The sequence below is a fragment of the Chengkuizengella sediminis genome (assembly GCF_010078385.1).
Taxonomy (GTDB): domain Bacteria; phylum Bacillota; class Bacilli; order Paenibacillales; family KCTC-33759; genus Chengkuizengella; species Chengkuizengella sediminis.
The window spans coordinates 173,014-230,684 of sequence record NZ_SIJC01000006.1 but is presented as its reverse complement, the minus strand read 5'-3'; the positions used below and the strand labels follow the sequence as shown (position 1 = coordinate 230,684).

Below are 57,671 nucleotides of genomic sequence, written 5' to 3'. Positions count from 1 at the left end.
TAAGTCTTTAAATGCCTCCTCAATATCTACATAAACCATAAATGTCCACTCCGCATATTCAGATTGGGCATGAGAAATGTACGTTACGTCCCCATCAATTTCCCAGTCAATCATATCATTAGGGTGATTAAACATCTCATTCAATAAACCCGCTTCTACTTGTGTCCCTATTTGGCTTTTATCTTCAGAATAGATGACGTATCCATCACTATCTACAATTTGCACTTTTCCACTTGTACCAAAGTTAACTTCTCCTACAAGTCTTTCTAAAGTCTCAATAGGAAACACTGTAAATAAGTACCCGATTGGCTCTAAATGATTTAAATCATTAATTTGCCTAGCACCAATTACACCTGGTAATACTTCCTCATCTCTCCAAGCATCTCCAGCGATCCATACCATTCTCCCGCTGTACTCATTCACTTTTTGAAACCATCTATTTTCCATTAATTCATGCAGATCTTGATTTAAATATAACGTGTTATTTTCAAAGTAATCATCTCCAACGCTATCTATAACATGGATAATATAATCTTCTTTTATAAACCGACTCTGTTCTCCAATAATATTATTAATTTCAAATCTATTATGTTCAGGAATATCTCCTTTATGTATATCCAAGAGATAATCCTGTACATCTGGATGAAACGCAACCGTTTGTGATACCTTATCAAACTCTAATAGATTGACATCAATTTTCCCTTTTAGTTGGATAACAGATTCCTGTAAGTACTGAGAAGTTTTAATTAAAACAACTTCGGAAGAATTTCGAATTGAAAAGTAACTAATTAAACTAACTGTGATGAGCAATATCGTCGAAAAAACTAACATCAATTGGACTAAAATCGGTATTTTTTTATTCAACTTACCTGCTCACCCCCAAGTATTTACGAAATCGAATTCAATTTATAAAAAAATTGTACTTTTTACAATATTGATGGATACTACAACTTTAGCTTAGTCCTTGTATATCCTTCTGTCAAATTAGAACTGGCAACAGCTATGAGCTAGGGTTATATATAAATCAGATGTACTTAAAAAGGTCAGAATTACCAATTATCTGGAACCAAATCAGATAACCTCAGTCTGTTTAGTTATTCAAATTACATGAGTTTTGTATTTTTAATTCTTAAATGAATTCTCCGTAGAGATCACTTTATAAAGATTGGATAGTAGCGTTGCACGCAATTCAACTAGCTCAGGAAACTCATAAAAAAAAGAGATTTTTTCATCAGCCATCGTTTCAACTTCAGGTTGATAGGATAGAATGAAGTAGGTCCAAGTTTCGGCTATATCTTCTGATGGATCCGTTGCGGCATAGTCTGTTAGAAATTCATTTTCATGATTTGTAAAAAAATGATCAAGGTCTTCTTCGTTGGTTTGCACATCAAGTGATTCCCACTCTTCAATGATCCCTAACCAATATCGTTGGTAAAATTGATTAATGTAAGATTTAGGTGCACTACAGCCATAGGAGGTAAAATAATGGACACAATTTGTTTTCAAGGTTTCTAACTCTTGCTCATCTTCTAAATCCTCGCTATATGGAACTTGTGCTTGATTCAAAAATAATAGATGGCCGAACTCATGAATAATTGTACCAATTAATTCTTTCGTATTATCCATTTCTGCTATGTCCAAACTGAGAAGCCATTCTTCTGGATTTTCATAACGTGGTTCTACAGCACCTAAGGTATTGCCAGCACCATCGGTAAATACATAAAATCCCGTAACCATATTACGTTCTTTAGAAGGAACGATATTCGCAAATAACTGCCATAACTGGGTATGTTTTTCAATATCCTGTTGATCTTGTTCCCATTTCTTATCTTCTACTTCTAGGATAGGATTAGAAAGTTCATCATCAATCACATCATAGGATATAAGAGGCGTTTCTTCCTCTTGATTATCGCTAACGCTTTCTATCCCTACTTCTTCAATTAACTCTCCCATTATTTTAGTTAACTTATCAATATATTCATCTCCGAGTTCTGCGTTCGGAAGTTGTTTCATTTCCACGTTCGTTTCAACACTGCTGCAACCTGTCATTATGAGTAGAATTGCAGAAAATAAAATAGTTCCGATGGTACTTTTCATAAATGTTTCTCCTCGTGTTTTTTGTCATAAACCCATCCTTTTTAGGTACAGAATGAGTAGTTTCCAGAAAATAAGAAGTCCCCCACTTAACCTAATACAAAATGAGGTAAGTGGAGGACTTCACAAAAACATCTTTGTTTTTAATGTATCAGAATTACCAACCTACATTAATAATTAACGCAGTAGGATCAGTATGGTGTAATAAAGTGCTATAATTTCTAACATCATCATAAGGGAAACCATATGCTAAGCCATCTATACTGTATTCATGCCAGAATCCTGCATAAAAGTTAGCTGTATCATTCAGATAGAAAAATTCAGAGTTACTCCAATTTCCAGGGTCATACATGATACCTCTGTTTAATGCTGCACAAAGTTGAGCTTCTACAACTTTTTCATCTGAAGTTCCAGTTGCCATAGGTCCAGAACATTCAAATACTTGAATGTTTGTTGGTTTCCCTATTATCAAGTTGTAAGGACCTCCATTTTTGGAAAAAACAAAATGATCTCCTTCTACTCTACCACTAAATGTACCAGCTTGTGCTGTAAACGTTAGTTCGTTTGTCCTATAATAATCCCATACTTCATTCACATAATCATCAAAATAGTGACCGTAAATCCCTCCATCTTTAAATTCCCCTTTTCCAGGTGCAACAATTCTGTAAGGTTCTTGAACTAACGTTTGATATTCTGCTGGTACTTGGTTTTTATATGCTGTGAATATCTCATCACGAGTGTAAGTTTCACCTACGGTTTTGTCATATCCACCAGAAGCAATCAATCTATTCGTTATCGGGAAACTAAATTGGTCAACTCGGGTTGAATTTCCATGATATCCGTATTGGTTAAGTGTAAATTCAATGTACTCAAAGTAAATATCATGATGTGGATCTGTTGGGTTATTTAAATCTGGTCCAGCAAATCCAACTCTACCATCTGCAGCACCATTAAATTTAATGTACATTGGACTGCCTAGACTAATAAACATTCTTCCAGAAATGATTTCAGGCATGGAAACCCAATCTATATCACTCATTTTATAAAAAATGTTAGGATAATTTTCTCCATTTTTCTCTAAATGACCTGGAGCATCATTATCACTTACTGAACTTTCTACTAAATTTCCACTTGCATCTACATGAACAAGCTGATTTGTTTCTGGATCATAACCAAGTATAGCCCAGTAGATTTCACTATCTGAATACTGTCCACCTGTCCCATTTTGAAGTTGAAATGTCATGACTTCATCTCCTATTGGAAATGATGGAGTTTCGCCAGGATCTGTAGGTTCCGGTGTCGGCTCAGGAGTCGGTTCTGGTTCTGGTGTTGGTTCCGGTTCTGGCTCAGGAATTGGTCCAGGCTCTGGTGTTGTGCCATGTGTACTTGTAAACGTAGGTGTACCATAAGCTGGGATACCATTATTATAAGTAAACCAATAACTTACAACATCTCCTGCTTGTAAATTATTCACGTTTTGTGTAAAAACATTCCCATTTTGATTCATTCTAACATTTAGTTGTCCACCTGAATTTACAGTGTAATGCACATCCACCCAGCTTGTATCTACATTTGAAGTAAATGTGATTTGTGATGAAGTTGTACTTAAGGTGTTTAATTCAGCTGTATAATCTGCATCAACTTCAGGAGCCGGTTCTGGTGTTGGTTCTGGTGTTGGTTCTGGTGTCGGTTCTGGTGTCGGTTCTGGTGTCGGTTCTGGTTCTGGCTCAGGAACAGGTTCAGGTGTTGTGCCATGTGTACTTGTAAACGTAGGTGTATCATAAGCTGGGGTACCATTATTATAAGTAAACCAATAACTTACAACATCTCCTGCTTGTAAATTGTTCACGTTTTGTGTAAAAACATTCCCATTTTGATTCATTCTAACATTTAGTTGTCCACCTGAATTTACAGTGTAATGCACATCCACCCAGCTTGTATCTACATTTGAAGTAAATGTGATTTGTGATGAAGTTGCACTTAAGGTGTTTAATTCAGCTGTATAATCTGCTGCCGAGACGCCATTAACGGGAACTAATGAAAATACTAAGGCTAACATTATGGCTATTGTTATCATTTTCTTAAACATATTCTTGCCTCCAAGTTATTTTATAATGTTAAATATGTGAATCAACCCATGAAGGTAGGGTCGGGATCTATAAAGTCGATTTTGTCTTGTATTTTGTTACTGCACTGAAGTTATAATCTAGTATTTATTTTGATGTGAATCCAGATTTTTGAGCATACTAAACCAGAGATAAGGGTATGTAGATTTGGTCACAAACTTCTACTAGATTCACCCAGATTTGTTGATAGAAGCTATTTCCCTTTAATCGAAATTGATAGATATTACTTACTCTTTTTGGGGTTAATCAAATATATTAAATTTTAATAACACATATTACTTCTTTTAAAAAAAGGATTTCTTATGTTTTTGTCGAATAACTAATACTTAAGGTAATATACAGAACTCAGAACTATTCTGATGTTAATTTAGTTTGATAGTTAATCATTTACCTGTTGTGAGGTAAAGTTTACTAGGTACCATATTGCGGTCATACATATTTTTAAAAAACAAATACTACAAAACCTTTTTAAATAAGTTTCTAATAATTAATGGAGTTATTGATATATTTACTTCTTTTTTCATATTCTATTAAAGCAAACATTTTGAAGTGAAATAGCAATACTTTCAACAGAAAATTCAATTTAAAAACCTAGTTATACTTTTAACAGTCTAATATTATAAATCACCTCCTATTTTTGTAAGCGTTGCCTTAAAGAAATAAAAAATTAAACTTTTGTTTTCAGTTTTGGAATTTCACCCCCCATTTCATCCTCAAAGACTGCATACACTCCATCTCATATAAGTGTATTGTTATACAACAATAACATATTTAGAATATAAAATTATATAGTAAATATGGACTAAATAAAAGACATCAATAGTCTATTAAATAGGTAAAATCAGCATATTTTCATTCTGTAAAATACGTTTCAAAAGAAAAATGATTCAAATTTCAAATGAATCTGTATTTGGATTATTTACTTCTTTTATATTTTCAAACTAATATGTATCCATAAATTTTATATAGTGGTCTACCCTTTTATCGTATAAACTTCACATATAACTATAGTTAGTTCATACTAACTATATGATGGTTTTTCTTTCTCTTTTTTTAAGAGTCGTCGAGGTCTTTCCATTCTTCAGTAATAAAAAAACTGCCCTTATTAATCAACCATAAGGACAGCCTCTATCTCGAATTTACTTTCCTGTTCAAGTCTAACTTCGTACCAAGTTTCTCCTAAACAAGGAAATACAATTCACTTTCGTGGGTAACTTTGTTTATCTGTTCAATAAACTTCCAACATATCTTAACATCTCGTTTGCACATATTGAACAATATCCATGCTCTTCAATTAACCTTTTTGATACTTCATTAATTTTTTTCAGCTGTTTTTCATCTGGTGTTTTCGTTGAAGTTGTAATTTTAACAATATCCTTTAAATCAGCAAACAACTTCTTCTCAATCGCTTCTTTTAAACGTTCATGACTACTATAATCAAACTTTTTATTTTTTCTAGAGTACGAAGACATTCTGATCAATATTTCCTCACGAAACGCTTTTTTGGCGTTTTCTGAAATGCCTATCTGCTCTTCAATGGATCGCATTAAACGTTCATCTGGCTCTAACTCTTCATCTGTAATAGGATCTTTTATTTTATTATGATTGCAAAATGCTTCTATGTTGTCTAAATAATTCTCAAATAATGTTTTTGCTGATTCCTCAAATGAATAAACAAATGCTTTTTGTAATTCTTTTTTAGCAAGTTCATCATACTCTTTTCTAGCTAATGAAATGAAATTCAGATAACGCTCTTTTTCTTCTTTATTGATGGAGGAATGTTGGTCCAATCCATCCTTCATAGATCTAAGCACATCCAGTGCATTTATACAGTTTATATCCTGCCGTATGAGCGCACTTGAAATACGATTCACTACATATCTTGGATCAATACCTGTCATTCCTTCTTCATCATATTCATTTTGCATTTCTTTTAAGTCTGCATCTTTAAACCCTTCAACAGATTCACCGTCATACATTCTCATTTTTTTAATGAAATCCATGCCTTGTTTTTTCGTTTCTTTTAATCTGGTTAGAATGGAAAATATACTGGCTGTTTTTAAAGTATGGGGTGCAATATGAATGTGACCTACATCACCCTGATTAATTAATTTATGATATATTTTTTCTTCTTGAGTAACTTGTAAGTTATAAGGAACTGGCATAATAATCATTCTGGATTGAAGTGCTTCATTTTTTTTATTAGATATAAAAGATTTATATTCTGTTTCATTTGTATGAGCAACAATCAATTCATCTGCTGAAATTAATGCAAATCTACCTGCTTTAAAATTCCCTTCTTGTGTGAGTGAAAGTAAATTCCACAAAAATTTCTCATCACACTTCAACATTTCTTGAAACTCCATCATTCCTCGATTTGCTTTGTTCAGTTCCCCGTCAAAACGATATGCTCTTGGGTCAGATTCAGATCCAAATTCAGTAATTGTAGAAAAGTCAATGCTACCTGTTAAGTCTGCTATATCTTGAGATTTTGGATCAGATGGACTAAAAGTACCGATCCCTATACGCTTATCCTCAGACAATGTGATTCTTTCAACTTCTACATCCTCAATAACTCCATTGTATTCCGTTCTTAAACGCATCTGACATGATGGGCATAAATTCCCTTCAATTCTTACATCCAATACTTTTTCAATGTCTGGTCTAAGCTCATGGGGGATTAGATGTAAAGGTTCCTCGTACATAGGGCACCCTTTAATTCCATATAACGCCCCATCATCCGTGCGTGAGTATTGCTCTAATCCACGTTTTAACATCATCACTAGTGTAGATTTCCCACCACTCACAGGACCCATGAGCAACAATATTCTTTTACGTACATCTAATCTGCGTGCAGCTGAATGAAAATACTCTTCTGTTAATTTTTCTAAAGTTTTATTTAATCCATAAATTTCTTTTTCAAAAAATGTATATATTCTTTTTCCATTCTTTTCTGTCACGCCATGTGAGGCAATCATGTCATATACTCTTGCATGAGCAGTTCTAGATACTTTAGGGTTTTTACGTACAATGTCGATATAATCCTTAAAGGTGCCAGACCAATTCAACTTCTCCTCATCTGCCCGATGGCTAGTGATCTTCTTAAATATATCCATGTTTCACTCCTCCCAACTCATCATGGGCATTGCAATAAATAGTTAACAATTATACGAAAGGAAAAAAATGATTCGTAATAATATTTATGCAATAAGTGAGAGGATGTTGACGAGAAATTTATGTTTCTTTTAAATGTTTGAATTTCGGAAGAGCCCTAACAGTCTCTAGGATTTTCGTCATTTTCTTCAATTTCTGATTTCAGAGCTTGAATTGCTTCATCATCCTTTGGTTTTTGAGATTTTTCATTTTTATTCATTTGTACATTTTCTTCTTCTTGATTTTCATTATGCATTCTTATTACCTCCTTAAATTTTTGACTACCCGATGAAGGATAGGTATTATTAGTGAGTGTTCAAAACTACATCTATTAGAGTGTCAATTGTCAAAAGGAATTATTCACCATTGATTTATGTATCCAAATCGCTGCTTGTGAGCCTTCTCCCATAGCTATCGATACCTGCTCTGAGTGCACATTCACATCTCCTGCAGACCATACATGTTTTACATTTGTCATTTTTGTTCGTGGATCGGTAATAATATGTTTATTTTCCAGCCTTTCTACACCCAATTGAGATGCAAGGAAAGATTTTACATCATTTCCACCAAAAGCAATAAAACCTCTTTCACAATGGATCACTTCTCCACACATTAAAACAACGCCATAAATCATCCCTTTGGCTTCCAACACTTTTTCAAAAGGCTCTTCTTTATATTGAATCTGAAACTCATCCAATTTTTTCCTAATCTGTGGATTAACCTGTTTTTGTTCATGGTTTATATAAACTAAGTCATCTGTCCATTGTTTTAAAGTCAATGCCATGTTAGCACCAACCTCACCAGCCCCTAATATAATGGTTTTTTTATTCCTCACTTCATAACCATCACAATCTGGACATACGTAAACAGATAAACCTAAACAAGAAATCAACTCTGGAAAATCAGGCATACGATCTATAATTCCAGTTGCAAGCAATATAGTCTTCCCTTTATACGCTTGTTCATGATCCTTTACATAAATGTGAAACTGCTCAAATTTTTTTTCTGCTTGAATCACCTCACCTTGTAAAAATTCAACATCTAAACTTTCCGCATGGTTTTTACCAAGCTCCCTTAATTTTGCACCCGAAATACCATTAGGCCATCCTAATAAATTATGATAAGCTCTACATAAAGTTGATCTTCCATCACCTTTATCAATAACAAGAACTTCGTGTTCGTATCTTCCAAGTTGAATGGCAGCTTGTAATCCAGCAATCCCGCCACCAATGATAATACAATCGTATAACATATCCAGATTCTTTCCTTTCTTGAGGTTGTTCAAAAAGTACCCTTTTGATCACGAAGTGGTCGTGAAGTTTATTTCGACATCGAATCTTGCACTCACATTTGAATTCCGGTGCTCATGTAACCAATCACTACACTCCGCTCCGGCTTCTACATGTTCATACAATCTTCTCGGTGCTGAAAACTGAACTTTTTGAACATGTACTTACGTGTATTTATCCACAAAAAAAACACTGAGAAGTAAGGTTTACTTTATATCAGTGTTTTTAATTTATATCATTTTTATTCCACTAAACAATATAATGGTTGCTAAAATGGTCCTTAGTGGTTTAGTAGGTACCTTTGCTGATAACGTGCTGCCAATTAATACACCAGGAATTGATCCTAATAATAACTTTAAGGTTAGAAGATAATCTACATTCCCTAAACCAGCATGTAAAAATCCAGCAACTGTGACTAGTAATAAAGCATGAGCAATATCTGTACCTACAATCTCTGAACCTTTTAATCTGTATAGATAAAGAAGTGCTAAAGCAAAAAGAGAACCTGAGCCTATTGAAGTTAATCCAACCAAAAACCCCAAAATATAACCAATTGTTATTGTGAGTATCTTTTTCTCTTCTATTGGTTTCTTCTGCCAACAATTTTCTCTCCATCTTTTATCAAAGATTTGTCTGAAAATGGTTGCCAAAGCGATGATAATTAACATCACTCCTAAAGACGTTCTCATGATTGATTCTTGATTTTGGAAAAAGTTCTCAAACAATTGGAGCACTCCAATCGCTGTTATAGCACCTGGAATACTACCTATAGCAAAAAATTTAACTAACTTCAAATTAATTGTTTTTTGTCTAAAATGCTGGATAGCTCCAAACATTTTTGTAATTGAATTATAAAACAAATCGGTTCCCACTGCGATCGTTGCAGGAACTCCGAGCATAATCATAATTGGAGTTAATAATGCCGCTCCCCCAACCCCCGTTAATCCTACTAAAAATCCAACAACGAGTCCAAGTATAGTCATCTCTATTCCAAATCCCATAAGCTACACCCCATGAAGTAATTCCGAGTATTTACATAGGATTATAAGGTAATAAATTGGATAAGTAAAGTATTTTTTCAAATAAACCGCATATGCACTAGTAATATATTCTTTTTGTACCTTCCAAATTTTAACCAACCCCTATTAAACTAGCAATAACGTGCATTTTGTGATTTCGGGATCCTCTAAAAGGTTATGATTCTACAGCTCTGATTATTCTTCACTTTTTGGGGTGACAAAAATCTAGTATACTAGTAAATAGACTGACTTAAAATCATAGACATCGAGGTGGAGATACTGGTGAATGAGAAAAAAAAGAAAAGAAATAAATGGATTAGTTTCATCGCATTTATAATGTTTTGGTCACTCTTAATCAGCGGTGGAGTATTTGGTAGTAAAATGTATATCGAGCATTTGAAACAACAAATAGTAACAGATTTATCAAATCAAATGAAAGATCAACTTTCAAATGTACAAACAGATGTTGAAGGACAAATTAATGATATGGAAAGCAACATTCTGATAGATATTGAATCACTTCAGGAGCAAATTAATTCCTTTAATGAATTATTAAATTTCACTAAGGATAGTACTAACGATCAAACTGACAACAGTAATCAGCTTTATTCTCAACTACTCCAATTAGGAGACCGGTTAAACGAATTGCAACAAGAATTGGATCTTATTAAATGAGGTATTCCTATTTAAATAAAACATTAATGTTAGCTATTGCTCCTTTTGTAGGTGTTTTTATTTGGTTATATGTTTCAACTATTCAAATTGAACTATCTCAACCACAATTAGCACCTGTTTCAGTTGTTTCTATTACAGAACAATCAGTAGAAATGCTATTAGATTTAGATGAAGCCAAAATCCAAGTAAATGGAATTCATTCTTCCTTATCTAAATTGTTTGAGATTTATAATAAAAGTGCGGATACGGCAAATCAACTTGTTAGTGTAGCTTCTGCACAGGTGAATAAACCTGGAACCATTTATGACAATAGAATTCTAAGCAAATTAGGATCCCCTATTAAACATATTGAATCAGATATAGTTGATTTGAAGCTTTTTAATATCGTTGATGAGTTCTATAGAGGATATGCACTCAAAGTAGAGTTAAAATCAAATGAAGCTATGGACATGGTATTAGCAAAAGATGAACTTGGTAAAAGTGAAACCACTTTGCAAGCCGTCCAAAGAACTGGAGCCATAGCAGGTATTAATGCTGGAGGATTTGCGGATGATTTTCGCACTGGAAAACGTTATCCTTTAAGCACCACGATTGTGGATGGGAATTATGTCACAGGTTTTGAACCAAGTTTTAAAGACTTATTTTTTGTTGGGTTGGATGATAATGGTAAGTTGATTGGAGGTAAGTTCTACCAAAAATCTGATTTAGACCAGCTTAAACCGAAGTTTGGGGCTACTTTTGTCCCTATTTTAATTCAAAATCAAACTAAACAAACCATTCCAGATAAATGGTTAACATCTCCTAAGAGAGCAGCTCGTACCGTAATCGCTAACTATAAAAATAACCACTTATTATTTTTAGTAACTGAAGGTCAAGATACACAAGGCAATTATGGTGCTTCATTATTAGAACTACAAGATAAATTAATGGAATTAGGTGTAATTGATGCATACAACCTAGATGGTGGTGGTTCTACTTCCTTAGTATTTAATGGCATCATCATAAACCAACCTAGTGATAGGAAATTAAGGCCATTATCCACCCATTTTTTATTTTTTAAATAGTGAATCTTTTTAGATGACCTTTAGAAGAGGTTACGTGAACATTCATTAAAAATTCGAAATTTCACATTGGTTTTTTATATTTACTTGGGTATAATAGATTTAACTGTTTATGTTACCGCTTAGGAGGTTAAGTTCATGTATTTGCTTTCTTCAACATTTTGGATTGTTATGATTGTGTTTGTAATGTTTATAACGGCTATTTTAACTGCAGCGTTTAGCGACGATAAAACAAAAGGACTATAAAAGCTCGTACATAAAGTCAACTAAGTTATTAAAAAAACAAACTCTAATGATTATTCCTAATCAATGGAGCTTGTTTTTTTATGTTTTTGCTTATTAAACAAATTGTTGCATTTCACCTAGACAAGATGAGCAGATGTATTTTTCCTTGTATTCAACCACATTATCAGAAGATGTGCAGAATACACATCTAGGTTTATATTTTTCCAAAATGATATGATCACCTTGAACTAATATCTCTACTGGGTCCCCTTCATTCATCATATACCTTTTACGCAATGATTTTGGTAATACGATACGCCCAAGCTGATCTACTTTGCGAACAACACCCATTGGTTTCATTTATATATTCACCTCATTTTAAATTTATCTAGAATAATATTCGACATAAATCGATAATTTCCTTCTATTTTCGCTAATTTTTATCTAATTTTATAACTTAATAACTAATTTCTACTAATCCATGTTTGAAAAGCCAATTTGCCTTAACGCATCATAAACAATAACAGCTGCTACATTGGATAAATTTAGTGACCTTACAATTCCTGTCATTGGTAGTCTTATACAAGTTTCTTCATTAGTTTCTAACATTTCCTTAGGCAAACCGGAAGATTCTTTTCCTAAAACAAAAAAATCTCCATCTTGATATTTAAAGTCTGTATATAAATGATCCGTTCTCGTTTCTACAAAGAAAAACCGATGATCTGAATATTTAGCTTGAAGTGCTTCAAAAGATTCATGGTGTTCAACATCTACTTCATGCCAATAATCTAATCCAGCTCTTTTTAGTGCTTTATCATCTGTTTCAAAACCTAGGGGATGAACTAAATGCAGTCTAGCTCCTGTGGCAGCACAAGTTCTCCCTATATTCCCTGTATTTGATGGAATCTCTGGTTCTACTAGTACAATGTGTATCATATAACCTCACCTTTATTATGAAATAAGCTAATGAGTATTGTAACACAAATTTTAAGGAATTACTGCTGGGATTTCATTCAGGCACTATAAACCTCTATGAAAATATTTCCGCTTTTAAGCAGGGACAAGAGAACAAACCATCTTCTTAATCCTACATACATTATTATTAGAAAGGAGAGAAAATAAAATGTCAAAGAAGAAAAAGAAAATAAATACAGTCTGTAGCTGTTGTGTAAGACCTATGAAAAAAATATTAGAACAACTCATTGGCAAAACTACCATATTAACTACAGAAAATGAATTTTTTAATGTAAATGATCAAGGGGAGATAGAGCCGATTGAAATTATTGATGTTAAAGATTTTGTTGTCGAAACGTCAGCCGGATCTTTTCCAATATCTCAGGTAAAAGGTGTTTCTGTTGATGAAATTATAGAAGATATAAAGTTGCTTCCTATAAAGAGAAGTAATTGCGCATGTAAGTGTATCGAAGATCCAGCCACAAAACTGTTGAAAAATAGTATTGGGGATACTGTCAGTCTAAGTGCACTCATTCCTTTATTTGCACTTGAAGGAGCTGGTGTTGAAATCATTGATGTTGGAGAAGGTATTGTACTATTTAACATTATATTTCAAGGTGTGCCCGTGAATGCAGTATTATCAACTTGTATTATAACACGTGTAGGTCCCTTTGAGCCTTAATAAACAAATAACGAAAAAAATGACATCAAACAAAAAAACGATTAAAAATAAGAGTTAATAGAGAAGTATTCTTTGTAAATGTTATGTTAAAAAGGAAGATGCGTCTAATTAATCAAGACGTTCTTCCTATTTAACTCCTTTTTACTTTTAGCAAATTAACCGTTATTTTTTTGAAATTCAATCATAAAGTCACTTAAAGCCTTACAACTCTCATAAGGAACTGCGTTATAAGTTGAAGCTCTCACTCCTCCAACACTTCGATGACCCTTTAGACCAACAAAACCATTCTCCTGAGACTGTTTCAAAAATTGCTTTTCTAATTGTTCATTTTTTAATCTAAAAGGAATGTTCATGATAGAACGATCCTTTTTATCCACTGTACCCATATAAAATCCTTGACTCTCATCAATCACATCATATATCAACTTTGTTTTTTCACGATTAAATTTCTCTATTTGATCTAGTCCGCCTTTTTCTTTTATCCACTTTAGAACTAAATTCACCATATAAACAGAATATACAGGCGGTGTATTATATAAGGAGTTTGCATTAATATGCGTATCATATCGTAACATCGTTGGAATGTGATCAGGGGCATTTTCCAATAAATCTTCCCTCACAACAACCAAAGTTACTCCAGAAGGACCTAGATTTTTTTGTGCTCCTGCATAAATCATTCCAAATTGGGATACATCGATAGGTCTGCATAATATATCACTAGACATATCCGCTATCAGTGGTATTTTTCCTGTATCTGGGAATTTTTGATATTGAATTCCCTCAATGGTTTCATTTGAAGTAATGTGTAAATATGCACTATGATTCTGAAGCTGAAGTTGAGATATATCAGGGATATATGAGAATTTATCTGGTTGAGCTGATACAATCGTCTCACCAACTAACTTGGATTCTTTTAAGGCTTTTTTACCCCAACTTCCTGTGATAATATAATTTGATACTTTACCAGCATTTAATAAATTTAATGGTATCATTGCAAATTGTGTACTAGCCCCACCCTGTAAAAATAAAGTTTTGTATCCAGATGGGATGTTCAAAAGTTCTGATAATAACTCTTGTGTCTCTTCGTTTAATCGTTCATATTCTGCGCTACGATGGGATATTTCCATTACAGACATCCCTATTCCTTGATAATCAACCAACTCTTCTTGTGCTTTTTGCAATACCTCTAGAGGTAAAGCTGCTGGACCTGCATTAAAATTGTATGCTCTGTTACTCAATAGGAACCCACTCCTTTTTCCGAATATTAAACTAGTAAACGGAATTAATTATTAGTTTTTTCTATTATTTATGCATATGATAGCAGTATTCTACTTTAGGTTCAAGATAAAAATAGCCAACTAGAGATGGAAAGTGATACTTTCCTATACTTAAAAAAAGTAAACTATTACGCTCTCCTACTTGTTACTCTAATTAAATTCTCCATATTTTCTGAATAAGGCGTAATTGCCAAATGAAAGCCAAAGAATATCTCCCAACATACCAGCTAAAAATGGAAGATAACGCTTTTTTCTTGGGAGTCAATATAACCAACAATATCGCATCCAAAAAAGACCACCTAAATTGGTGGCCTTATTGAAATAATGTATTAATTAACAATCATAGTATAATGAAAATTCATGTGGATGAGTGCGAATTGCTATTTCTTTAGCTTCATCACGTTTGAAACTAATATAGTGTTTAACAAACTCCTCAGTAAATACTCCACCTTCAGTTAAAAAGTCATAGTCTGCTTCAAGAGCATCCATTGCTTCTTCTATGTTTGCAGGTACGCTGCGGATTTCATTTTTCTCAACATCAGATAATTCATAAATATTTTTATCCAAAGGACCATATCCTTCTTGACGAGGATCAATTTTGTTTTTAATTCCGTCTAAACCAGCCATTAACATTGCTGAAAATGCAAGGTAAGGGTTCGCTGTTGAATCCGGTGTACGGAACTCAATACGAGCACCTTTAGGCGTTACTGCAGCTACTGGAATACGAACAGCTGCTGATCGGTTACCTTTAGAGAATACAAGGTTTACAGGAGCTTCATATCCAGGAACTAAACGTTTGTATGAATTAGTACTAGGATTTGTTAGAGCAATTAGAGCAGGGGCATGTTTTAAAATTCCTCCAATATAATACATACCAAGCTCACTAATGTTTGCATAAGCACCTTTTTCATAAAATAATGGAGTATCTCCATTAAAAATACTTTGATGTACATGCATTCCACTACCGTTATCTCCAAACAATGGTTTGGGCATAAATGTAGCCGTTTTTCCAAACTTAATTGCTGTATTATGAACAATATATTTATACTTCATTAAATTATCTGCTGTATCAACCAATGTGCTGAAACGGAAGTTAATTTCCTGTTGTCCAGCAGTAGCAACTTCATGGTGATGACGTTCAATAACTAATCCAGCTTCTTCTAATACTCGGCAAATTTCACTGCGCAGGTCTTGAGTTGAGTCTGCTGGAGATACAGGTACATATCCGCCCTTATTGCGAATTTTAAATCCTAAATTTCCACCTTCTTCTTCACGACCTGTATTCCAAATTCCTTCATCGGAATCAACAGAATAAGAAGAAACATTTTGACCACTTTCAAATCTTACATCATCAAAGATGAAAAATTCAGATTCTGGTGCAAAAAATGCTGAAGTACCAATACCCGTTGATTGCAGGTATTGTTCTGCTTTTTGGGCAATATTCCTTGGATCACGATCATAACGATCTCCATCAGGTGAAAAAATGTTACACATAATGTTCAATGTATGATGTGCAGTAAATTCATCTACAAAAATAGATTCAGGATCTGGCATCATAACCATATCTGATTCCTCTATCCCTTTAAAACCAGGGATGGAAGAACCGTCAAAAGCTACTCCGTTTGTAAAAGTATCTTCCTCAACAGCTGATGCAGGTACTGTAATATGATGTGCTTTACCTGATAAATCCACAAATCTAAAATCCACAAACTCTATGTTTTTTTCCTTAATTATATCTAAAACGTTTTGAACTGACATCCTAATTCCTCCCATTTCCGTTTTTTCCGAACGTTAACCGATAGTTTGTCCGGTAATGTTCAAGTTTTTATGCTAACGTAATTATAAAACTTGATATAATGATAGTCAATAGTCATGTAAGGTATTTTTAAGTTTAATGTTAGATATTCTCACACTTACTCTATAGGTTTGGTTTTTATTTCTATTTAGACATAAAAAAGGTTGGAAATTGTAAGATTAAACAAAAAAGAAACCGACATGTAAGGACGGTTTTCTTTTGTTTAAAACAATCTATACAGATACGTGAAATCTAGTCTAGTTATTTTAAAACAGGTTCTTTTATTGTTTCAAACTTTTTGCCCATTAACGGAGCTAATTTTTCTATATCTTGTAATAGAGAAGTAAATTGATCTGGGAACAATGATTGCACCCCATCACCTGTCATTGAATTATCAGGATCTGTATGCATTTCTACAATCAAACCATTAGCACCAGCAGCAACAGAAGCTTTTGACATAGTTTCAACTAGCTCTCTACGTCCTGTACCATGACTTGGATCAGAGATCACTGGTAAATGACTTAATTGTTGTAATACTGGAATCGCAGTTAGATCTAACGTGTTTCTTGTATAAGTTTCAAACGTACGAATTCCCCTTTCACATAACATAACGTTCGGATTTCCACCTGCTAATATATATTCCGCCGCATTTAATAGCTCATCATATGTCGCAGAAAATCCTCTTTTTAATAATACAGGAGTATCAATTTCCCCTAATTTACGTAACAAGTCAAAGTTTTGCATGTTACGAGTACCGATCTGTAAAATATCAGCATGTTCTGCAATCACGTCTACATATTCAGGAGTCATAACTTCTGTAATCGTTAGAAGATCGTGTTTTTTACCTGCTTCTGCCATCATTTCAAGTCCCTCTACTCCAACACCTTGGAAACTATATGGACCGGTTCTTGGTTTGAAAGCACCTCCGCGTAATACTTGACCACCAGCCGCTTTAACGATAGCAGCAATTTCATCCATTTGCTCAGCAGATTCAACTGCACAAGGACCACCCATGATCACTAAGTTTTCTCCACCAATTTTAACACCTTTTATATCAATGATTGTATCATTTGGTTGAAAATCACGACTAGCAAGTTTATATGATTTTGTAATTTTAATCACATCTTCGACATCTTTCATTTGGCGAATCTGCTCTGCTAAAGTAGGATCTGCTTTTCCCACAATTCCAATGACCGTGCGATCCGTTCCTTTTGATATATGTGTTTTTACTCCTTGTGTTTCAATATGTCCTACGATTTCTGTCAATCGATCTTCACTAATTGTATTTGATGTAATAACGATCATGTTTCCCACACTCCCCATTTTTTTATATATAAAATTTGTCATACCTTTATAAAAGATATGACTACCTCTTCAAACGGCACCAATAAGAGCTTTTGTTATATTTACTCTAGCGCGCCTATTTACTTCAACGCTTATACGCTTTTAAGTGTTAAAGTAAATATATATTATTTTCCCTCTATAGTCAAGTAGTTTGTAAAAAATGGTTGATTTATGTGGATGATTTTATTTTTGCTCGTGGCAATAGTTTATCTTTATTAATCGTGCGATGGATACCTTTTGTATTCTCATCATTTGGATCATATTGGTCCAAGTATTCAATCACTTCTTTTGTAATCAAAGTTGGAGTTGAAGCACCTGATGTAACTGCTACATTTCTAACGTGTTTCAACCACTCTTGTTTTAATTCGGATACATCTGCTATTCTGTATGCTTTTACCCCTGATATTTCTTCAGAGACTTGAGCTAAACGATTTGAATTATTACTTCGCGGGTCCCCCACAACGATTAATAAATCAGCATCTCTTGCCTGATTGGCTACCGCTTCTTGTCTTACCTGAGTAGCCAAACAAATTTCATTATGAATTTCTGCTGTTGGATACTTTTCAATTAAACGATTAATAATATGTCGAATATCCCATTGACTCATTGTAGTTTGGTTAGTGATAATAATGCGCTCCGTATTTATATTTAACTTATTAATTTCTACTTCTTTTTCAATTAAAGTCACATGATCAGGTGCAATACCCATTGCTCCTTCAGGTTCAGGATGTCCTTTTTTTCCAATGTATATGACTTGATAACCTTCTGCCGCTTTCTCTCGAATCAAATCATGTGTTCTTGTTACATCTGGACAAGTAGCATCTACAACCGTTAATCCTCTTTCCCTTGTTTTTTTACGCACTTCTGGTGAAACACCATGAGCGGTAAAAATTACTGTTCCTTTATCAACTTGATCTAATATTTCTAGGCGATTTTCCCCATCTAGGGTAATCACACCTTCTTCTTGAAAAGCATCTGTAACATGTTTATTATGAACAATCATACCCAATATATATATAGGTCTTGGTAAATCTAAGTTTTTAGCGGTTTGCATAGCAAGCACCATAGCATCTACTACACCATAACAATAACCTCTTGGGGAAATTTTGATAACTTCCATTCATATCACCTCAAATAAAAATAAACACATAAGTTCTTACGCTCATTATAGCATTAATCATCTAAGTATGATGAACCAAAGGAATCCAGATAATAAATTTTGTACCTGACTCTAAACTCGTATATACCTCCACTGATCCGTGATGTTCATCAATTATCCACTTAGCAATCGACAATCCTAAACCTGTTCCTGGTTTTGCCCCTCTAGATACATCAGCACGATAAAATCTTTGAAAAATATGAGGAATATCTTCTTTGTTCATTCCAATCCCAGTATCTGAAATATGGATGCCAACTTGGTTATCTAGAATTTTCACTTCTAACTCTACATAACCTTCTTCAGTATATTTAAAAGCATTCTCAATAAAAATAAATAACATCTCTTGTAAATACTCATTATTTCCATATACTAGAATATCATTTAAATATTCTAAGTCTCCAACTATAAAATCAACTTTCTTAGGTAAGTATTGTGCTTTTCTGATCACTTGCTCTAATATAGGTTGAATGGCAATGTTCTCTTTTTCCATTTCATAACCAGCATCAGCTCTAGCTAGAGATAATAAATCATTAACAAGATTACTCATTCTTTCTGCTTCAGAAGAGATGTCTACAACAGACTCCATAGTCAGCTTCATCTTTTCCTGATCTGATATATGAGTATCTTTATTGGGCTTCCACATTTTTTCTAAAAATTCTATATTCCCACGAATGGTAGTTAATGGGGTCCTCAATTCATGCGAAGCATCCGAAACGAACCTTCTTTGCAAACGATACGCTTCCTCCAATTCTGCATAAATAACCTGAATACGTGATAACATTCCGTTAATTGTATGAATTAATCGCCCAATCTCATCATTGGGTCCTTCATATAATATTCGGTTGTCTAAATCTGTACTTTTTTCAATTTGATTAGCTGCTAATATGACATTTTCAATTGGTTTTAATGTTTTCCGAGCCATAAATAACCCTATGGTAGCGGCAATTCCAATTAAAACTATACCTGATATCGTATATATCCACTGAAACATATTTAAATAAGAATAAATATCATCAATAACGGTAGCTACCAACAAAATACCGATTACTTCATTCTGCTGCACGATTGGTTTGTATAATGTTAATAAAGAGACATTATTAATCTTCGTCGTTTTAATAATTTCGGCTCCGTCTTTAACAGCCTCAAATGTTTCCTCATCTAATGGAATTTCATTATCAAATAGAGCAAAGGTTTTAACTTCCACTTCTCCTTTACTGTTCATAACCTGTAATAAATATGAGGAAGATGTCAAAAAATTGAGATTAGGAAGTTCATATTGAATGACTGGTGTTCCATCAGGAGCTAAATAAAAAGTTCTTTCTAAATTTATTAACATTTCTTTATATACTTCGTCACTTTGATTTTTTAAATTATCTTCTTCTGAATTGAATAAATTGGTTACTAAAACTAAATATAACACGATGCCAAGCACGATGATCATCACGGCTAGAATTCCTGTATACCACATCGTTAAACGTAAACGGATTGACATTAAGTTTCACCTCAACTAAGTACTCACTAAACTGATGTACATCTCTGTATGATTCTATCTCAGGACATAACCCGCCCCTCTTTTTGTATGAATGATTCTTTTCTCCCCATTTTCTTCTGTTTTCTGCCTCAGTAATGCGATGTATACCTCAATTACATTCGATTCGCCACTGTAATCATAACCCCATATTTTATCCATGATGACATCACGAGAGAGAACTTTATTGGGGTTGCTTAAAAATAAATGCAACAACTCAAATTCTTTAGTTGTTAATTCTATAGATATTCCATTTCGAAATACTTCCCTAGTATCTAAATCAAGAACGATATCTTCGTATTGAAGTTGTTGTTTATCTTCTTCTACAGCACCTTGGTTTCTACGAAGTAAAGCTCTGACTCTTGCTAAAAGTTCTTCTAAAGCAAAAGGTTTTACTAAATAGTCATCCGCTCCTGTATCTAAACCTTTCACTCGATCACTGACATCATCCTTAGCAGTTAACATAAGGATAGGCATTTGGCTTCCGCCCTCCCGAATTCTTCTGCATACCTCCCAACCATCCATCACAGGCATCATAATATCTAATATTAGAAGATCCGGCTCCTCATCCCTTAAAATCATTAGGCCATCATTTACGTGATTAGCCGTTTGAATCATATAACCTTCAAATGCAAGGTTTCTTTTTAACATAGATGTGATTTTTTCATCATCATCAATAATTAAAATTTTTTTCCTCATCGATACTCTCCTTTTTTAACTAGAATGAACTTTGTAAATTTCCCTTTAAAAAAGAAAGTAGAGTTAGCCTTAGACTACTATCACTCTACTTTCTTACAAGTTTAACATTCATTATTAAATTTTTATATGATTACTAGACACATTCATTACTTTGCATTTCGATCTCCGATGGTTACTGCTGTCTCGTAAGTTTTACCATCTCTTATAACTGTTAAAGTGACAGACTCATCAATATTCATTTCCTTTACTTTAGTAATGAGATCATTCGCATTATTAATTGGCTCACCATTTAATTCAATAATAACATCATTTGGCTTAAGACCTGCACGAGAAGCTGGACTCGGTCTTTCAACTTGAGTGATCAATACACCATCTTTGTCATTTAAATTTAATGTTTGCTGTACTTCATCATCTATATCGTATAACCCAACTCCGATATACGGTTTAGGAATTGTTATGTTATTTTTCAAATCATCTAATACTTCATCAATCGTACTTGTAGGTATAGCAAAGCCAATTCCTTGCGCATCTGTGCTTACTGCAGTATTAATTCCAATGACCTCTCCATTAAGATTAATTAAAGGTCCTCCAGAGTTTCCTGGATTAATAGATGCATCTGTTTGAAGTAAATGCTCATAGGTTCTCGTTCCTTGAGAATCAGGAATGGAGATCTCTCTCTCATTTGCACTAAGAACCCCTACACTCACAGAATGATCAAATCCAACTGGATTCCCAATGGCAGTTACCCAATCCCCTACTCTTAGTTGATCAGAATCACCTATATTTAAAGTTGGAAATGATTCACTTCCTTCAATTTTTAATACTGCAAGATCCAAATCATATGAGGAACCTAATAGTTCAGCTTGAAATTTATTATCATAACCTTCAAGCTCCACATAGATCTCATCTGCTCCTGATACTACATGTTCATTTGTTAAAATGTATCCCTCTTGGTCAAAAATGAAACCCGACCCTAAACCTGAAGCCTGAGGTCCATTTGGTGTTGAATTATAATCATCTCCAAAAAAGTATCTGAAAATATCATCATTTCGATTCATGCTGTTGTCGCTTTGTGCATTATTATATGTTTCTATTTTCACAACTGCAGGACTAGCTTGTTCTACGATATCTGCTATATTATCTGGTCTATTTTCAAATGTAATAGAGGCTTGACTCTCACTGCCGTTTGCTGGAATTACATTTTGTGTTACAGGAGATTGAGTTGAAAGAGATGTCTCAGATGAAAATAAATTCGCTTTATCTGATGCAAACATAAGTACACCTACAACTACAACTCCTGCCATAAATGCAGAGAACATACTTTTAAAAGAAGATCGCTTTTTCCTAGTAGAATAAGTCCATTCTGTCCCATTATATCCATTATTTTGTGCATTTTGTTCAGAATCACTATAAATAGAAACTTCATTTGGTTTATTGATTTCTACCTCTGATGATTGTCCTTTGCTAGATGAGTATGATGTATATTCTGTCTCCTTCAGAGGTTCAGTAGGTTTAAATGAGCCGTATGAATAATATTCACTTTTATTATGTTCTTGTTTATCATCTTTAACTTTTTTTTCTTTCGATTTATCTTCGTTGAAAAAATCACTATAATCATTTTTGCCTCTATTATTATCATCCATAAGAAAACCTCCTTAAATTGGTTTAAGATTTATTTATGAATAATGACGTTAAATCATTATATCATTTATTGTTGTCTATATCATGAACCATAAACATTAAATAAACCTTAAAAATAGATAAAATAGAAGTAAAAAGTCGGTATAGTTAGATTTGAAGCTCTACTTTTTTTACAAGATCTTCTGCTTTTAATATCCACATTTCTTCAATTTCTGCATCTTTGTCTAATGGCTTTTGAAATTGATTAATTAAGGATCCATATATCATCATATGCGCATTTGGATCACTTCCTTCATTGTAAATATGTTTTAGCACAAATGGAGTGCCTAATTGAATCATCGTTGATTGATTTTCAATTTCTCCATCTAATTGTCCACTAGTCACTTGAAATGGGATACGTAGCCATACCTGTGATTTATCGTCCAACTTATGATCAAAATAGCCATGATCATACTCCCAATTACTACCAAGGGAAAATTGTAAAGGTTTTAATCCTTTAAATATATTTGAGAATAAATCCTCTTTATTTTCGATTTCAGATTGAATAGGCTTCAACGTTTCTTACCTCCAAATCACGCATTGTGAAAAAGAAAGTGATTTGCATATTTGCAAATCACTTCTTTTAATCATTAATGAACTTTTACTCATTTGCTTCTTGATTTCTTGCATTTTGACCTGTTTTTTTAGTATTCTTAGCAGTTACTTCTTCTGCAAATTCTTCATTAAACTGCTCATTGTTTTGGTTATTCTGATTGTTTTGGTTGTTCTGATTGTTTTGGTTGTTCTGATTTCTTTGATTATTTCTATTTTTAGCCACTATGAATTCACCTCCCACCACAATACTTTCATTTGTATTCGATAGTATTATTTCACATAAAAAACATTTTATGCATTCATATGAATTTTGTGGGTTGTGAACATTAGTTAGCTTCGAAAGGTATCCATTTTCTGTTGGAGTATAGCCTCCGTGATTCGACCATTCCCTTCCTCAATAATAAAAACATCTAATTTCTTTTTACCCCATAACTTATATACGTCTTCCTTTGAGTTAAAATATAAATCAATGACATTGCCTTTGATTGCAGAACCTATATCTGCTACAATCCCATAACCATAACCTGGAATATAGAGAACCGTACCCAATGGAAATAAATTCAAATCTGCTGCAATCGTTGATACAGATTCAGGCATTCTTCTAACCTTTACACCTGAATATGTAATCCCATATTCAGGATGATCAGGAGTTTTACCTGTTGAATCTACACCCGCGTAGTATCCAGTTGCCACAACCTCTACAGCTCGATATTGCTTGCGTATTTTGTTTTCACTTAAAATTTCTACCGAATGACTTAATTTATCACTTTTTATATTCGCGTTTTGAATTTCTTTTTCACTTTTTCTTTTTAAGATCTCTTGTTTCATCCTGTGTATTTCTTCCAAAATAAAATCCTTTTGATGAGTAGATGATGTTGGTTCTAGTTGGTTATCTATCACGGATACGCTATTGTAGGATTCTTTATATTCTAATACTTCATCACTTTCAACCTCTTGTAAATGTGGTGTAATACTCGTTGTGGTTAATAATGCAATCATAGGCAAAAATAAGATCAAAATCATTTTTACTCGAAACTTTTTAAAAAACATTTTAACAAACCTCCCCTAGTAAAGGAGGTTTTCCAAAAATACTCTTATTTATACCCTTACGCTAATTAGCAGAACGAACTTAACCGTCTATAAAAAGTAAAAAAGGAAACAGCAGTGTTATGATTTTAACAACTACGGTTTCCATATATTAATATGTTCTACCATTAATTAATAACTTTATTGTCAACCTCTACTGTGATCTGATCTATGACCTCAACAATGGATTTTGTACCCACATCACCTTTACCTCGAATACGTACTGACACGCTCTCAGAGCTTTTCTCATTCTCACCTACGACTAACATATATTTTACTTTTTCAAGCTGTGCTTCACGAATTTTATATCCTAATTTCTCATTCCTCAAATCTGACTCCACTCGGATTCCACTAAGCTGCATTTTTTCAGCTACATGTTTTGCATATTCGTCATAGGAATTTGAAACAGGGATTATTTTTGCTTGAACTGGGGCTAACCAAGTTGGTAAATCACCAGCGAAATTCTCTAATAAAAAGGCCGTCATTCTTTCCATTGTACTGATAATTCCTCTGTGTATTACAACTGGACGATGTTTATTTCCATCCTCAGCAATATACTCTAACTCAAACCTTTCTGGCAATAAGAAATCAATTTGAGCTGTAGACAAAGTTTCTTCTTTACCAAGTGCAGTTTTAATTTGCACATCTAATTTGGGTCCATAAAATGCCGCTTCACCTTCAGCTTCATAGAACTCAAGTTCTAGCTCTTCAGCTACTTCACGCAACATTTTTTGAGACAATTCCCACATGTTGTCATCTGGGAAATATTTCTCTTTATCTTCTGGATCACGATAGGAAAGTCTAAAACGATAATCTTTAATTCCAAAATCTTTATATACTTGTTTTATTAAATGAATCACTCTTGCAAATTCTTCTTTGATTTGATCTGGTCTACAGAAAATATGAGCATCATTTAATGTCATTGCTCTCACACGATGTAGACCTGTTAAGGCACCTGACATCTCATATCTATGCATTGTCCCTAATTCTGCAATACGTAAAGGTAAATCTCTATAACTGCGCATATCATCTTTAAATACCATCATGTGATGTGGACAGTTCATAGGTCTTAAAACTAACTCTTCATTATCCAGTTCCATTTTAGGAAACATGTCTTCTTGATAATGCTCCCAATGCCCTGAAGTTTTATATAAATCAACGTTAGCTAATACAGGTGTGTATACGTGGTTATAACCTAATCTTTCCTCCAGATCAACGATATATCTCTCAAGCGTTCTTCTTAGCTTAGCACCATTTGGAAGCCATAGTGGAAGACCTTGTCCTACTTCTTGAGAAAAAGTAAACATTTTAAATTCTTTGCCAAGTTTTCTATGATCACGTTTCTTAGCTTCCTCTAATAAGTGTAAATGTTCATCAAGATCGGCTTTTTTAGGAAATGCAGTTCCGTAAATACGTTGCAGCATCTTATTTTTTGAGTCTCCACGCCAATATGCACCAGCAACACTTAATAATTTAAAAGCTTTAATTTTACTCGTAGATGGCAAATGGGGACCTCTGCATAAATCAAAAAACTCACCTTGATCGTAGATTGTAATGACTGAATCCTCTGGTAAATCTTGAATTAACTCTAACTTCAAAGGATCATCAAGCTCAGTGTATATATTTAATGCTTCTTCTCTACTTACTTCACGTCTTGATATCTTTAAATTCTCATTAATAATTTTTTTCATTTCCTTTTCAATTTTACTCAAATCTTCAGGAGTAATGGATTGATCAAGATCAATATCATAATAAAAACCATTTTCAATAACTGGACCTATCCCCAATTTCACATTTTTCTCACCAAATAATCTTTTGATTGCTTGTGCCATTAAATGGGCTGTACTATGACGATAAACCTCTAACCCTTCCTCACTATCCAATGTCACAATTTCAATCTTTGCATCTTCATTTAAGTTATAACTTAGATCCACAACTTGTCCATTTACTTTACCAGCAACGGCCTTCTTTTTTAAACCAGGGCTGATTGATGCAGCAATTTCTTCAATGCTCATTCCTTTTTCATATGAACGACTGGCACCATCAGGAAATGTAATTTGTACTGACATATCATTTTTCCTCCATTTTTCACTTTTTTATCCGCAAAAAAACGCATTCCTCCCAAAAGGGACGAGTGCGTTTAGCTCGTGGTTCCACCCTAGTTCAATCGATAAAACATCGATCCTCTATTCATATTCGTTAACGTGAATAACTCGGTGGGAACTACTTTATGTAAAATTCCATGTTCATTCTCACAGCTACAAAGTGGTAAATCAAATTTGAATTCAGAAGGAACTTTCAGCCCTGGTTCCCTCTCTCTGGTCAGATTCATAAAATGATTCATGTCTTTGATGTTGGCTTTTTTATAAAATTATTAAACTTTTATAATTGTATTATAGTGTAGCCTACCTTTTTGTCAAGTTTATTTATTATTTTTCCACCTTTTGATAATTTGAAAGAATCTTCTCACACACATTACACCTATTACAAACAATAGTACGTTTTTCAAAAATTTGCTCGATGACGTGAATGACTTGCATTTCAGGTTTTCTGGTATGGATCACTATTTTTTGGGGAGATAAAGACACTAATTTTGTTATAATAAGATCATCAAAATTTTTGTCATAAGCCTCACTATTTGTATCATCACTCTTATCTAAACATTTCAACTGCTCATCTAGAATCAGAAAATCTTTTTCCCCATCATGAATAATGTGGACTGTTGATACTTTATGCTCCTGTGAAAAAACAAACGATTTTAACAAGGACATAAATTCTTTATATTGTTGATCACTAATATACTCTTCAATAGCATATTCAACGACTTCATTAAGTTCTTTTAGATAAAACTGCAGTCTAAAACGAATAAATGCGTCTAAATTAAGATGTGTATTATTTTCAATATATTGAACCAATTGCTCTTCTATTTTTTGATGTTTTTTTCGAATGAAACTTGTAGATTGGGATGATTCGTTTAAAAGGTCAGTGCAATATTCATTCAACCTTGAAATTTCATTTTTATCAAAATGAGGCTGCTCTTTTTTCAAAAGCCGATGAAGAAGTATATTTTGTAAATCGGTTATGATAAAGTCTGCAAGTGATTGACTTATAGAGTGATACAGCATTGCTGCATGTTTATTTAGTTGAAATTGTGGTAAAACACCTGTACTAATAAGGTTATTATCCACTTTTATAATTTTAAAAATCTTTTTTTTCTGCTTATTTTTTTTATGTAAAAGGGAAATTCCCGTTTGTAATTTTGCATAACATCTTTGTATTTCATCTTCTGAAAAATTCTCCATATTGATTGTAATCAGGTCCATATTCACACTCCTTTCACGTATATAACTGCCATCTAAAGTATATGTTTCAGTTGAAGCAGATATACAAAGAAAAGAATGGGATTATATACCCATAAAAGTGATGAACAGAAAAAAACCGCCCATTTGATCAGACGGTATCAATCTATACATTCCTATTAATTTTGCATAATAAAATCTTTATCAACACTTGAACCTTCATTAAATACTTTTAAAGTGTCATAAGCTGTATTTCTTTGAGCTGGTATTTTTCCAGCTTCACGAATTAATTTTAAAATCGTTTCTATATTCACCTTATGCGTTGTACCTGCAGCAGACACCACATTTTCTTCCATCATCGTACTGCCAAAATCGTTACAGCCATATTCTAATGATTTCTTTCCTATTTCCGCTCCTAATGTCACCCAAGAAGCTTGAAAATTAGGTATATTATCTATCATTAATCGGCTGATTGCTAATGTTTTCAAATAATCATCAGACGATGCTTTTTCTTGTTTATAATTTGTGTTATCCGGTTGAAAAGTCCAAATAATATAGGCCAAAAATCCAGCTGAATTCCACTTATTCTGTACGCATTCATCCTGAGCATCTCTAACTCTCAACATGTGCAGTACTCTTTCTTCTATAGTTTCACCAAACCCGATGACCATGGTTGCGGTTGTATTCATGCCCACTTTATGTGCTGCTTGATGAATGTCCATCCATTCTCTCCATGATCCTTTTAATCGGCTGACTTTATTACGAATTCGATCAATAAGCATTTCTGCTCCAGCCCCAGGAAGGGAATCCAAACCTGCTTCATGTAATTTCTTCAACACTTCTTCGTAAGGTAAACCTGACATTTCTTTCATTTTACGAATTTCAACGGTTGACAGTGAATGCATATGAATATGAAATCTTTGTTTAATTTCTTCCAATAAATTTAAATAATATTCAAATGGAAGATCAGGGTTTACACCACCCTGCATTAATATTTCAGTACCACCTACATCTAAGGTTTCTTGGATTTTTTGAAATATCACTTCATTAGATAGTACATATCCTTCTTCATGACCGGGTGGTCGATAAAAGGCACAAAACTTACAGTACACATCACAAAAATTTGTATAATTTATATTCCTACCAATCACAAATGTAGTGATAGGGTCTGGATGAAATTGAAGCATTTTTTTATTCGCAGCTTGACCGATTTTTTCAATCTCATCAGATTCAAATAAAACAACACCATCTTCTAAAGTTAATCTTTCACCTGATATTGCTTTATTTAAAATTTGATCTATTTGACTCATAACGATCACTCCTTATCTATCAAATCTTATCACAAAAAAATAGGAGAGTCATTATTTTGGAAGATGAACCTTTTGGATATAATGGAAACTTTAAGTTAAAGCTCCTAACTTTGAGTTCAACTCCTTAATATATTCGTCTAGTTTAGAAACTCCTGCATTTTCTAGAACTAACATAAGCCCTTCTAAAATGATAATTCGTGGGTTTTCTTGCTCCAATTCTTCATCCATGGCTACTAAAGAAGCGCTTATTTTATTCTTTACATTTTTATTTACATTTAAATTCGTTAATAGGTTCTCTGTCTCGTTTATTATTTTCTTGATTTTTTTAATTGTAGTTTTTCTTATTTCTTCTTCTATATTTATGAAATTTTCCAATAAATCTTCTGTTAGAAAGGGTTCATTTTGAGTCTGTTTAAAATTATCTACCACTTGATCTAGTACAGCTATTAATAAATTTGGCAACCGTTCGATTTCAATTTTCTTTTTATCAATAATGACATAAAACATATACTCTCTCATCATACCGATTAATATTGTTGCACAATCATAAGCATATTTTTTTACTTCTTCTCCATAAATCTCAATAATGTGTCTTGTTACCCAATTGATAGTTTTTGCCCTAATCTTAAACATAAATTGTTTTATTTCTTCATTAATTTGAGAAACCTGTTCACTCATGATCATTTTTATAAATTCTTTATATTTAGACTGTTGTTCCATTTGTACCATTAATTGTCTAGTAAAAATTTCTTTTGGTAATAAATAACCTTCATTTTCTCGAACCATTTCTACTTTCTCATACATAGGATCGAAATAATATCTCAACAGGGATATCATAAGGTCCTCTTTTGAATCAAAATAATTGTATATTGATCCTTTAGCCATACCAATATCATCAGCAATCTCTTTCATAGATGTTGCATGGTATCCTTTTTGAGAAATTAATTTCATTGCAGATTCCATAATATTCTTCCGCTTATCACTCATAAAAAACAACCCTCAATCTAAAAATAAGTTAATTTCATTATATTTGTTTACCAATTGACCTGTCACTATGTTTTTTATATAATGTGTCTACGTGGTCATAAATATTATTGACTGATTGTTTTTATTATACAATGACTATTAGGTCAATACAAATATCTCAGAAGGAGAAGGCTTAAGATGATACAACAAAAACAAATAAATACAAAAATTGTTCTTTTAGGTTTAATGATCGGTATGTTTTTCAGTGCACTTGAACAAACCGTAGTTGGTACGGCTATGCCGACCATTATTGGTGAGTTAAATGGTTTTGAAATTTTTGCTTGGGTAACAACAGCATACTTAATTACATCAACTGCTGTTATTCCTATTGTTGGGAAAATATCTGATTTATTTGGAAGACGATACTTATACTTAACTGGAATGGTCATTTTCATTGTAGGATCTGCATTGTGTGCAACTGCAACTACAATGGAACAATTAATCATTTTTCGCGGAATTCAAGGTATCGGTGGCGGTATGATTATGCCATTATCGCAAACCATTGTTGGAGATATTTTCACAGCTGAACAGCGTGCGAAATGGCAAGGGGTATTTGGAGCTATTTTCGGATTGAGTTCAGTTATCGGTCCTTTAGTTGGTGGCTTTTTTGTAGATACAATTAGCTGGCACTGGATCTTTTTAATTAATGTACCATTTGGACTTTTATCTGCTACGTTAATTTTTATAGGGATGAAAAATGAAATTGTAAAAAATACAAAAAAAGTCGCCATTGGATTGACGAGTAAAATTTCTTTAGTTATAGCCGCTATCATGCTTTTAATTGGATTAATTTTAGGTGGAGGTGCCTTCGAATGGAATTCCATAGAAAGTTACTTGATTTTTGGAATTTCACTCTTCATTTTTATATTGTTTGGTTTTATAAAACGGAAAGAACTAAATATTGATTTTTTTGGAATCATGACATTAATTCCAGCACTTACTTCACTATTGCTCGGTTTAACTTTCGGGGGAGATAAATTTGCTTGGATGTCATTAACTAGTTATTTCATATTTGGTGCTTCCCTGCTATTACTCATTATCTTTATTTTTATTGAACGAAAAACGGATGAACCGATATTAGATCTAAGTCTATTTAAAAATAGAGTATTTGCCACAACTAATGGTTTAGGGTTTTTATTAGGTTTGGGTATGTTTGGTGCCATCATGTTTGTTCCAATGTTTATGCAGGCTATCTTAGGCGTTTCACCAACTAAAGCGGGGTCTACAATGACTCCGATGATGTTTGCATTGATTATTGCAAGTGTCATAGGTGGACGTTTATTGTTAAAGATTAAATATCGAACTAATCTCACCGTAGGTATGATCATAGCATGTATTGGATTTTTCCTTATGAGTACGATGGGGCTCGATTCAACGATTTGGACAGCATATGGTTTTATGATTGTAATGGGATTTGGAATGGGATTAGTCATGCCTACCTTAATGATCGCAGTCCAAAATGCATTTCCAAAAGAACAATTAGGTTCAGTGACATCTGCATCCACATTTTTCAGATCCATTGGAGGTACCATTGGAGTTACCATCTTTAATGTTGTGATGAACAATACACTAACAGATAAAATGACCGAGGTATCTAATCAACAAACGGATCCACTCGTCGCTTCCACTTTAACTACGTTAGGTGGGGAGCCTGATGATTTATTTGGAATTTTAATCAATCCTGGAATTTTACAAAACGTGTTTCAACTTCCGCAAGATACAGCTAACGGAGTTCTTTACGCAATCCAAAGTGCATGGTCACAATCGTTTTCATTCGTGTTTTTAACAGGACTAAGTGTATTAGCATTGGGTATATTTGTTGCTCTAGCAGTTGGTAATGGGCGTATTAAGCGTGATAAAGATAAAAAATCCGTGATTATTGGAAAAGAAGAGAAAAAACAAGGGATCAAAAAAGACCTAGTGACGGAGTAACAATCTCACCCCTAAAGGGCAAAACAACTGTAAATTGTAATGCTTCAATATGAAGAGGAGCAGTCCCCTATGTGAATGTGTCAAACATTTCACGAGTGGAAACTGCTCCTCTAAATTAATCTCTTATATTACATCTCTTCAAGTTTGAAAGAACTAAGCCTATCATTTCCAATGGTATTGTCAGTAAGATCTGGATCGTAATTATTAATAAACTCTTCACTTGTTCCCTCTAAATTAAAACCCTGAAACAGTGTTACTTTCATATCGACAACAAATATTGAACTTACTGAATTATCGTTAATCCCTACTGATTCTACTGACGTATAATCTCCGGGTGTTTTTACTTTAACGAAACCCCCATCTACATCATAATCAGCATGGGTGAAGAAATAAACACCTTTTCCGAATACTTTAAACGACGAAGTTGTATTATCTCCTACGTTTCCTGAACTTCCTAGGTTATTATCTTTATGTCGAATCGCTTGTACTTTACCACCATAATGATTGTGTTCATATAATGTAACACCACGGGTCCCGATAGTTAATACGGATGACAATCTATCATTAGATAGTCCAGTATTACAAGCTCCAATATTGGCACAAGCTAAGCGGGTATCAATATTTATAAAACTTCCTCTAAAATCAAAATCATTGAAGAAATAAGCACCTCTACCTCCTAAAACTCTTACTGATGAAACTTTATTATCCAAACCATGATCAATTAATTCAGAACTCCCATGATCTTCTTTAATGACAGTGACTTTTCCAGTAAAGTCACTATGCTCATGTAAAATTAATGCATAATCACCAATTACTTTCACAGATGATAAGGCATCGTTAGGAAATCTTTCACCGTTGAAACCCATAACAGAGACGTCCCCAATGAATGAAAAATCATCGTCAGCAAAAGATTCCATCGCACCAGTATAATGTGGTCCATTAAATACATAGACGTGCCCATTAGATGGGATTCCTGCTACCTGTACAGAAGATACGGTATTCTGTCGTATAATATGATCGTTAAGGTCATCGAAAAAAGCATAACCGTCCTCCGAAAAGAATGTTTGTGGATCCCCTCCACCGTTTAAGTCTGGGAATAGCCTAACATATACGTCACCTTGAATTAACATTGAAGATAATTGATCATCAAAATTATAGGCTGTACTATTTAAATTTTGTTTAACATAATCATCTTTAGCTACTGTAACACAATCCCCGTTGAAGCCTGTACTTGAAAATAAAAACGCAGTATCCGTCACGGTAAAATTATTAGGAGCCATAACAGCTGGTGATGTTGTTTCGGCACCATTATAAATTACTGTTTTTGAAATATAGAAATCTTCATTTGGATTTGCAAGTAATAAGTCATATAACCCAGAGTTTATATTTATAGAAACATTTGTCCCTTCAAACTCACCTAATAATGTCCCACCCAAAGCTGGGTCTCCAAGATATACATTATAATAAGTTCTTTCCCCAGCAGGAATTTGGTTATCAGTCCATTCCATTGGAATCGAACAACCAACAACTATATCTAGAACTGTTGCTGGGCTTGTTAAATCTATCCCTTCGATCACTGTATTACTAGGAAGTGACACAACAAAATATTCTGTCTGGCCGTAATTAAGGTTAGATGAATAAAAGAATTTGATGTAATACGTATTATTTATTCCAGGTTCTACATTCACATCAGTCCAACTAGTTACTGTTTTGTCTAAGATCGTTGCAGCAAGACTATCATTTTTATATACTAAGATACCTTCAACATTAGGAGCATCAGCAGCTGATCTCCAAGTCAGTGTTGTTGTTAAGTTGTTGACATCTGAAGTATTTTCTAAAATATTAGGTACTGCTAGTCCTGTATCTACTGGATAAATAGGTCTTGAGGAATTAATGGTCTTTTGATTTACCATTTTTATAATATAAGAGTTCATATCTGGTCTAAGTCCGTAATCATCTTCATCTCTAAAAGCGTCATCTAATTCGTCAAAATTGTGTCCATCTGAATAATTCACTTTAGTTTGTGTGACTAATTGATACACAGCCCACTTGTATGCATTTCCCCCTGGAAGTCCAAATTCATATGTTTTTGTTTCAGTATTAGCTGTGTGGTATGTCCTAGAAAATGCAAATTGACGTTGATCAGAATATTCGTAACTCAGAGTAATAGACCCTGTCCAACCAGTAAACTCTGACCCAACTCTAACTTGATTCTCAATATCTAGTCCAAAGCCATGTGTAATAATCGCTTGTTCCTGCTGTGTCGTATCTAATCCAAATTCTCTTGTTTCAGAATAAGTTACAGCATCACCGTTTTCTGAATATCCAGTTGCAATTCTCTCCCACCATTCTTCAACATCTAACGTGAGACCCTCAGCAAAGTATGAATTTCTATCTAGTAAAAGTGTAAGCTGTTGCGGAATTTGATCTCCACCCTCACCGTGCATTGGGAATGCACTTAAAATTTGTTTTGTAGTTGGATCATAAATACCTTTGAACGTATCAATAAAAGGATCATAGTCATTCAAAAGATTATTTAAAACACTTATATCCTTTCCTGAAAGATTATGGTAATACTCAGAATTATAGTAATGATCTGTTGCACCAGATATATTTGTATTTATATCAAAATTAACCGGTATATATTCCCATGGTGCTATTCCCTCAAAAATGGTTCTATCCTCATACGTATCAACTGGATATTCATCAGTTGCTTCCAAAGCAGGAACGACAAGTTCAGGTTCTGTGTATTCATTTGCATTTACCTCTGATGCAAACACGCTCATTATGATCAAAGCTAAAACGAATGAAAACATAACACAAATAATAAAAGTAGATGAAGAATCTTTTTTGAACATTGACATTATTATTTTCTCCCCTTTAATTATATTTGATCATTTTTTCCCTCTTATACCTCTCCCCAAGAAAACACTTACAATTGAAAATAAAGAACATAATTATAACAAATAGATTCAATCATACGAACTTCACATTAGATTTCACCCCCTTTATTTAGTAAGTTATAAATAAATAACTATATCACGAAGACTTGACAACTAAATAAAAGAAATCTTTTTACATCATAGAAACTATTCATTATACTATTTCTCCAAGAAAGCCCTTACATTTGCAAATAAAATACAATATGTATATACAACAAATAAATTCAATCATACGAACATTTCATACTTACATGTTGTTTCACCCCCTTTAAACAAGTAAAATCAAAAATTCATTATTTTAATTCAATTTATTTAGTTATAAATAACAATATTCATATGCATCGTGGGGCTCAATAACTAAAAACTTAATTGTCTGAATTTTTTATATCTTCTGATAATTAAGAGTGAACTAATTATACAACGTTATTACCAAATTAGGTTATAGAAAACTTCTATACATGTATAGAAGACATTTATAGTTATTTTCAAATAACATCATTGTACCGCTTAATTGACGAAATAACTATCACTTTAAATTTCCAGTTTAACTTAATAAGACGTGATTGTTAGTTGCAATTAACATAATATAGTCTTATGTGTAATTAATCAATAAGATTATTCTGGAAAAAATAATCTACGTACTAAAATAGGTTGTAGTTTTAAAAAAGCTATTAGTTAAAAAAAAGACAACCTTTTATAGTGAGAGTTCTCTACTTTACAACTAAATAAAAGTGGATAACCGATGTCTCGTAAGCGAAAGAAAAGAGAGGTAAATGGCCTCCTATTAAATAGTGATCAAGGGTACCAGTATACCTCTAAAAATTATTATATGTGCTATTCTTTTATGAACGGGAAAATATCAGTCATATCAATATCTTCCATCAACCTCTTTTCTTGCCTTATCAAAAGCCTGAGATAAATCTGTAATTAAATCCTCAACATGCTCTATACCTACTGAATAACGTAATAAACGATCATCTACACCTACTTTTTCACGAATTTCTTTTGGAATATCAGCATGAGTCTGTACTGAAGGATAAGTCATTAGTGATTCTACTCCCCCCAAACTCTCAGCAAATGCAATAATTTCAATATGACGTAAAATGGGTTCAATCATTCTCGCATCTTTCATTTTAAAAGAAAAAATACCTGTGTTTCCTGAAGATTGTCTACTTTGAACTTCATATGCAGGATGTGTAAGTAAACCAGGATAAAAAACTTCATCTACCATTGGATGCTCAAGTAAAAATTCGGCTATTTTCGTTGCATTTTCTTGATGACGTTCCATTCGAAGTGCTAACGTCTTCATCCCTCTCATTAATAACCAACAATCCTGAGGTCCTAAAATAGCACCAATGGAATTATGAAGCTCAAACATCTTCTCTGATAACTGTTTACCTTTGGTAATAATTAACCCAGCAATCACATCATTATGTCCGCCAAGGTATTTTGAGGCACTATGAATGATAATATCCGCACCTAATTCAAGTGGTCTTTGAAAATATGGAGAAAGCAAAGTATTATCCACAATGGTAAGCATATTTTTCGAATTTGCCCATGCACTGACTTTCTCAATATCTGTCACCATCATTAAAGGGTTTGTTGGCGTTTCGATTAAAACCGCTTTCGTATGTGGAGTTACAAGTTTTTCCATATCATCAATATCATTAGTGTCTACATAACTTGAGGTAACACCAAATCGTGACATCGTTTGCTCTAACAATCTATATGTCCCACCGTAAAGATCTAATGAAACAATTAAATGGTCACCTTGTGAAAATAAAGCAAATATAGTCTGTAAAGCAGCCATTCCTGAGCTGCATGCAAATCCAGCATCTCCATTTTCTAAGTCTGCTATGGCATCTTCTAATATGGCACGTGTAGGACTTTTAGTTCTAGCATAATCAAATCCAGTACTTTCCCCAAGCTTTGGATGTCTAAAAGCAGTTGCATGATAGATCGGATAATTGACAGCCCCCGTTTTAGGATCAGCTTGTGAACCTATTTGGGCTAAGCGGCTTTCTATTCTCATTACTATGTCCTCCTTTAAATAACCCAGTCAAATGTTGTTTCTTGATATACATAATAGTTCAACCAATTGGAAAACAGCAAACTTCCATGCGCTCTCCAAGTATTATAAGGCTTATTAGTAGGGTCATCCATTGGGTAATAATTTTTAGGAACAGCACATTCCATTCCTTTATTTATGTCTCTGTCGTATTCCCATTTTAAAGTCTCTGCATCGTACTCAGCATGACCTGTAACAAAAATTTGTTTCCCATCTTTTGTTCCTACAATATATACCCCTGCCTCTTCTGACTCAGATAATATTTCCAGATTTTCATGTTTTTCAATGTCTTCTCTTCGTATTTCTGTATGTCTTGATTGTGGAGCATTAAATAATTCATCAAAACCTCTAAATAATTTCACATTTTTCACATTCAATTGATGTTGAAATACTCCGAATATTTTTTCGTTTAATAAATACTTCGGAATATCATAATGATGGAATAAACCTGCTTGTGAAGCCCAACAAATGTGTAGTGTTGAAGTAACTTGTGCTTTGGACCATTCCATAATATCCTTTAATTCTTCCCAATAATTCACATCTTCAAAGTCTAAAGTTTCAACAGGTGCCCCGGTAATAATCATCCCATCAAAACGCAAATGCCTAACTTCTTCAAACGTTTTATAAAATTGTTTTAAATGTTCTTGCGATGTGTTTTTACTTGCATGTGTTTTAGGATGAATCAAGGTAAATTCTACTTGTAAAGGGGTATTACTTAACAACCGCAAGATTTGTGTTTCTGTCGTTTCCTTCGTAGGCATTAAATTTAACATAATCACCTTCAATGGACGAATGTCCTGATGGAACGCTCTGGACTCATCCATTACGAATATATTCTCATTATTTAATATTTCTTTAGCAGGGAGATGATCTGGAATCTTAACGGGCATCTCAACTTCACTCCTTTATTTTGAAAGTATCAAATCACAAAACTCATCAGATTAGTAGAAAAAAACCTTTCTCAACTAATCACTGAGAAAGGTTTTTTATATCATTATACAATGATATCCTCTCTCATCTCCCAGAAGCTGCGCTTCTGCAAGAATTAGCACCGTGCAAAATTCATTGAAAATTGCCGGTTGCCGGGTTTCATCGGGCTAGTCCCTCCACCTGCTCTTGATAAGAGTTTCACGATTATTTAATTATTATTACTTTAATTGAAAAAAGAATTTGAGTCAAGAAGAAAAAAAATAAATATAATGTATTAAAATGTGTTAAATTTAATTTATTTAAAATTTTGTTTATGCTATTGTTCATTATGGGGCAATTTACAATATATATTGATGAATTTAGGTGATAACATAATGAAACATTCACAAATTGAAAATGTTCTCTTAACTGTAATTAAATACATTAAAGATTATAAAAAAGAAGAAGTTCAAGATTTATTTGATGAGCTACAACCTTATGATATTGCTGAACTGTACAAAGCTCTGCCAGTTAAACATAGATTGAAATTTATTTTATGTTTATCACCAAAACAACTAGCAGTATTAATACAAGAGCTGGAAAGTGACCTACAGTTAGATATTTTACATGCTTTAGGGATTGAAAAATCATCACAAGTTATGGATTTAATGGAAAACGATGATCTTGCAGATTTATTAAATCAATTATCAGACGAAAAAATGGAAGAGTTTTTGTCTTCGATGCAAAAAGAAGAATCCAAAACGGTTCAAAATTTGATGCAATACCCACCTGAAACTGCAGGTGGAATGATGACGAATCGTTATGTATGGATTCGCAGTTATTATTCTGTACGTGAAGCCATAGATAAAATAAAAGCATTTGCTCAAATTGCTGAAAATATTTACTACCTTTACGTATTAGATGAAGAAAAAAAGTTAGTTGGTGTTGTTTCATACAGAGATTTATTGCTAGCTGATATTCAAGACACGATAAAAGATATCATGTATAACCGAGTCATCTCTGTGCCTGTTACAATGGATCAGGAACATGTCGCTACGATCATTGAAAGGTATGACTTTATAGCGGTTCCTGTAGTGGACGAAGAACACAGGCTCGCGGGTATCATTACCGTTGATGATGTTATTGATGTAATGATAACAGAAGCCAATGAAGATATCCAAAAATTATCTGCAAGTAGTAAATCAATTGATTTTAATACAGGTGTACTATCAGCCTCACTTCGCCGCCTTCCGTGGTTAGTTCTTTTATTATTTGTTGGATTATTGTCAGGTGGAGTAATTTCAAATTTTGAAACAACATTAAAAAGTGTAGTTGCATTGACCTTTTTTATGCCTATGATTGCTGGTATGACTGGTAATACAGGTACGCAGTCTTTAGCCATTGCTGTTCGAGGTCTCGTAACTCAACACTTAGATAAAACATCATTTTTCAAATTGTTATTTCGAGAAATTGGTGTTGGTTTTATCATTGGTACTGTATGTGGACTACTAATTTCAGTAATCTCCTTTGTTTGGCAAGGAAATGCAGTGCTTAGTTTCGTCATTGGCGTTTCATTATTTTTAACATTGATTATTGGTACATTAGCAGGTACAATTATCCCACTAATTTTATATCAGTTTAAAGTAGACCCAGCAATCGCTTCTGGACCACTCATTACAACGTTAAATGATATTTTTTCATTGACAGTTTATTTCGGTCTAGCTACCCTATTCATAAGTTATTTCTAGAGAAGATATTAATCTTATTTCATCAGTTGATTTTTGTATAACCATTCATCAAAATGTTGAACATCAATTTGTTCTTCAACCCAATCAAGAGGAAAAGTGGTTGTTCGTTCAAATTGTTTAGTTAAATTTATAATTTCTTCACCATATTGTTCAACCTTTGTTGTTGCATATCCAGGGATTTGTAACAACTCTTCCTTTGTTTTTGGAATAAATGTGCTCAACATTTTTAATACTCGGTTAGAAGAAATAATATAAGGAGGTTTATTTAGTTTTTCAGATTCCTCCCTTCTCCATCTTCTCAACATCTCAAACAAGTCTGGGTTTGTCATCTGCTCACTATAATAAAACAAACTTTGTGTTCGCTTGTTTTTTGGAGATAAAGCCTTAGACTGGTTAAAATGATCAAAAAATAACGGAAGATAACCTTGCCCAATACATTGTTTAAATTCTAAACGTAATTGCAAAACAATTGCTTCAAAGTCTTTCTTTTCAATGTTCAAATCCTTTATAACCTCTCCATCTTCACTAATTACCTTCCAATTTAATTGCCAAGATGAATCTAATGCAAATAAATTTACTTGTGTAGTGCTTTTTTTGTTTTTTTCTGTTTCCTTCTTTAACGTATTCAAATAAATGAGTTCCTTTTTCATAATTTTTGCACTTCCTTAATTAATTTTGTTGTTCTTAACCCTTTTATACAAAAAAACACCTCTCTTACATATTCGTAAAAGAGGTGCTTCCTCATATTTTATTCTTTTTTTGTTAATAACATCTTACAAAATTCACCTGTTTTCATCAATAGGACTTAATTATTATTTATTTCAATTGAAATAAAGGGTCATTTTCTTTACTATTAAAACCATGTGGAAAATAATGATAATTCATTTTCTAAACAATGAAACCTTTGAAGGAGGATTATATGAAACTTTTAATATTAGTACATGTGTTATCGGCTGTAATAGGTGTTGGACCAATTTTTTTCATCCATATATTATTAAGAAAAAAACAATCTGTTGAAGATATACGTTTTTCTATGAAAATAGCAAAAAAATTACTGCTTTTCCCTAAGATTGGGGGGTTAACTGCAGTTTTAACTGGAGTCTTAATTATACTTTTAAATGATTATGGCTCCTTCTTTCAATTATGGTTAGTTGGTTCCTTAGTTTTATATATCATCGCTCAAGTTATTTTATTAGGTTTTATAGCCCCAAGAATGAAAAAAATAGCTTTATGGTTATTTGATCCAAAAAATAAAAGCGAAACGGATTTACCTTTAGAAATTATAACATTACGAAATCAAGTAAACTCATTGTTTTACATTAGTACTACACTGATATTATTCATTTTTGTATTAATGATACTTAAACCTTTTGTATTTGTATAATATGTTGTAATATAAAAGAACATATATACAGCAAAAGAGGTGATCCCATGTCTGATATTTCATTTGATTTTCTATCAGATAGCACTGAAGAAACATCAACACGTTTTGTTACATTTGTTGGGGAACAAAGCTTAAAGCGATATGATTTAGCTATTACAACAACAGGAAGGTTTTACGGAAAAAAAATAGTTGCAGATTTACAATCAGGTAAAACCGCAATTCTTGGTCCTGATGATTTAGAAGAAGAAGGTTATTTAGAGCATGTATATCAATTAAATGAAGAAGAAGGTATAGAACTACGTGCCTTTTTAGACCTTATCGTAGGTGTAGTTCATTTTTCTGACCTATAATCCAATTTATTTTATATAAGTTGGGTGGAAAATAAATCTATATTTTTTTATTTCCAAGTTAATATTTACGCATAGAACAAACCTCCCAGGGAAAAATAATGTGACAATACGATCACATCTTTCCTAGGAGGTTTTTTCATGAATAACAAACCATTTCAAAAAGAAAGAAAAAGAAAATTTACAGATCTAAAAACAGTAGAATCTCAGCGCAATGATTTAACCGCTGAAGAATTTCCAGAAGGGGCTTATGGTATGGATTTATTAAGTGAATCCTTAGGGAAAAGCTCTCCTTGGAGAGAAGACCAACGACCGGCTAACTCATTCACTTATGAAAATCGTGAATTACATGAGGGGCTTCCACGACAGGACCCACCTGGTCATGCCACTCATGACAAATAACCCACAAAAGTGAACAAAATTCGATGATGCATAGTCCGAATACTTTTGCGGGGTCCTAATCTAATAAAATCAATAATATTTAAACTGCGAACTTTCTAATTAGAGATTTAAATTCAAATTCCTTTAATTTATGAATAAGTTTCTCTTGATTAATCACATAAGTACAGTCATCTAAGTCGCATAGGAATTCAACATCAGTATGAATTGTTGCCAGTTCCTTTGATAAATAAATTAATTCTTTATTTTCTAACAATCTTTCTTGTAACTTACCTTTTACTTGAACTATGTTTTCAAACAATTGATCGATATTTTCAAACTCATCAATTAATTTGATTGCGGTTTTAGGACCTACTTTAGGACATCCGGGTATATTATCTGATGCGTCTCCCATTAAACCTTTCATTTCAATAATTTGATATGGATAAGATACACCTGTTTCTTCTTTAAAATTATCCATTCCAATTGTTAAGTAATTGCCAAATCCTTTTTTCATTAGTGTTACTTTCGTTTTTTCATTGATTAATTGTAAAGTATCTTTATCCCCTGTTAATACATTTACCTCTATCCCTTGAGCTGAGTAATGTTTGGCAATAGATCCGATCATGTCATCTGCTTCATAACCAACCTTCCCCATACAAGGAATTTCAAATGCTTCTACCAATTCCCAGAGCTTATCAAATTGTGGGATGAGTTCATCTGGTGGAGCACCTCGGTTTGCTTTATAATTTGAATACATTTCGTTACGAAATGTTTTTTCTCCCATATCAAAAGCACAGATCACATGGGTAGGTTCAAATCGCTCAATGGCATCAAGCATATATCTAGTAAACTGATATATACCATTCGTATAAAGACCTTGAGAGTTTTTCATATAGTTTCCAGTGACTGCTGTAGCGTAAAATCCTCTAAATAATAATGCAAAACTATCAATAATTAAAATAGAATTTTCTTGATCTTCTATATGATTATTTCCTGTCATTTTTTTCTCCTTTAATTTGTGGTAGATTTAATTATAAACTATTTCCACAATAAAAAGGTATTTCCTTTTGGAAAATTGAACAAGTAACATTTTATTCACATAAACAAAGCTCCTCCTCTATGGAAGAAGCTTTGTGAGTAGAACCATTGGAAAATTCAAATCTGACTGTTTTAGTAATTTATATAGTACTATTTTAAACCCCATAAAGCAGGAACATTTGGCGGCTCCCAACCTATTTGTGAGGTATGAGCTTGAATACAATAATAGGTGTTCCCATTATAGGTTACCTCATCATTTGCACTGTAATTAACCCCAGCTTCCCATGGCTCAGCACCCGATGGATCACCTTCATCTGTAGTGGCTTGAATGGACACCGCTTCTGACTCGTTCCCTGCTGAATCCTTTGCTGTCACACTAAAAGTATACGTTGTTTCAGCACTTAATCCATTGATGGTTGTCGTTGTATTTGTTACCTCTACACTACCTAAATCATATGTGATCGTGTATCCTGTTACACCCACATTATCTGTTGAAGCATCCCAAGCTAAACTTACACTGTTTGAACTTTTTCCTGTGATTTGGAGATTGCTTGGAATGCTTGGTGCTTCATTATCTACTTCGCCTCCCCCACCATCACAAGTACTAATATATTTCCACACACCCCATTCATCGCTTTGATCAGGAAATTCTCCTACTGTCCACCATTTAGACTCGTAAACCTTCCCATTGTAGGTTACTCTCATACCACCAGCATATTCTGTATTCTCATCCCAAGCTGGGTAAGGGCAACTGTTTGGTGATTCCGTTGTGACCTGTATCGACGTTTCATCTGATATGTTACCAGCTGCATCCTTTGCTGTAACTGTAAAAGTATACGTTGTATCCGCGGTTAATCCGTTAATACTTACGGAAGTTTCCGTTACTTCTACAGTGCCTAAATCATATGAAACAGTATAACCTGTTACCCCTTCATTATCTGTGGAAGCTGACCAGCTTAGGTCAACACTTGTAAAAGTTTTTGCAGTTACCTGTAGATTTGTAGGTATAGTTGGCGGAGTAGTATCGTTAGACTGCTCCGTTGTTTCTGTTATTGCATTACTTTGGACGGAGACATTACCTGCAGCATCTTTTGCTTTTACCGTAAAAGTATAAGATGTATTAGGAGCAAGACCGCTAATGGTTGCATTTAAACTACCTACATTTATTGACTGATTACCATAGGTTACAATGTATCCCGTTACTCCTACATTATCTGTTGAAGCATCCCAAACTAGACTTATACTACTTGATGTTTTACTTGTTACTCTAAGGTTACTTGGTACAGTAGGTGCTTCGTTATCAGGTACTCCACCACTATCTAAATCACTTGTTAACTTGTTTAATAATACCTTGTTCCGATCCCCACTAAACTCCCAGAACATGGCTCCACCTAGTCCATTTGATTTTATAAAATCTGTTTTATAACCGAAAGACTCCACATCATCATAGGTAATAAAGTTACCATTGGAAGCGTTATATAAGAAAGGCACTTTGGCCACGTCGTTCCAGTAACGAACATAACCATTTTTATTGATATAGTTGTCTTCTAAATCAGTATAGTCCCAAACCCCATTCTCCCAAGTTCCATCATTTGCAGCAGAACAGCTTTGATATTCTCCGTTATTATCTGATGAACAACTACTCCAGCCTCGCCCATAAAATGGTGTTCCTATTACGATTTTTTGTGCGGGTACTCCAGCATTTATATGACCTTGAACACCTGCTTCAATATTAAATTCAGCAGCGTTTGGCACATTTGAACTGGCTGCTGCTGGGTCAAAATACAATGGTGAGTTATGGGCACTAATAGTTTGCCATCCTCCATTAAAGTCATAAGTCATGATATTAATCCAATCTACAACATTTGCTATCTTATCAAGCTCTGTATTTTGAGCATAAGTTGGTCCTGCTCCTGAAGCGATGGTGAGGGAATAATATTTGCCATCTTCAGCTCCTGCAATATTTAGTTTTTCACGTACTTCTTGTAATAATAATGTATAGTTTTGTTTATCTTCTGGACGAGTACTATTCCCTGGTAAACCACCACTAACCGGATATTCCCAATCTAAATCGACACCATCAAATTGATACTTTCTTAGAAAATCCACTGCCGAATTAGCAAAATTCTCTCGAGTTATTTGACTAGCTGCAGCATCAGAAAAACGATTAGACCAAGTCCATCCACCAACAGAAATCATCGTTTTCAAATGAGGATTTTGCTCTTTTAATAGATTTAGCTGTTTGATGTTTCCTTTAATCGGTTCATCCCAAGTATCTCCAGGGTTACTTTTTTGAACATCAATCCATGGATCCCCTAACACGATAGAACCGTTCGGTACATCTATCGTTCCATTTTCATCCTGACAAGTCCAAGTAGTAGGATTAGGACCTGTTGGGTCAGGATTGCCATGTCTTCCATCCCAGCAAATATCAGCAAACGCATAGTTAATATGGGTTACCTTTGAAACGTCCATGTCCCAAACTTGATAGTCACGCCCATAGGCACCCCAAGAAGGATAATAACCCACAATTTTATAATTGGAGTTTGCCTCTACCTTTTCATAATTAAAAACATGGAATTGTAACAAAGAAAATAATAGTGAAATGATGAATAGCATAACAAATGATCTTTTAATAGACTTTCTTTTCAAAGTCATATTATCATTCCTCCTAGTATTAGTAATATAGAAAGTATAAAGTTTCTACGTAGAAGTCTACATATTTAATTATATAAACACATCTAAATTCATGGAAGGTCTAACATTATACGATGAGGGGTAACTTTCTCTAAAAATAATTTCACTTCATCAAGTAGAATAATAGTTTCAATCATTTTAAAGGATGAAATAATTATTCATTTGTATAGTGATCCTATTAGAATTGGGATATTAATATTGGATGGGTTGAGGAAATAGAAAGAGTGCCTTCTATTTAAAGACACTCTTTTCAGCCGTAAACTTTTAAATCATGTCAGTATTGGTATCATTTACATCATTTAATAATATTGAGATTTTGTTGCTACCTCTTGCATTATATTCTCATTTCAGCCCCCATAATGCAGGCACGTTTGGTGGCTCCCACCCTGCTAGAGAAGTATGAGATTGTATACACACGTACGTTTGACCACCATAGGTTACTTCGTCATTCACATTGTAACTGATACCCGCTTCCCAAGGTTGTGTTCCTGTTGAGGCATCTGTTGTTGCTTCTATATCTGTTCCTGATGAAACATTACCGGCCGCGTCTTTTGCTGTTACTGTAAATGTGTAAGATGTATTTGCTGATAGTCCACTGATGGTTGCACTTGTACCCGTTACATCCATACTTCCTGAACCATAACTTACGGTATATCCTGTCACTCCTACATTATCCGTTGAAGCACTCCAACTTAAGCTAATACTAGAGGTAGATTGACCCGTCACTTGTAAATTCGTTGGGGTACTTGGGGCAATCTCATCCGTTGGATCGGAAATATCGGTTGTTACTGTGATCGCATTACTTGAAGAGGATTCGTTTCCTGCTGCATCTTTTGCTGTTACCGTAAACGTGTAGGTTGTGTCTGCTGAAAGACCATTGATCGTCGTACTTGTGCTGGTCACATTCATACTTCCTGAACCGTAATTTACGGTATACCCGGTCACTCCTACATTATCTGTGGATGCATCCCATACCAAGCTAACACTATTCGATGTTTTACTTGTAGATTGAAGATTTCCAGGTATCGTCGGAGCCTGTGTATCTTGTTCTACTGTATCATCTAAGCTCCACAATGCGGGCACATATGGCGGTTGCCAGTTTGCTAGAGAGGTATGAGCTGTTATACAGACGTACGTTTGACCACCGTAGGTTACTAGATCGCCCACTTGGTAACTAACACCCACTTCCCAAGATTGTGCACCCATTGAGGCATCTGTAGTTGCTTGGATAGAAGTCCCTTGTGACATATTCCCTGCCGCATCTTTTGCTGTTACCGTAAACGTGTAGGTTGTGTCTGCAGATAATCCACTAATGGTCGTATTTGTGTCAGTGACATCCATACTTCCTGAACCGTAATCTACGGTATATCCTGTCACTCCTACATTATCTGTGGAGGCATTCCAGCTTAAACTAACACTTGAAGAAGACTTATCTGTCACTTGTAGGTTTGTTGGGGCTGTTGGCGTTTCGGTATCAGGTCCATCTGTGGTTACCGTTACCGCATTACTTGAAGAGGACACATTCCCTACCGCGTCTTTTGCTGTTACCGTGAATGTGTAAGATGTATTTTCTGAGAGTCCTGTAACTGTCGTACTTGTGTCAGTGACATCCATACTTCCTGAACCGTAATTTACGGTATATTCTGTCACTCCTACATTATCTGTGGAGGCATTCCATGCTAATGTAACACTTGTCGAGGTTATGTTTGTAGTCATTAAGTTGCTCGGAGTGCTTGGTGCTTCTGTATCTTCTTCAACTACAAAGCTATCCAAGTATGCTCGATGACTGCTTGAAAATTCAAAGTTGTTAAACTGATCCCAATTAATTGACCACGTCATTAATCCTCGCATTCCAGGAAAACCTTCTGGATTTTGAAGAGTGTACTGCCCACCAAAAGACTCACCTTTCATCAAATAATCTAAGGCTTTGTGCACTTCAGACACAGATGTAAAACCATTTCCAGCATTAACATTAGCCGGTAACCCGATAAGTACCTGATCTGGACGAAGTGCCAGGAAATAGTTATCTGTATTTCCCGCAACCGGAAATCCAGTTAGTACCATCTCTGCCATGGCCACATGAAAGTCAGCATTCCCCATGTTGTAATATACATTATCTAATCCTGGGATAGGACCTGAGTTGTAATGTTGAACTTGTAACCAATCTAAGATATCACGAAGTCCTTGAATAACAGGAAGGTAAACACCTGCACGGTCATCACTCCCTCCACTGCCACCATAAAATGTATATCCTAATTGTACGAAGAAAGTTTCTGGTGCCATCGTTATCATGAAAGAATCCCCGAAATAATCATGCAGCTCACGTACTGCCGATATCAAATTTGAAACAACAGGTGTTGTTGGATTGTTAATATCTGTATCACCTGGATCCAAATGTAGAGACTGACCCTCGAAGTCAATATCTAAACCATTAAATCCATAGGTAGAGATGATGTCTTTCATTGAACTAATAAAATTATCACGCGCTTGATCAGTTGCTAACTGTACCTGCCCGTTCGCTCCTCCAATCGAGATGATTATTTTCTTTCCCTGACTCTGTAAATAAGCAACGTCATCAATGAAGTCTGAATCGGTATAATTGTACGGTGTAAACCCTATCGTTCCATCTTGTGCACCATTTGTAGGTTCTGCAAAAGCTACATTAATGACATCAAAATCTGGTGAAATATCAGATAATCTTATAAACCCTGAACCGTTATCAAAGTTATGCCAATAACCAACTATTATTTTATCTCGAACAGAAGGAGTGTCTGTGGTTGATACCTGCAATTCATTACTTGACATGGATACATTTCCTACTACGTCTCTTGCTTTGACAGAAAACGTATAAGTGTTGTTTGGCATTAGACTACTAATTGTTGCAGTTGTTCCAATTACGTTTGCAGCCATAGAAGCACCATTATATATGTCGTAACCTGTTACCCCTACATTATCTGTAGAAGCATTCCATTCTAATGTAATACTTGTATCGGTAATGTTCGTAGCCATTAAATTACTTGGTATACTTGGTGCTTCTGCATCAATCATTTCCTCATCCGTTGTCACATTCACAGCATTACTTGGATCCGAAACATTCCCAGCCATGTCTTTTGCCATAACAGTGAAGGTATAAGAGGTGTCAGGTATTAACCCCTGAACTGTTGCATTCGTACTTGATACCGATTGTACCAGATCATTATTATTGATATAAATGTTATAACCTGCTATGCCAACATTATCCATAGATGCATCCCATGAAAGTGAGACGCTTTTATCTGTAACAGCCGTTACAGTTAGATTCATCGGTGATGTAGGTGCTTCTAAATCACCAGTATCTGTTTTCACAGATACAATATCACTTGTCATAGAAAAATTACCAGCCGCATCCTTTGCCTTCACTGTAAAAGTATACGTTTGATTTGGATTCAAATCCAAAATTGTTGCATTCGTGTCCGTTACCGTTGCTACAAGCTCCGAACCTTTTAGTACATCATACGCCGTGACCCCCATGTTATCACTAGAAGCACTCCAAGATAGAGAAACACTATTTTCTGATACATCTGTCACCACTAGATTTGTCGGTGGAGTAGGTGATTGGGTATCCGTCGGATCAATTTCTGTCCACAATGTCGGTACATTACCTGGTTGCCAGCCATCTAAAGAGGTATGATCCGATATACATTCGAATAATTTTCCATTGTAAGTAACCTTATCTCCGACAGTATAAATCGTGTTCACTTCCCATTCTGGAAAAACAGGGGCTGGGTCAGTTGTCACAATAACAGCATTACTTTCATCTGATAGTTTTCCAACCGCATCTTTTGCTTTTACGGTGAAGGTATAGGTCGTGTTATCTACCAATCCTGTAAATTCAATAGAGGTTTCAATTTCATTCACCTCAATGCTGTTTAGCCCATTTGAAATAACATAATGTGTTAATTCCACATCGTCTGTAGAAGATTCCCATGCAAGGTATACGCTATTTTGCGTTTTACCAGTGACTATTAGATTAGTAGGTATTGTAGGTGGTTCAAGGTCTTCTGGTCTCGGATTCGTTGTAACACTGATTGGATTGCTAAAAGTAGAAACATTACTATTTTCATCCTTTGCCTTTATCGTAAAAGTGTATGAAGTTTCTTCTATCAATCTTGTAATCTCAATATTTGTTCCAGTGACACTTCCTGCAAAAGTAGATCCGTTATATACATCATATCCTACAACACCTATGTTATCGGTAGCCGCATTCCATGAAAGAGTAATACTGTTATGAGTTTTAGATAACACGACAACATTTTCAGGTGCTGATGGTGCTTCATTATCTGCTTGTGATGGGATTGGTTTACCGTAAAGTTCTTCAGCGATCACATCCACCATTTTCGTCCCAGTACAATTGTATTTTGAACTCGTCCTACAATCTCCACTGAATTCCCAAAACATCGCACCTCCCAATCCTTGTTGCCGGACATATTCCGTCTTGTAACCGATGGATTCCTCATCATCGTAACTAATAAATACACCTAAATCTGCATTAAACAAATATGGAACCTTGGCGTAATCGTTCCAATAGCGGACATAGCCATTTTGATTCACAAAATCCGCTGCGATGTCTCCATAATCAAATACACCTGTAAAACCCCATTGCTGGCTATCCCATGTTCCTACTGGAACTCTTAAACCATCTGCACTTTCCGTACATTCCTGAAACAACCCATAGTTATCTGTATTGCAGTTTTTCCAGCTTCTAGCATATATCGGCATACCAAGCACCAATTTATCCATTGGGACACCATGTTGTTTATATAACTGAACACCATAATCGATATAAAATCCATATGTTGCTTCATTAGGATCATCGTAATAAGGATCGTTTGGATCAGGATAAAGAGGCGAGTTAAAAGATGTATTTGCCTCCCAACTACCGCCGTGGTAATCATAGGTCATGATGTTTATAAAATCTACGATGTTTGCTATTTTATCCAGTTCCGTGTTTTCTGCATATACGGGGTTTGCTCCAGAAGCAATCGTTAACAAATAATGTTGACCATCTTCTACCCCTGCTTCATCTAGTGCATCCCGAATATCCTGAAGAAGCAAAGTAAAGTTGGTTTTATCCTCAGGTCTAGCACTATTTCCTGGGATCGCCTCCACTACAGGGTACTCCCAATCTAGGTCTACACCATCAAACCCGTACTCACGTATAAAATCAACACTAGATTCAGCGAATCTTTGACGGGTAACCGGGTCTGCCGCCATATCAGAAAATCGATTTGACCATGTCCACCCTCCAACTGAAATCAATGTTTTTACATGGGGATATTTATCCTTTAAATCACGCATTTGTTTGAAATTTCCACATTTGGCTTCACTCATACATTCTTCAAACGTCACTCCGGTCATTTCTCCACCGTAGGTCGTTTGAACATCTGCCCATGGCTCGCCAAGTACGATGGATCCATCCGGAACGTTTCCACTTTGCAGAGGTACTCCAGAATCCGTACATGACCATGTTTGTTGATTCGGGTTCCCCGGATCTTGTGAGGGATTCCCATGAATACCACCCCAACAAATATCCGCAAATGCATAATTGATATGTGTAACTTTATTTCCATCAATATCTTCCATCCTATAATCTCGGTCATAAATGCCCCATGAAGGAAAATATCCGACAATGCGAAAAGTTTCATCTTCCTCTTGAATCAGTTGCTCATTTTCGAGGGCAACTACCTCAGTTTGTTGTATCACCTGAGAGGGTAGTAACATTATTATAATTAAGAAAATGATTCCATATTTTGATAGTCTAGTTTTTAGTCCTACATTTAGACTCATCAATATCTCACCTTTCTATTAATAATGATAGAAAAATAGTTTACATCGCTTACAATACTTTAACTTAATAGAGTGAATTTCTAATTTCTCTAGGACGCATACACCATATTAAGCACATCCTTGAGCCAATAATATAGGAGTGCCTTCAGTTATTGAAAAATCAGTTAACTGAAGGCACCCTGTGAAATAATAATTCTATTTTACAAAAGTTCCTATCGGAGCATCTAAAGAGGTGCCGAATACTTCATTAGTGGTAGCTTTTGTTGAAACATTGAATTTGTAAAACTTATAAATTCTTATGTTATAATAAAGAACCTTTAAAGTAACTCTATTATTTCAGCCCCCATAATGCAGGCACGTTTGGTGGCTCCCACCCTGCTAGAGAAGTATGAGATTGTATACACACGTACGTTTGACCACCGTAGGTTACTTCGTCATTCACATTGTAACTGATACCCGCTTCCCAAGGTTGTGTTCCTGTTGAGGCATCTGTTGTTGCTTCTATATCTGTTCCTGATGAAACATTACCGGCCGCGTCTTTTGCTGTTACTGTAAATGTGTAAGATGTATTTGCTGATAGTCCACTGATGGTTGCACTTGTACCCGTTACATCCATACTTCCTGAACCATAACTTACGGTATATCCTGTCACTCCTACATTATCCGTTGAAGCACTCCAACTTAAGCTAATACTAGAGGTAGATTGACCCGTCACTTGTAAATTCGTTGGGGTACTTGGGGCAATCTCATCCGTTGGATCGGAAATATCGGTTGTTACTGTGATCGCATTACTTGAAGAGGATTCGTTTCCTGCTGCATCTTTTGCTGTTACCGTAAACGTGTAGGTTGTGTCTGCTGAAAGACCATTGATCGTCGTACTTGTGCTGGTCACATTCATACTTCCTGAACCGTAATTTACGGTATACCCGGTCACTCCTACATTATCTGTGGATGCATCCCATACCAAGCTAACACTATTCGATGTTTTACTTGTAGATTGAAGATTTCCAGGTATCGTCGGAGCCTGTGTATCTTGTTCTACTGTATCATCTAAGCTCCACAATGCGGGCACATATGGCGGTTGCCAGTTTGCTAGAGAGGTATGAGCTGTTATACAGACGTACGTTTGACCACCGTAGGTTACTAGATCGCCCACTTGGTAACTAACACCCACTTCCCAAGGTTGTGCACCCATTGAGGCATCTGTAGTTGCTTGGATAGAAGTCCCTTGTGACATATTCCCTGCCGCATCTTTTGCTGTTACCGTAAACGTGTAGGTTGTGTCTGCAGATAGTCCACTAATGGTCGTATTTGTGTCAGTGACATCCATACTTCCTGAACCGTAATCTACGGTATATCCTGTCACTCCTATATTATCTGTGGAGGCATTCCAGCTTAAACTAACACTTGAAGAAGACTTATCTGTCACTTGTAGGTTTGTTGGGGCTGTTGGCGATTCGGTATCAGGTCCATCTGTGGTTACCGTTACCGCATTACTTGAAGAGGACACATTCCCTGCCGCGTCTTTTGCTGTCACCATGAATGTGTAAGATGAATTTTCTGAGAGTCCTGTAACTGTCGTACTTGTGTCAGTGACATCCATACTTCCTGAACCGTAATTTACGGTATATCCTGTCACTCCTATATTATCTGTGGAGGCATTCCAGCTTAAACTGACACTTGAAGAAGACGTATTTGTCACTTGTAGGTTGCTTGGCGCTGCTGGCGATTCGGTATCAGGTCCATCTGTGGTTACCGTTACCGCATTACTTGAAGAGGACACATTCCCTGCTGCGTCTTTTGCTATTACCGTGAATGTGTAGGTTGAGCCTGCGGATAGTCCACTAATGGTCGTACTTGTGCTGGTCACGTTCACACTGCCTGAACCGTAATTTACGGTATATCCTGTCACTCCTACATTATCTGTGGAGGCATTCCATGCTAATGTAACACTTGCCGAGGTTATGTTTGTAGTCATTAAATTGCTCGGAGTACTTGGTGCCTCTGTATCTTCTTCAACTACAATATTATCCAAATAAGCTCGATGACTATTAGAAAACTCAAAATTATTGTAAACATCCCAATTAATGGACCATGTCATCAATCCTTTAAAATTTGGATAACCAGATGGATTTTGTAATACATAATTCCCTCCAAATGATTCACCTTTAATTAAATAATCAAGTGCCTGTTGAACTACTGCTGGAGATGTATATCCCCCACCTGCTGCTTGTTGAGAAGCAGGTAAACCAATGAGCACCTGATTCTGATTTAAAGGTTCAAAGAAATTATTCTCATTATTAGCTACCGGGAAACCTTGTAATATCATTTCTGCCATGGCTACATGGAAATCAGCTGTTCCTTGTGAATAAGATTGGCCATCAAGTGCTGTCATTGAACCTGTATTATAATGCTGTACATGTAGATAAGTTATCTTATCACGCAATGCGTGGATGACTGGTAAATATGCACCCCATGGACCGCCATAAGACGTATATCCTCCCTGTACATATGCCGTTTCTGGTGCCATTGTTAATACAAAATCAGCGCCATAGTAATTAGTAATTTCATTTATCGCATCGATTAAATTAACGATTTGAGGAGAGGTCGGGTTTTTAAAATCCGTATCTCCTCCACCTACCGATAAAGAACTGCCTTCTAAATCAATATCCATTCCATCAAATCCATAAGTATCAATGATATCTTTCATAGTACTAATAAAAGTTAGCTTGGCTTGTTCAGTTGATAAATCCGTTGTTCCATTAGCCCCCCCTATTGAAATTAGTACTTTTTTTCCTTGATTTTGCAAATAATCTATGTCAGATATAAATTCACTATCTGTAGCATTATAAGGAGAAAATCCCATGTTACCAGTACTCGGACCTCCTATAGGTTCTGCAAAAGCAACCTGAATCACATCATACTTTGGTGAAATATCACCTAGTCGGATATTGGTAGAACCGTTGTCAAAATTATGCCAATAACCGATAATCACTTTACTTGAAACAGGTGGGATATCATTTGTTAATACAGTCAACTCCTCACTAGCCACCGAAACATTCCCTGCAGCATCTTTTGCTTTGACTGTATAGGTGTAAGAAGTATTTGCTGTAAGTCCATTCATTGTAGTCATAGTTCCACTCACACTTTTAACAAGGCTGGACCCATCGTATATGTCATAACTATCGACGGTTACATTATCACTGGATGCTTCCCATTGTAAAGTAACACTTGTTGAATTAATATTTGTTGCCGTTAGGTTGCTTGGTGCGCTTGGTGATACTATATCTGGGGTTGTTGTCACTGTAATGGCATTACTTGGATCTGAAAAATTACCCGCAGCATCCATTGCTTGCACAGTGATCGTGTAAGGCACATTTGGAGTTAATCCATTGATCGTTACAGATGTTCCAGTAACATATTCAGATGCTGTACCGTAAGAGACTTTGTATTCTGTTACTCCTACATTGTCTGTAGAAGAATCCCAGGCCAAGGATATACTGTTCACTGTCACACCTGTAGAGTGCAGGTTATTCGGAACAGAAGGTGGCTCCAAATCAATGATCTCATCACCATACAATTTCTCATACTCAACTTTTGATGAAAAACCATTTAATATAAGGCGCTGAGGCCCACCAGAGAATGGTAGTTTCATCATACCTTGTAATACAATCGTTTCACCGTTTGCAATAGATTGGGAAGCAGCACCCGTAATTGTATAATGATTCATATCCCAACTTTCCACAGGACCACTTAATACAGCTCCCCAAACTGAAGTCAGTGTTGTTGTCGTTGGCAAATCAAATTCTAGTACCCATCCACCTGGTATCTCTTCTCCAGTGTGATTTGTAAGCTGCATCGTATACGTATAATTAGGGTGATCATAAGTTCCATCAAATGTTAAAGTGTAATCTTTTGGTTCTGGTAAATGTGGTTTATCCTGACCTGCAGGAGGTGAGGCAACTTTAAATTTATTGTAAGCTTGTGTCGTTAAGGAATCACCAAACGTATAAGTGCCGTCAGTTTCTTGTGAAAAGTCTCCTGTCAGCTCCCAGAACATCATGCCTCCAAGTTCTTTTTCAAGAATATAATCTAATTTATATCCGAGAGATTCTTCGTCTTCATATGTTAAAAATATTTTCTCCTGTTCATTCCACAAATAAGGTGTTTTAGTTACAGGATCAAAGTATCGTTCGTTTTCTGGAAGCTCCAATAAGTTTTTAATATGCCAAATCGGATTAGCACCCGCTGGTTGCTCTGGTTCAGGGTCATTCCATATTCCGTATTCTCCATCCGCGCCTCCTCCTGTTGTTGCTGCAGAGCCGTACAAACCAGTACCATCTATACCACCCTGAACATTTTTCCAGCCTCGAGAATAATAAGGTATACCGATTACAAGTTTTTCTGGTGGGAGAACACCGAGATAATAACGAACAGCCCAATCGGTGTTTAACACAGAAGTTCCGAGTGGTGCAGTTTCAGGGTCGCGATCATCTGGATAAAGTGCTGAATGTGGACCAACAAAACCATTCCAAGCACCATGGAAGTCATAAGACATTATGTTCATCCAATCCAAATACTCTGCATATAAGCTAAGTTCCATACCACCTAATACCCAAGATGATGCTGTTGAAGCAACTGTTAGATAATATTCTCTATCATCCTGCTCACCGGCTGCGTCCAATTTTTCACGAAGTAACCTCATCAGTTCTACATAGTTATCATAACTAACAGAACGAAGTGGCTCTGCAACAGGGAAATCAATGGGATTGCCAGATTGAGAAGTTGCAGAAGGGTACTCCCAGTCGATATCAACACCATCAAATTGATAAGTGCGAAGGAAGTCCACCACACTATTTGCGAAAGTTTCTCGACCAGTTTCTGAGTTAGCCATCGTATAAAAACCACCAGATGCAGCCCAACCGCCAACAGAAATTAGTGTTTCGACATTATATTCCTGCTTGTATTTTGCCAACAAGTTAAAATGCCCTTTAAAAGAAAGGTCCGTCAATTGCCCTGGATAATCTTTTTCAATTGCTGCTTCGCGATCGATAAAATCAATTTCATTTTGATCATTTACTTGTGCGAAAGCATAGTTAATATGAGTAATTTTGTCCCAAGGAATTTTATCAACGGTATAATAACCTTTTGCTTCTTGATCACCCCATTCAGGGAAATATGCAATAATTTTACGAGGCAATTCCTCTATCACATCTGTTGTTACCATTACCGAATTACTTTCCACAGATGTGTTTCCTGCCGCATCTTTAGCCTTTACTGTAAAGGTATACATCGTTTCTGCCATTAATCCTGTCACTGTGAAGCTCATTCCACTTGTTGTTCCTGCCATTTCACTGCCATTATATATTTCGTAACCAATTACACCTACATTATCCGTTGAGGCATTCCACTCCAAAGTAACACTGCTGGAATCAGTGTTGGTTGATGTTAGATTGCTTGGTGCTGTTGGCACTTCAGTGTCTGGATTATCTGTTGTTATCGTTACTTCATTGCTCTGCTCAGATACATTTCCTGCTGCATCTTTAGCTTTTACTGTAAAGGTATATATCGTTTCTGCCATTAATCCTGTCGCTGTATAATTCATACCACTCGTTGTTCCCGCTAACTCACTGCCATTGTATATTTCGTAATGAACAACACCTACATTATCCATAGAGGCATCCCATTGCAAAGTCACACTTACCGAAGTAATGTCTGTTGCCGTTACATTACTTGGTGCGTTTGGGGCTTCCGTATCTGGAATTGTTGTTGTCACTGTAATATTACTCGGATCTGAAAGATTACCTACTGCATCCACTGCTTGCACGGTGATAATATACGGTACATTTGGAGTCAGTCCACTGATCATAACGGTTGTTCCTGTAACATATTCAGATGTTGTACCGTTAGAGACCTTATATTCTGTTACACCTACATTATCCGTTGAAGCATCCCAAGCTAGCGATACACTGTTCTCCGTCATCCCTGTCGTATGTAGGTTATTAGGTGCGCTAGGACTTATTTGATCTCCACAATCACCTACCAATGCCCATGCTCCATCTACTCCACTTTGATCTGGAATTTCACCTAAGGTCCACCATTTTGCACTATATACTTTGCCATTATAAGTAACATGGGCTCCACCATTGTAAGCGATACTTGCATCCCATTCTTCATAAGAACACGTATTTTCGGCATACGTTGTCGCTTGGATCGATGTACTTGAAGAAGTATTGCCCACTGCATCTTTGGCAGTGACCGTGAAGGTATATGTCATGTCTGCTGTTAAATTATTTACGACAGTACTAGTATCCGTCACCTCTAAAGTGCCTGATTCATAATCTACAGTATATCCTGTTACAC

The 57,671-nt window shown here is 34.9% G+C and carries 39 protein-coding genes and 1 riboswitch (2 of these 40 only partly in view); of the genes, 8 read left to right on the top strand and 31 right to left on the bottom strand.

Translation table 11 applies throughout. The features are described 5' to 3' along the window. The 7 genes from EPK97_RS14015 to EPK97_RS13980 form a co-directional block, all read right to left on the bottom strand. Positions 1–864: the beginning of a sensor histidine kinase gene (locus tag EPK97_RS14015; protein WP_162037238.1), read on the bottom strand. Its footprint begins 915 nt before the window's first position; only the first 864 of its 1,779 coding nucleotides appear in the window; the start codon lies at positions 862–864; its stop codon lies beyond the left edge, outside the window. A gap of 258 nt (positions 865–1,122) precedes the next feature. Next, a complete protein-coding gene (locus EPK97_RS14010) occupies positions 1,123–2,097 on the bottom strand; it encodes a hypothetical protein (RefSeq protein WP_162037237.1) in 975 nt (324 codons plus the stop codon). 154 nt (positions 2,098–2,251) lie between these two features. After that, a complete protein-coding gene (locus EPK97_RS21575; RefSeq protein ID WP_205690268.1) occupies positions 2,252–4,183 on the bottom strand; it encodes a glycoside hydrolase family 64 protein in 1,932 nt (643 codons plus the stop codon). 1,257 nt (positions 4,184–5,440) lie between these two features. After that, complete coding sequence (locus EPK97_RS13995; protein WP_162037235.1) at positions 5,441–7,336, bottom strand: PrkA family serine protein kinase; 1,896 nt, start codon at positions 7,334–7,336, stop codon at positions 5,441–5,443. Between the two features lie 155 nt (positions 7,337–7,491). Continuing rightward, the gene (locus EPK97_RS13990; protein ID WP_162037234.1) at positions 7,492–7,629 is read right to left on the bottom strand and encodes a hypothetical protein; all 138 of its coding nucleotides are present in this window, start codon (positions 7,627–7,629) and stop codon (positions 7,492–7,494) included. Positions 7,630–7,719: 90 nt separating this feature from the next. Beyond that, a complete protein-coding gene (locus tag EPK97_RS13985) occupies positions 7,720–8,625 on the bottom strand; it encodes an NAD(P)/FAD-dependent oxidoreductase (protein ID WP_162037233.1) in 906 nt (301 codons plus the stop codon). A gap of 267 nt (positions 8,626–8,892) precedes the next feature. Continuing rightward, the gene (locus tag EPK97_RS13980; protein ID WP_240903824.1) at positions 8,893–9,663 is read right to left on the bottom strand and encodes a sulfite exporter TauE/SafE family protein; all 771 of its coding nucleotides are present in this window, start codon (positions 9,661–9,663) and stop codon (positions 8,893–8,895) included. Between the two features lie 300 nt (positions 9,664–9,963). On the opposite strand from EPK97_RS13980, the gene EPK97_RS13975 reads away from it, so the two are divergent. Both EPK97_RS13975 and EPK97_RS13970 read left to right on the top strand, forming a co-directional pair. Continuing rightward, complete coding sequence (locus EPK97_RS13975) at positions 9,964–10,356, top strand: hypothetical protein (protein WP_162037232.1); 393 nt, start codon at positions 9,964–9,966, stop codon at positions 10,354–10,356. Continuing rightward, the gene (locus EPK97_RS13970; protein WP_162037231.1) at positions 10,353–11,420 is read left to right on the top strand and encodes a phosphodiester glycosidase family protein; all 1,068 of its coding nucleotides are present in this window, start codon (positions 10,353–10,355) and stop codon (positions 11,418–11,420) included. The genes EPK97_RS13975 and EPK97_RS13970 overlap by 4 nt, the downstream gene beginning before the upstream one ends. Positions 11,421–11,756: 336 nt before the next feature. Here EPK97_RS13970 and EPK97_RS13965 read toward each other — a convergent pair whose 3' ends face one another. Then, positions 11,757–12,002, bottom strand: a complete 246-nt coding sequence (locus EPK97_RS13965) for an AbrB/MazE/SpoVT family DNA-binding domain-containing protein (RefSeq protein WP_160647100.1) — start codon at positions 12,000–12,002, stop codon at positions 11,757–11,759. 114 nt (positions 12,003–12,116) lie between these two features. Further along, positions 12,117–12,578, bottom strand: a complete 462-nt coding sequence (gene trmL, locus EPK97_RS13960) for a tRNA (uridine(34)/cytosine(34)/5-carboxymethylaminomethyluridine(34)-2'-O)-methyltransferase TrmL (RefSeq protein ID WP_162037230.1) — start codon at positions 12,576–12,578, stop codon at positions 12,117–12,119. 187 nt (positions 12,579–12,765) lie between these two features. Between trmL and EPK97_RS13955 the strand changes: the two genes are divergently transcribed. Then, positions 12,766–13,278 carry a hypothetical protein gene (locus EPK97_RS13955; protein ID WP_162037229.1) on the top strand — a complete coding sequence of 171 codons (513 nt, stop codon included), beginning with the start codon at positions 12,766–12,768 and terminating at the stop codon, positions 13,276–13,278. Positions 13,279–13,433: 155 nt separating this feature from the next. Here EPK97_RS13955 and serC read toward each other — a convergent pair whose 3' ends face one another. From serC to EPK97_RS13885, 14 genes are all read right to left on the bottom strand, one after another. Then, positions 13,434–14,516 (bottom strand): 3-phosphoserine/phosphohydroxythreonine transaminase, encoded by a 1,083-nt coding sequence (gene serC, locus EPK97_RS13950; protein WP_162037228.1) that lies wholly within the window; start codon positions 14,514–14,516, stop codon positions 13,434–13,436. A gap of 372 nt (positions 14,517–14,888) precedes the next feature. Next, the gene (gene glnA / locus EPK97_RS13945; RefSeq protein WP_162037227.1) at positions 14,889–16,313 is read right to left on the bottom strand and encodes a type I glutamate--ammonia ligase; all 1,425 of its coding nucleotides are present in this window, start codon (positions 16,311–16,313) and stop codon (positions 14,889–14,891) included. A gap of 298 nt (positions 16,314–16,611) precedes the next feature. After that, positions 16,612–17,655, bottom strand: coding sequence for a 3-deoxy-7-phosphoheptulonate synthase (gene aroF / locus EPK97_RS13940; RefSeq protein WP_162037226.1), 1,044 nt, complete (start codon positions 17,653–17,655; stop codon positions 16,612–16,614). Between the two features lie 208 nt (positions 17,656–17,863). Next, positions 17,864–18,814 carry a 4-hydroxy-3-methylbut-2-enyl diphosphate reductase gene (locus EPK97_RS13935; protein ID WP_162037225.1) on the bottom strand — a complete coding sequence of 317 codons (951 nt, stop codon included), beginning with the start codon at positions 18,812–18,814 and terminating at the stop codon, positions 17,864–17,866. A gap of 61 nt (positions 18,815–18,875) precedes the next feature. Continuing rightward, the gene (locus EPK97_RS13930; RefSeq protein WP_162037224.1) at positions 18,876–20,345 is read right to left on the bottom strand and encodes a sensor histidine kinase; all 1,470 of its coding nucleotides are present in this window, start codon (positions 20,343–20,345) and stop codon (positions 18,876–18,878) included. A gap of 54 nt (positions 20,346–20,399) precedes the next feature. After that, a complete protein-coding gene (locus tag EPK97_RS13925; RefSeq protein ID WP_162037223.1) occupies positions 20,400–21,080 on the bottom strand; it encodes a response regulator transcription factor in 681 nt (226 codons plus the stop codon). Between the two features lie 146 nt (positions 21,081–21,226). Beyond that, complete coding sequence (locus EPK97_RS13920; protein WP_162037222.1) at positions 21,227–22,723, bottom strand: S1C family serine protease; 1,497 nt, start codon at positions 22,721–22,723, stop codon at positions 21,227–21,229. 145 nt (positions 22,724–22,868) lie between these two features. Then, a complete protein-coding gene (locus EPK97_RS13915) occupies positions 22,869–23,276 on the bottom strand; it encodes a YugN family protein (RefSeq protein WP_162037221.1) in 408 nt (135 codons plus the stop codon). Between the two features lie 85 nt (positions 23,277–23,361). Further along, positions 23,362–23,538, bottom strand: coding sequence for a hypothetical protein (locus EPK97_RS21570; RefSeq protein WP_205690267.1), 177 nt, complete (start codon positions 23,536–23,538; stop codon positions 23,362–23,364). 107 nt (positions 23,539–23,645) lie between these two features. Then, the gene (locus tag EPK97_RS13905; RefSeq protein ID WP_240903823.1) at positions 23,646–24,365 is read right to left on the bottom strand and encodes a 3D domain-containing protein; all 720 of its coding nucleotides are present in this window, start codon (positions 24,363–24,365) and stop codon (positions 23,646–23,648) included. Positions 24,366–24,529: 164 nt separating this feature from the next. Beyond that, positions 24,530–26,470: a threonine--tRNA ligase gene (thrS, locus tag EPK97_RS13900; protein ID WP_162037220.1), complete on the bottom strand. Its 1,941-nt coding sequence runs from the start codon at positions 26,468–26,470 to the stop codon at positions 24,530–24,532. Between the two features lie 360 nt (positions 26,471–26,830). Then, positions 26,831–27,724 carry a putative sporulation protein YtxC gene (gene ytxC / locus EPK97_RS13895; RefSeq protein ID WP_162037219.1) on the bottom strand — a complete coding sequence of 298 codons (894 nt, stop codon included), beginning with the start codon at positions 27,722–27,724 and terminating at the stop codon, positions 26,831–26,833. A 155-nt stretch (positions 27,725–27,879) separates the two neighbouring features. Next, the gene (mqnC, locus tag EPK97_RS13890; protein ID WP_162037218.1) at positions 27,880–29,010 is read right to left on the bottom strand and encodes a cyclic dehypoxanthinyl futalosine synthase; all 1,131 of its coding nucleotides are present in this window, start codon (positions 29,008–29,010) and stop codon (positions 27,880–27,882) included. 90 nt (positions 29,011–29,100) lie between these two features. Further along, the gene (locus tag EPK97_RS13885) at positions 29,101–29,997 is read right to left on the bottom strand and encodes a TetR/AcrR family transcriptional regulator (protein WP_162037217.1); all 897 of its coding nucleotides are present in this window, start codon (positions 29,995–29,997) and stop codon (positions 29,101–29,103) included. A gap of 177 nt (positions 29,998–30,174) precedes the next feature. On the opposite strand from EPK97_RS13885, the gene EPK97_RS13880 reads away from it, so the two are divergent. Further along, positions 30,175–31,968 carry an MDR family MFS transporter gene (locus EPK97_RS13880; RefSeq protein ID WP_205690266.1) on the top strand — a complete coding sequence of 598 codons (1,794 nt, stop codon included), beginning with the start codon at positions 30,175–30,177 and terminating at the stop codon, positions 31,966–31,968. A gap of 128 nt (positions 31,969–32,096) precedes the next feature. Here EPK97_RS13880 and EPK97_RS13875 read toward each other — a convergent pair whose 3' ends face one another. The 3 genes from EPK97_RS13875 to metA form a co-directional block, all read right to left on the bottom strand. After that, positions 32,097–34,832: a hypothetical protein gene (locus tag EPK97_RS13875; RefSeq protein WP_162037216.1), complete on the bottom strand. Its 2,736-nt coding sequence runs from the start codon at positions 34,830–34,832 to the stop codon at positions 32,097–32,099. Positions 34,833–35,778: 946 nt separating this feature from the next. Next, complete coding sequence (locus EPK97_RS13870; protein ID WP_162037215.1) at positions 35,779–36,942, bottom strand: aminotransferase class I/II-fold pyridoxal phosphate-dependent enzyme; 1,164 nt, start codon at positions 36,940–36,942, stop codon at positions 35,779–35,781. Positions 36,943–36,956: 14 nt separating this feature from the next. After that, positions 36,957–37,868 (bottom strand): homoserine O-acetyltransferase MetA, encoded by a 912-nt coding sequence (gene metA / locus EPK97_RS13865; protein ID WP_162037214.1) that lies wholly within the window; start codon positions 37,866–37,868, stop codon positions 36,957–36,959. A 121-nt stretch (positions 37,869–37,989) separates the two neighbouring features. Continuing rightward, a riboswitch (SAM riboswitch) is annotated at positions 37,990–38,104 on the bottom strand. 178 nt (positions 38,105–38,282) lie between these two features. On the opposite strand from metA, the gene mgtE reads away from it, so the two are divergent. Beyond that, positions 38,283–39,635: a magnesium transporter gene (gene mgtE / locus EPK97_RS13860; RefSeq protein ID WP_162037213.1), complete on the top strand. Its 1,353-nt coding sequence runs from the start codon at positions 38,283–38,285 to the stop codon at positions 39,633–39,635. Positions 39,636–39,649: 14 nt separating this feature from the next. Here the strand turns inward: mgtE and EPK97_RS13855 are convergent, their stop codons facing one another. Next, positions 39,650–40,285 carry an HRDC domain-containing protein gene (locus EPK97_RS13855; RefSeq protein WP_162037212.1) on the bottom strand — a complete coding sequence of 212 codons (636 nt, stop codon included), beginning with the start codon at positions 40,283–40,285 and terminating at the stop codon, positions 39,650–39,652. 269 nt (positions 40,286–40,554) lie between these two features. On the opposite strand from EPK97_RS13855, the gene EPK97_RS13850 reads away from it, so the two are divergent. The 3 genes from EPK97_RS13850 (at position 40,555) to EPK97_RS13840 (ending at position 41,768) form a co-directional block, all read left to right on the top strand. Beyond that, the gene (locus tag EPK97_RS13850) at positions 40,555–41,019 is read left to right on the top strand and encodes a DUF2269 family protein (protein ID WP_162037211.1); all 465 of its coding nucleotides are present in this window, start codon (positions 40,555–40,557) and stop codon (positions 41,017–41,019) included. A 47-nt stretch (positions 41,020–41,066) separates the two neighbouring features. Beyond that, complete coding sequence (locus EPK97_RS13845) at positions 41,067–41,369, top strand: DUF3055 domain-containing protein (RefSeq protein WP_162037210.1); 303 nt, start codon at positions 41,067–41,069, stop codon at positions 41,367–41,369. A gap of 138 nt (positions 41,370–41,507) precedes the next feature. Then, on the top strand, positions 41,508–41,768 hold the full coding sequence (locus EPK97_RS13840) for a hypothetical protein (protein WP_162037209.1): 261 nt from the start codon (positions 41,508–41,510) through the stop codon (positions 41,766–41,768). 79 nt (positions 41,769–41,847) lie between these two features. On the opposite strand, the gene EPK97_RS13835 is transcribed toward EPK97_RS13840, so the two are convergent. From EPK97_RS13835 to EPK97_RS21935, 4 genes are all read right to left on the bottom strand, one after another. Continuing rightward, on the bottom strand, positions 41,848–42,747 hold the full coding sequence (locus EPK97_RS13835; protein WP_162037208.1) for a 5'-3' exonuclease: 900 nt from the start codon (positions 42,745–42,747) through the stop codon (positions 41,848–41,850). 188 nt (positions 42,748–42,935) lie between these two features. Beyond that, positions 42,936–45,443, bottom strand: coding sequence for a glycosyl hydrolase family 18 protein (locus tag EPK97_RS13830; RefSeq protein WP_162037207.1), 2,508 nt, complete (start codon positions 45,441–45,443; stop codon positions 42,936–42,938). Between the two features lie 381 nt (positions 45,444–45,824). Next, positions 45,825–51,308 carry a fibronectin type III domain-containing protein gene (locus EPK97_RS21940; RefSeq protein WP_162037206.1) on the bottom strand — a complete coding sequence of 1,828 codons (5,484 nt, stop codon included), beginning with the start codon at positions 51,306–51,308 and terminating at the stop codon, positions 45,825–45,827. Positions 51,309–51,639: 331 nt separating this feature from the next. Then, positions 51,640–57,671, bottom strand: the 3' portion of a protein-coding gene (locus tag EPK97_RS21935; RefSeq protein ID WP_240903822.1) for a glycosyl hydrolase family 18 protein. The gene runs 1,720 nt beyond the window's last position; the window shows 6,032 of its 7,752 coding nt (coding positions 1,721–7,752); its start codon lies off the right edge, out of view — the gene reads right to left on this strand; it ends in the stop codon at positions 51,640–51,642.

Excerpts from the sequence above, each read along its gene's own strand:
- EPK97_RS14010 (WP_162037237.1), bottom strand. The coding sequence starts at position 2,097 with ATGAAAAGTACCATCGGAACTATTTTATTTTCTGCAATTCTACTCATA.
- EPK97_RS21575 (WP_205690268.1), bottom strand. The coding sequence starts at position 4,183 with ATGTTTAAGAAAATGATAACAATAGCCATAATGTTAGCCTTAGTATTT.
- EPK97_RS13995 (WP_162037235.1), bottom strand. The coding sequence starts at position 7,336 with ATGGATATATTTAAGAAGATCACTAGCCATCGGGCAGATGAGGAGAAG.
- EPK97_RS13990 (WP_162037234.1), bottom strand. The coding sequence starts at position 7,629 with ATGCATAATGAAAATCAAGAAGAAGAAAATGTACAAATGAATAAAAAT.
- EPK97_RS13985 (WP_162037233.1), bottom strand. The coding sequence starts at position 8,625 with ATGTTATACGATTGTATTATCATTGGTGGCGGGATTGCTGGATTACAA.
- EPK97_RS13980 (WP_240903824.1), bottom strand. The coding sequence starts at position 9,663 with ATGGGATTTGGAATAGAGATGACTATACTTGGACTCGTTGTTGGATTT.
- EPK97_RS13970 (WP_162037231.1), top strand. The coding sequence starts at position 10,353 with ATGAGGTATTCCTATTTAAATAAAACATTAATGTTAGCTATTGCTCCT.
- EPK97_RS13965 (WP_160647100.1), bottom strand. The coding sequence starts at position 12,002 with ATGAAACCAATGGGTGTTGTTCGCAAAGTAGATCAGCTTGGGCGTATC.
- trmL (WP_162037230.1), bottom strand. The coding sequence starts at position 12,578 with ATGATACACATTGTACTAGTAGAACCAGAGATTCCATCAAATACAGGG.
- EPK97_RS13955 (WP_162037229.1), top strand. The coding sequence starts at position 12,766 with ATGTCAAAGAAGAAAAAGAAAATAAATACAGTCTGTAGCTGTTGTGTA.
- glnA (WP_162037227.1), bottom strand. The coding sequence starts at position 16,313 with ATGTCAGTTCAAAACGTTTTAGATATAATTAAGGAAAAAAACATAGAG.
- aroF (WP_162037226.1), bottom strand. The coding sequence starts at position 17,655 with ATGATCGTTATTACATCAAATACAATTAGTGAAGATCGATTGACAGAA.
- EPK97_RS13935 (WP_162037225.1), bottom strand. The coding sequence starts at position 18,814 with ATGGAAGTTATCAAAATTTCCCCAAGAGGTTATTGTTATGGTGTAGTA.
- EPK97_RS13930 (WP_162037224.1), bottom strand. The coding sequence starts at position 20,345 with ATGTCAATCCGTTTACGTTTAACGATGTGGTATACAGGAATTCTAGCC.
- EPK97_RS13925 (WP_162037223.1), bottom strand. The coding sequence starts at position 21,080 with ATGAGGAAAAAAATTTTAATTATTGATGATGATGAAAAAATCACATCT.
- EPK97_RS13920 (WP_162037222.1), bottom strand. The coding sequence starts at position 22,723 with ATGGATGATAATAATAGAGGCAAAAATGATTATAGTGATTTTTTCAAC.
- EPK97_RS13905 (WP_240903823.1), bottom strand. The coding sequence starts at position 24,365 with ATGTTTTTTAAAAAGTTTCGAGTAAAAATGATTTTGATCTTATTTTTG.
- thrS (WP_162037220.1), bottom strand. The coding sequence starts at position 26,470 with ATGTCAGTACAAATTACATTTCCTGATGGTGCCAGTCGTTCATATGAA.
- ytxC (WP_162037219.1), bottom strand. The coding sequence starts at position 27,724 with ATGGACCTGATTACAATCAATATGGAGAATTTTTCAGAAGATGAAATA.
- mqnC (WP_162037218.1), bottom strand. The coding sequence starts at position 29,010 with ATGAGTCAAATAGATCAAATTTTAAATAAAGCAATATCAGGTGAAAGA.
- EPK97_RS13885 (WP_162037217.1), bottom strand. The coding sequence starts at position 29,997 with ATGAGTGATAAGCGGAAGAATATTATGGAATCTGCAATGAAATTAATT.
- EPK97_RS13880 (WP_205690266.1), top strand. The coding sequence starts at position 30,175 with ATGATACAACAAAAACAAATAAATACAAAAATTGTTCTTTTAGGTTTA.
- EPK97_RS13875 (WP_162037216.1), bottom strand. The coding sequence starts at position 34,832 with ATGTCAATGTTCAAAAAAGATTCTTCATCTACTTTTATTATTTGTGTT.
- EPK97_RS13870 (WP_162037215.1), bottom strand. The coding sequence starts at position 36,942 with ATGAGAATAGAAAGCCGCTTAGCCCAAATAGGTTCACAAGCTGATCCT.
- metA (WP_162037214.1), bottom strand. The coding sequence starts at position 37,868 with ATGCCCGTTAAGATTCCAGATCATCTCCCTGCTAAAGAAATATTAAAT.
- mgtE (WP_162037213.1), top strand. The coding sequence starts at position 38,283 with ATGAAACATTCACAAATTGAAAATGTTCTCTTAACTGTAATTAAATAC.
- EPK97_RS13855 (WP_162037212.1), bottom strand. The coding sequence starts at position 40,285 with ATGAAAAAGGAACTCATTTATTTGAATACGTTAAAGAAGGAAACAGAA.
- EPK97_RS13850 (WP_162037211.1), top strand. The coding sequence starts at position 40,555 with ATGAAACTTTTAATATTAGTACATGTGTTATCGGCTGTAATAGGTGTT.
- EPK97_RS13845 (WP_162037210.1), top strand. The coding sequence starts at position 41,067 with ATGTCTGATATTTCATTTGATTTTCTATCAGATAGCACTGAAGAAACA.
- EPK97_RS13840 (WP_162037209.1), top strand. The coding sequence starts at position 41,508 with ATGAATAACAAACCATTTCAAAAAGAAAGAAAAAGAAAATTTACAGAT.
- EPK97_RS13835 (WP_162037208.1), bottom strand. The coding sequence starts at position 42,747 with ATGACAGGAAATAATCATATAGAAGATCAAGAAAATTCTATTTTAATT.
- EPK97_RS13830 (WP_162037207.1), bottom strand. The coding sequence starts at position 45,443 with ATGACTTTGAAAAGAAAGTCTATTAAAAGATCATTTGTTATGCTATTC.
- EPK97_RS21940 (WP_162037206.1), bottom strand. The coding sequence starts at position 51,308 with ATGAGTCTAAATGTAGGACTAAAAACTAGACTATCAAAATATGGAATC.